Here is a 57,671-nt window from a genome sequence, read left to right on the forward strand (position 1 = left end):
AACAACGGCGTCAACCAGCAGTGGCAGTTCGTCGACTCGGGGAGTGGCTACTACCGGGTGAAGGCGCGCAACTCCAGCAAGGTGCTCGACGTCAGCGGCTTCTCCACCGCCGACGGCGGCGCGATCGTGCAGTGGGCCGATCTCAACGGCACGAACCAGCAGTTCCGACTCGCGAATTCGGCTGATGGCTACGTGCGCCTGATCAACCGCAACAGCAACAAGGCCGTGGAGGTGCAGGGCGCGTCCACCGCCGACGGTGGAAACATCGTCCAGTACGCCGACTGGGGCGGCAACAACCAGCAGTGGCAACTGGTCCGAATCGGCTGACGACCGCCGCCATCGCCTGGGGGAGCGGGAGTTGCCGGCCGCTCGGGATCCGGCCGGCGCCCGCCCAGGCGAGGCGCGACGCACGGCGGCCCGCCCTCTCCGGGGCGGGTCGCCGTGACCGTCAGGTTGTTGCTGGCCGTGATCGCGCGGATCGATACCAATCGTTTGACGTATGACGTCTTGACCGCTAATTTTCACCCTGCGGGCCACCCGGCTACCGGGAGCCAGGACGTCGCACCGCGCGGTTTGGCGCGGGCCTGCCGCGAAGCCCGGATCGTGGCATCGCCATCGACGTACACCGTTGGCCGCGGGTTGCCCGCACAACACCCCCAGACGTGCTGAGGCCACCACCAGACGCCGGCACGCACGCCAGGGCACACACGGGCGTTCTGCTCGTGGGTGACCCCGATCGAAGGAGTGGACCATGAAAGCCCTTGGTGAGGCTCGTCCCGCCTCTCGACAGAGACGCTGGCGGTCAGGGTTGGCCGCGGCGGCGGCCGCGGCCATGGCAGCCAGCGCACTCGTCGCTGCCAACGCGGCGCCCGCGGCGGCAGCGACAGTGGACACCAACGCCTCCTACGTGCTGGTGAACCGCAACAGCGGCAAGGCGTTGGACCTGTATGCCTCGGCTACGAATGACGGGGCGCGGATCAGTCAGTGGACGCGTAACAACGGGGTCAATCAGCAGTGGCAGTTTGTGGATTCCGGGGGTGGCTACTACCGGGTCAAGTCGCGGCACTCGGGCAAGGTGCTCGATGTCAGTGGGTTTTCCACCGCTGACGGTGGTGCGGTCGTGCAGTGGGCTGATCTGAACGGGACGAATCAGCAGTTCCGGTTGGCTGACTCGGACGGTGGTTATGTTCGGTTGATCAACCGCAACAGCAGCAAGGCGGTGGAGGTGCAGGGCGCGTCCACCGCTGACGGTGGGAACGTGGTGCAGTACGCCGACTGGGGTGGCACCAACCAGCAGTGGCAGCTCGTCCAGGTGGGCGGCAGCGACCCACCGCCGTCGGGTGGCAGCGGGTGCGGCAAGGCGCCGACGCTGGCCAGCGGCACGCACACGATCCAGAGCAACGGCAAGAGCCGGACCTTCATCCTCCGGGTGCCCGCCAACTACAACAACAGCAACCCCTACCGGTTGATCTTCGCCTTCCACTGGCGGGGCGGCACCATGCAGGAGATCTCCTCCGGCGGCACCAGCGGGACCCCGTGGTCCTACTACGGGCAGCAGGAGCAGTCGAACAACAGCGCGATCCTGGTCGCGCCCCAGGGGTTCGGCAACGGCTGGGCCAACTCCGGCGGTGAGGACATCGTCTTCGTCGACGACATGATCAGCCGGATCGAGAGCAGCCTCTGCGTCAACCCGAGGCAGCGGTTCGCACTCGGCTTCAGCTGGGGTGGCGGCATGAGCTACGCCGTCGCCTGCGCGCGGGCCAACGTCTTCCGCGCCGTCGCCGTCATCTCCGGTGGGCAGATCAGCGGCTGCAGTGGCGGTACGCAGCCCATCGCGTACTTCGGGCTGCACGGCATCTCGGACAACGTCCTGGGTATCTCGGGTGGCCGGGCGTTGCGCGACACGTTCGTCCGGAACAACGGCTGCACCGCGCAGAGCCCGCGCGAGCCGGCGGCCGGCAGCCGCACGCACGTCACGACCACGTACTCGGGTTGCCGAGCCGGATACCCGGTGCAGTGGGCCGCGTACGACAACGGCCACATGCCCGGCCCGGTGGACGGCACCTATGCCGAGAGCGGCATCACCACCTGGACCAAGGGTGAGATCTGGAGGTTCTTCGCCCAGTTCTCGTGACTGATGTCGGCCACAGCTGGCGGCGCCTGCTCCCGTACCTCGGGGGCGGGCGCCGTCCGTTGCCCGTGACGGTCAGCGTTCGAGGCGGACCGGGCTCCCCGAACCACTACGACGGACCAGCCAGGCCTCGGTGATGTGGGTGAACATCGCCTCGGCGGCGCCGTTGGGATCGTGGGCCGCGATGCGTTCGTAGATACGTCGGTGCCCCTGGTTGGACGCCACGCACAACGCCCGCTCGGTCCGGCCCATGTACCGGGCGGTGTTGATGACCTGGCTCTCCAGCGCGCGTACGACGCCACGGGCGATGCGGTTCCCGGATGCCTGCATGATCGTGTCATGAAAGGCCCGGTCGTGGTCGTGGTAGGTGACGTGGTCGTCGACGAGTTCGTCCATCCGGTCCACCATGGCCCGCAGTCGATCGACTGTCCCGCTGTCGGCGAGGCGAGCGGCGACGTTCGCCATGTCGGACTCCAGCACCCGCCGGGTGACGACCAGGTCGTCGAGTATGGCGAGGCTGTCGTCCACGGCGATGGTGGCCGCGAGGACGAGCTCGTCGAGCATGTCCCAGTGTGACGGCGGGGTGACCATGGTGCCGGCGCCCTGACGGACCTGCACCAGCCCCTTCTCCTGAAGGATCTTCACTGCCTCCCGGACGACGGTCCGGCTTACGCCGAAGGTCTCGCAGAGGATCGGCTCGGGAGGCAGGGACGACCCGGACGGGTGTACGCCGCGGACGATGCGCTCCACCAGTTCGGCGGTGACCGCCCTGGCGAGGTTGGTCGGCCGACGCACCCACGCCGGGGTCGCCGGGCTGTTCAGGGCTGTCTCCTGCGGTGGCGTCATGTCCCCCTCCGAATGGCTCGCCGTGGCACGACGTCTGGGTCAGTGTACGGCCGACTGTTGACGTCACACGTCATACGAGTTACCTTCCGGTCAACATTTGGCTCGCGGGACACCCGTCGGCCACCCCCCATATAGAGGTGACAATCGATGAGACAGCGCGCAATATGGTCGGCCGTCCTCGTTGTGGGCCTGGCCCTGGCCGGTTGTGGAAGTGCTAGCGATTCGGGCAAGTCAACCAGCTCGGACGGCAAGTTGGTCGTGTGGGACTGGAAGTCCGGCGAGCCGTTCGCCAAATCCTATCTGGAGAAGGCCAAGGCCGACTTCAAGAAGAAGCACGCCGACGTCGAGGTCGAGTTCGTCGCGCAGCCCTTCGACCAGTACTACACACTGCTCGGTGCGGCGATCCAGTCCGGCAAGGGCCCAGACGTGATGCTGTTCAACGGTGGCGGCCAGATCCGCGACCGGGTGGACGCGCTGGTGCCCCTCGACGACTACGTGGCCGAGGACAAGCAGCGGTTGGCCGGTTGGGAGGCATTCGCCAAGGACGGCAAGACCTACGCCGCCCCGGTGACGCTCCAGGGCTACCCCATCTACTACAACAAGGAAATCTACCGGAAGGCGAACCTCGACCCGGCGAGCCCGGCCACCACGTGGGACAAGTTTGTCGCCGACTGCGCCGCCATCGCCAAGGCCGGCTCCAAGTGCTTCGCCCTCGGCAACAAGGAGGGTGTCGGCATTCAGTTCTGGCTCTCCAGCCTGGGCTCGACCACCCTCACCGCCGCGGAGTACGACGCCTGGATCGCCGGTAAGCGCGACTGGAACTCGCCCAACATCAAGCGGATCTTCCAGACCTGGAAGGAGGCCGGCGACAAGAAGATGAACAGCGACGGGGCCAACTCGACCGCCATGTTCAACGACTCCTTCGCGCTCTTCCAGTCCGGCAAGGCCGCGCACGTCATGGGTCTGATGTCGGACGTCGGGCACTGGCAGGACTTCAACGAGTTCCTGACCGCGGAGAAGCTCGGCGTCATGAAGGCCCCGGTCGTCACCGCCGGCACCACCCCGAGCCTCCCGTACGACGGTGGCATCGGCTACGCGGTCGCCAAGTGGACGAAGGACCCGAAGGTGGCGGCCGACCTGGTGCGCGCCCTGAGTTCGGCCGAGGCGTTGAAGGCCTTCTACGCCGACGCCGGCGCGATCGCCGCCGACACCACCATCGACGTGTCGGCGGGCGGGCCCGCGGTCTCCACGATCGTCAGCGAGCTGAAGAGTGGCAAGCCCGCTCTGCACGTGGCGCTCTCCTCGAAGACGCTGGACCTGATGGGGCGCCTCTCCCAGCAGCTGCTCAGCGGGTCGATCACCGTCGACGAGGTGGTGAAGCAGTTGGCCGCTTCCGACCAGGCGGGCTGACATCGTGCCGATGGGAAACACGCAACCGTCGGTCCGTCCGGCTTCGGCCGGACGGGCCGGCGGGGCGGCGGTCACCCCCGCCGCGCATCGGAGTGGCGTACGACCCCGTCGCACCCGTGGCGGCCTGCGGGCCGAGCGCTTCGCCCCCTACATCCTGGTCCTCCCGGCCGTCCTGATCATCGTGCTGCTGCGGCTCTACCCGCTGCTCCTCGGCGTCAACTTCTCCTTCACCGGCGACGGTGAGCAGAACGGGACGGCTGTCGGTTTCGGCAACTACCGCGAGCTCTTCGCCGACCCGTTGTTCCAGACCGCGCTGAAAAACGTCGGGCTGCTGGTGCTCCTGCTGCCGGTGGCGGTGGCGATCCCCGGTCTGCTCGCGACGTTCATCTACCTTCGGGTGCCCGGCCACCGCTTCTACCGCAGCGTCTACTTCTTCCCGGCGGTGCTGTCGCCGGTCATCGTCGGTGCGATCTTCAACCTGCTGCTCGCTTTCGACGGCCCGCTCAACGCCGTGCTCGGGTCGTTCGGTGTCGGTCCGGTGGACTGGCTCGGGGACCCGGACATCGCGATGTTCATGGTGGTGGGCGTGCATATCTGGGCCACCTTCGGGATGGCCCTGGTGGTGTTCCTCGCCGGCTTCGCCACGCTGGACCCCGCGCTCCTGGACGCCGCCCGGGTGGACGGGGCGACGCTCGGCCAGGTCGTCTGGCACGTGATCATTCCGGCCCTCTCGCGCACCATCCAGTTCGTCTTCGTGACCACGATGATCGGGATGCTGACCTCGATGTTCGGCCTCCTCTACATCATGACCAGCGGCGGGCCGGAAGGGTCGACGTACCTGCCGGAGTTCTACATCTGGAAGCAGCAGGGCCAGATGAACCGTCCGGCTCTCGCGTCGGCGGCCTCGACGATCCTCTTCATGATCATGCTCGTCGTGGGGCTTCTCCAGATCAAGCTGCTCGAACGATCCGGAAAGGAGGACTGATGTCTCGCCTCCGCCTGGGACGGTGGCTGGTCGCCATCCCCATGTCGCTGCTCGCCCTGGCGACGATCTACCCCCTGCTGTTCACCGCCAACGTCGCGATGAAGACCCGGCGTGACTACATCCTCGACCGGTTCGGCCTGACCGACGCCCTACGCTGGGAGAACATCAGCACGGCGTGGAACAGCGTCGGTATGGGCCGCTACTTCATCAACTCGCTGTTCGTGGTGACGGTGTCGGTGTTCCTGCTGCTGCTGTTCGGGTCGATGGCCGGCTTCGCCCTGAGTCAACTGCGGTTCCGCGGCTCGTCGGCGCTGTTCCTGGGTTGCCTCGCGGGGCTCTTCATCCCGTTCCAGGTGATCATGGTGCCGCTCGCTCGGATCATGGCCGACACCGCGCTCATCGACACGTACCCGGGTCTGATCCTGGTCTACGTGGCCCAGTTCCTGCCCTTCACGGTCTTCCTCATGACGAGTTACTACAAGGGCATTCCGCCGGAGATCGTCGACGCCGCGCGGATCGACGGCAGCACCGTGTACGGCGTGTACCGCCGGATCATGCTGCCGCTGGGCACCCCGGCGCTGCTGTCGGTCGGCATCCTCAACGCCCTGTTCTGCTGGAACGACGTCCTCATGGCGCTGGTGATGATGCCCTCGGCCGATCACCGGACGCTCATGATCGGGGTGACCTCGCTGCGCGGGCAGTACTCCGACAACATCCCCACCTTCGCCTCCGGGGTGCTGATCGCCGCGATACCCGTCCTCTTGGTCTACCTGTTCCTCCAGCGCCAAATTGCCGACGGCGTGGCCGCCGGTTCCACGAAGGGTTGACATGCGGATCACGGGATATCGGACGCTCTCCACGGTCCAGGAATGGGGCCGACCAGTCGGCGACGCCAACGGTGTGTTCGCCGACGGGGTGGTCCCGGTCTCGATCGTCATCGTCGACACCGACGAGGGCATTTCGGGAGTGGGCCTCGGGCCGCACGTCGAGATCGAGCGGATCTTCCCAGCCATCGAGGGTGAAGACCCCCGGGCCGTCACGTCCCTGTACGACCGCATGTTGCGGCACACCTTCAAGGCTGGCCACGCGGGGCCGGTGTTCGGCACCATCGGCGCTCTGGACACCGCACTCTGGGACATCAAGGCGCAGGCCGCCGGCGAGCCGCTGTGGCGGCTGCTGGGCGGACGGGACCGGCGGGTCACCGCCTACGCGTCCGGGCTGGACATCGGGCTCACCGACGACGAACTCGTCGCGGAGTACGAGGTCTACGCCAGCCACGGCCTGCGAGCGGCCAAGCTCAAGGGCGGCCTCGACATCGAGCGCGATCGGCACCGCCTGAGCCTGGTCAAGGAGGTCCTGACCGAGGCCGGGCACGGTCGACGGCCGGGTCTGATGCTCGACGTCAACGAGGCGTGGACCCGCAAGCAGGCGGTCCGGCATGTCTGCGAACTGGAACGCACACTGGATCTCATCTGGATCGAGGAGCCGGTGCGGCGCTGGGACGCCGAGGGTCTCGCCGCGGTCAGCCGAGGCGTGTCCGCGTCGGTCGCCACCGGTGAGAACCTCACCGGGCTCGAACAGTACCGTCCGCTGATCGCTGCCGGTGCGGTCGACATCGTCCAGATGGCGGCCGTCTGGGGGGTCACGCACTTCCTGCGGGCGTCCGCCCTGGCCCACGCCCATGACCTGCCGGTCAGCCCGATCGGCAACAGCCCGGTCGGGCTGCTGCACGCCGCGACCTCAGTGCCGAACCACCTGACCAGCGAGTTGCAGGACCTGCACACGCCCGTTGGTGTCTCCATCGACCTGCACGTCGAGGACGGCGCCTTCATCCTCGGCGACTCACCCGGGCTCGGGGTCCGGGTGGACGAGGAGCGGATCCGGGCGGTCAACCGCCGTCCGCAGGCGCAGACGGCCGACAGCCCCAACGTCCGGCCGGAGCGGGCCGGACGACGGCTGCTGGCCGGGGTCGACGGGGTGATCCCCACCCGCCAGGTGCCTGTCGTGTCGCTGAACTCCCGCAACGAGGTGTCGCCGACCGTACGGCACTGAGCTGACAACCAGAACAGGTAAGGCGTGGGTGCATCGCGGCGGCGATGCACCCACGACCATGCCCGGTCGGTACGACCGACGTACCGACCGTCGAGACGGAGGAACGATGAAGGCAGTCGTCTACCGGGGAGCGCGACACCTCGGAATCGAGAACCGCGACCCGGAGCCACCGGGCCCCGGCCAGGTACGGATCGAGGTGGCGTACACCGGGATCTGCGGTACGGATCTGCACATCTACCACGGGGACATGGATGCCCGGGTCGGTGACTCCGCCATCATCGGGCACGAGATGTCCGGGCGGATCGCGGCCGTCGGCGAGGGCGTTACCGGTTGGAACATCGGTCAGCCCGTGACCGTGATGCCGACCCGACCCTGCGGACGCTGCGCCGCCTGCCAGCGGGGCAACTCCCACGTCTGTCACGAGATGAACTTCCTCGGCATCGACTCGCCGGGTGCCATGCAGTCCTCCTGGACCGTGCCGGTGGAACTGGCCCTGCCGCTTCCGGAGGAGTTGCCCCTCGACCACGCGGCGCTCGTCGAGCCGGTGGCGGTCGCCGTGCACGACGTACGCCGGGGGAACGTGACCGCCGACGACCAGGTGGTCGTGGTCGGTGGTGGACCGGTCGGCGTCCTCATCGCCACCGTCGCGCGGAGCCGTGGCGCGCGGGTGCTCCTCGTCGAGCCGGACCCGTTCCGACGCGAGGTGGCCGAGGGGATCGGGATCGAGGCAGTCGACCCGCGAGCGACCGATGTCGTGGCGCTTGTCAACGACCGTACCGATGGCGCGGGCGCCGACATCGCCTTCGAGGTGTCCGGCGCACCGGCCGGCGTCACCACGGCTGTCGACGTCCTCACCACTCGCGGGCGGCTGGTCATGGTGGCGATCCATCCCCAGCCCCGCGAGGTCAACCTGCACCGGTTCTTCTGGCGTGAGCTGGAACTGCTCGGTGCCCGGCTGTATCAGCGCGACGACATGGTGGAGGCGATCCGGTTGGTCGCCTCGGGCGCGATCCCGGCACGGCAGCTGATCTCCCGGGTCGAGCCGGTCGAGGCGGCCAGCGCGGCCTTCGAGGCGTTGGAGGGTGGCGGCGTCATGAAGGTGCTGCTCGATGTGCGGGAGGGTAACCAGTGACGGCGTTGTTCGACCTGTCCGGCCAGACGGCCGTCGTCACCGGGGCGCGGCGCGGTATCGGCCTCGCCATGGCCGAGGCCCTGGCCCTGGCCGGTGCCGACATCGTGGGCGTCTCCGCCCAGCTCGAAGCGGAGGGCAGCGAGGTCGAACGTCGGGTACGCGCCACCGGCCGCCGGTTCGCCGCACTGCGGGCGGACCTCGGCGACCGGGCGGCCGTGCACCGGTTGGCCCGCGACATCGTTGCTCTCGGGCCAGTCGACATCCTGGTGAACAACGGCGGCACCATCGCCCGGACCCCGGCCGCGGAGCACCCGGACGAGATGTGGGACCACGTCATCGAGGTGAACCTCAGCAGCCAGTTCATCCTCAGCCGGGAGATCGGCCGAACGATGGTCGAGCGCGGCCGAGGGAAGATCATTTTCACAGCGTCACTGTTGAGTTTCCAGGGCGGCATCACCGTCCCCGGCTACGCCGCGTCGAAGTCGGGCATTGCCGGCCTCACCAAGGCGCTGGCGAACGAGTGGGCGGCCCACGGGGTGAACGTCAACGCGATCGCGCCCGGCTACATCGCCACCGACAACACCCAGGCGCTGCGCGACGACCCCGACCGCAACCAGGCGATCCTCGGCCGGATCCCGGCCGGGCGGTGGGGCCGGGCCGACGACCTCGGCGGTGCCACTGTGTTCCTGGCGTCGGCCGCGTCGGACTACGTCAACGGCGTCGTGTTGCCCGTCGACGGCGGCTGGTTGGGCCGATGACTGGCGCACAGGAGCCCGGGCACGCCGGGATCGTCGACGCACACCATCACCTCTGGGTCCGCGCCCGGCACCCGCAACCGTGGATCGACCCGGTGACAATGGCGGCCATCGACGCCGACTTCGCACCCGCCGATCTCGCGCCGGCGGCCCGGGCGGCCGGGGTCACCGCGACAGTGGTGGTGCAGTCCATCGCCTCCGACACGGAGACCGTGGACCTGCTGCGCGTGGCGGACGAGGACACACTGGTCCGTGGCGTTGTCGGCTGGGTGGACCTGACCGCCGACGACGTTCCGGAGCGCCTCGACGGGCTGCGGGCCGCCCGGGGTGGGGAACGCCTCGTCGGTATCCGCCACCTCGTGCAGTCCGAGAGCGACCCGGCGTACCTGGACCGTCCCGACGTGCGTCGGGGGATCGCGGCGGTGGGCGCCGCCGGCCTCGTCTTCGACCTGCTGGTACGCCAACACCAGCTCCCCATGGCCGCGCGTCTCACGCGCGACCTGCCCGAGGTGAGCTTCGTCCTCGACCACCTGGGCAAGCCCGCGCTGGGCCGTCGGGAGATGACCGAGTGGAGCCGGGACCTGCGGTCGCTGGCGGTCTCGCCAAACACCACGGCGAAGCTCTCCGGGCTGGTGACGGAGGTGCCGCTCCCGGACTGGACGTCGGCTGACCTTCGACCCGCCGTCGAGGACGCTCTCGACGCGTTCGGGCCGGACCGACTGATGTTCGGCTCGGACTGGCCGGTCTGCCTGCTCGCCAGTTCGTACCAGCTGTGGGTCGACACCCTGGCAGAGCTGCTGGAGGGCCAGGACGGGGCCGACCGGGTGTCGGTCTGGGGCGGGACGGCACGCCGCGTCTACGGGCTGGAGTCGTCATGATGGCGCGCGCACTGCCGCGCCGCCCGCAGCTACGGCTCACCGAGCTGGGCTTCGGCGCGGCCCAGGGGGGCAACCTGTACCGGACGACGACGGACGAGGAGTTCGCCTCGGCGGTCGACGCCGCGTGGGAGGCGGGCGTCCGGTACTTCGACACCGCGCCGCACTACGGTCTCGGTCTGTCCGAGCGCCGCCTCGGCGCCGCGCTGCGCCAACGGCCGCGCGACGAGTACGTGGTGTCGACGAAGGTCGGGCGACTCCTGGTGCCGTCGCCTGACGACGCGCACCTGAGGGACTCCGACGGGTTCGATGTGCCTGCGACCCACCGGCGGGTGTGGGACTTCAGCCGCGACGGCGTGCTCCGCTCCATCGAGGCCAGCCTTGAGCGGACCGGGCTGGACCGGATCGACGTCGTCTACCTGCACGACCCGGACGACCACTGGGAGCAGGCCGCGCACGAGGCCGTACCCGCACTGATCGACCTGCGGGACCAGGGCGTCGTGGGTGCCATCGGTGCGGGCATGAACCAGTCGGCGATGCTGTCCCGGTTCGTGCGGGAGACCGACGTCGACGTGATGATGTGCGCCGGGCGGTACACCCTGCTCGAACAGGGCGCGGCCGCCGACCTCCTGCCGGCCGCCGAGAACCGGGGGGTGGGCGTGGTCATCGCTGGCGTCTACAACTCGGGCCTGCTCTCGCGGGACCGGCCGCCGGCCGACGCCGTCTACAACTACCAGCAGGCCCCGGCTGCGCTGATCGAGCGGGCGCGGCGGATCGCCACGGTCTGCGAGACGTACGGGGTGACCCTGCCGCAGGCGGCTCTCGCCTTCGTCCGCCGGCACCCGGCAGTGGTGTCGACGGTGGTCGGCGTCCGCAACGAGGCGCAGGCGGTAGAGACGGTGCGACGGTCCGGGAGCGTCGTCCCGGAGGAGTTGTGGGACGACCTGGCGGCGGCCGGGCTGCTCGCCGCGCCGCCCGGCCGGCCTGCCTGATCGACGACGACGTCCCGGCCGGGACCGGCTCCGTTCCTCGGATACCGGTCCCGACCGGGACGTCAGTTGTTACCGCGACAGCCGCAGGGTCACACTGCGGTAAACCGCCACTGCTGGTTGGCTGCGCTGTGGCAGGTCCACTGCAACAGCCGGGCGCCGTCGGTGGTGGCGGCAGCGTTGACGTCCACGCAGAGCCCGCTCAGCACGTTGCGCACCGTGTACACGCCGGAGGTTCCCGTCGCGGTGGCGGTGAACTTCTGCTGGTTGCCGTTGTTGCAGGTGGCCTGCTGGAGGAAGGCACCCGCTGCGGTGGAACTGCCAACCACCTCGACGCACTTGCCGCTGTGCACCGCCTTCAGGTAGACCGCCCCGCTGCCGGCGTCGACCGCCTGCCACTTCTGGTTGTTGCCACCGGTGGACGCCCACTGGGTGATCTGGGCGCCGTCGGCGGTGGAGACACCGCTGACGTCCATCAGCTTGTTGCTGTGCTGGGCCGTGACCGTGTAGGTCTTCCCCGCCAGGCCACCGCCGGTGCTGGGCGTGCCGACGCCGTTGCCGCCGAAGGTGTGCGAGTCCAGATCGAACGAGTTGCTGCTGTTCTTGAACACCATGTAGAGCGTCTGTGTCCCGCTGAGCGCGGCGACGCTCACCGGAGTCGTGGACTGGTAGTTGTCCCAGCCGCCCGTACTGGGCACCGTGGTGGTGGCCAGCAGGGTGCCGGTCGGCGAGCCGGCGCGCAGCTCGATCGAGCCCCCACCGGAGGGCGACGACACCCGGTAGCTGACAGTCGAGATGCCCGACAGGTTCATCGGACTGAACGCGATCCAGTCGTTGGTGGAGATGTCACCGACGCGCTTGGTGCTCTCCGCCGCCGCCTGGTCGACGACCCGGACCCCGGACTGGCTGCTGAAGTACTCGGACTGCTTGTGCTTCGGTTGCAGGATCGCCTGCGCGGTGCCGGTGAGCGGGGAGCCGCCCCCCGAGCCGCCGTTGTCGGTGTACCGCGCGTTCAGCACGTAGAACAGGTTGGCGCCATCAGGGTGCCCACCGAGCAGGTCCGTGGAGATGGTGCCCGAGCAGCCGGGGTACTCAGTGGTCTCGTGCGCGTGGTCGTCGTGACCCAGCGCCGGGTTGAGGATGACCTTCGAACAGTCGACGGTGCCGCCGTCCGGATCGGTCACGGTGATCTGGTACGACACCTTGTCGCCGAAGGTCAGCATGCCTCCGTTGCCCGGTGTGGTGATGGTGACCACCGGAGCGCTGTTGCCGACGGTGATCGGGACGTTGGCGAAGCCGGTCTTACCGGTGCTGTCGGTGACCTTCAACTGGGCCGTGTAGTTGCCGTTGGAGGTGTATGTCTTCGACGGGTTGGCCGCCGTGGAGGTGGTGCCGTCGCCGAACGTCCACAGGTAGCTCAGCGTGTTGCCGTCCGGGTCGGACGTGCCCGCGCTGCTGAACTGGACGGTCAGCGGCGAGCTGCCGCTGGTGGGTGTGCCGGTGGCCTTGACGATCGGCGACCGGCCGCCCTGGATGTAGTCGATCCGGTAGAGCCCGGAGTCGCTGTTGCCGCCGCCGAAGTTGGTGCCCCACTCCAACAGGTAGAGCGAGCCGTCCTTGCCGAACTCCATGTCCATCGGCTTGTTGAACCCGCCACCGGGCAGGAACGGGTTGGTGCGGGTCACCGCGGTGGAGGAGTCGAAGTGCACCTCCTTGACGTAGCTGCGCGACCACTCGTAGAAGAAGTGCACGCCGTCGTAGTAGGGCGGGAACTTCGTCGCGGACGGGTTCGCCGCGTCGTACCGGTAGACCGGGCCGCCCATCGGCGCGGAGCCGCCGGAGCCGAGCTCCGGGAAGGTCGTCGAGGCGGGGTAGCCATACCACATGTTGGGCATGACGACCGGCTTCAGACTGGTCAGCCCGGTGTTGTTGGGCGAGTTGTTGACCGGCGAGGAGCAGTTGAACTTCGAGCCGACGACGCCGGTATCGGGGTTGAACGGCGCGTAGGGCTGGTTGTTGCCGTGACAGAACGGCCAGCCGTAGTTGCCGGGCGTCTTGATCACGTTCAGCTCGACTAGGCCCTCGGGGCCTCGGTTGGTGGTGGGCGGGTTGCGGTCCGGCCCGTAGTCGGCCAGGTAGACCCAGCCGGTGGCCGCGTCGATCGAGAAACGGAACGGGTTGCGGAAGCCCATCGCATAGATTTCCGGCTTGGTCTGCGCCGTGCCCTGCGGGTAGAGGTTGCCGCTCGGGATGGTGTAGCTGCCGCTGGCTCCGGGGCGAATGCGCAGCAGCTTGCCGCGCAGGTCGTTGGTGTTGCCAGCGGTCCGGGCGGCGTCCAGGTTGGACTTGCCCGAGCGCCAGTCCAGCGGGGCGTAGCCCTGCCAGTTGGGGTCCAGGTTCGGGGGCGTGTCGTCGCCGGTGCCGATGTAGAGGTTGCCGTCCGGGCCGAACTCGATGTAACCGCCGGTGTGGCCGGGCTCCGGGAACGTCCGGTCCCGGTACGCCGGGATGTCGATGATCGTCACGCCGCTGGACGTGTTCAGCGTGTCGCCGCTCATCGTGAAGCGGGAGACCCGGTTGACGTCGGTCGAGCTGCTCGCCGGTGAGTGGTACAGGTACACGTACCCGTTGGTGGCGAAGTTGGGGTCCAGTGCCATGCCGGTGAGGCCGTCCTCACCGCCGGTGTAGACGCTGAGCGTGCCGGCGGTCACCGTGCTGTTCGTGGAGGGCTTGAAGATCTTCAGCTGCCCGCCGCGCTGGGCGTAGAACACGCGCCCGTCCGGGGCCACGGCCATCGCCATCGGGTCGACGGTGTTGTCGTCCAGGGTGCGCTTCTCGAAGTTGCCCCAGACGGTGCCGCCGCAGTCGCCGGCAGCGTTCCCGGCGGCCCACTTGATGCCACCGAGGACGTGGTTCTGGAAGTTCGTCTCGCTGTAGGAGGCGATCGCGTGGCCCATCGCGGTGGCCCACACCCGCCCGCCGGCGGTGTCGCGACACCAGGAGATCGGGTGGTCCGGGCCCATCGCCCGGGATCCCGGGTTGTACGTGCGCTCGTCGGCGGTCACCAGGACGTGCACCTTGCCGCGCGGGTTGGTGTCGAAGTTGTACCACTCCTCGCTGCGGTTCCACCGATCCGGCAGACCGGCAGTCGACGGGTGCTTCTTGTCGGCGACGATGGCGGTGCCGGGCAGCACTCCGGGGGAGTGCTCGGGCATGTGGGCGCCGCCGTTGATGGTCTGGTCCCACCACGGGTACTCGGACTCGATGCCCATGTCGGTGGCGTTGTGGATGGCGACGATGCCCTTGCCGCTGGCGAGGTAACCCTCCACCGCCTGGCGCTGCGCCGTCGAGGTCCAGACCATGCCGGAGGTCTGGAGCATGACGATCACGTCGAAGGTCGCCAGGTTGCTGGCGGTGAAGACACTGGAGTCCTCGGTTGCCACCACCTCGAAGTTGTTCGCGGCGGCCTGCTGCTGGAGCATGCTGATCCCGGCGGGGATCGAGTCGTGCCGGTAGCCGGTGGTCTTGCTGAACACCAGGGCGCGGAAGGCCGGGGCCGCCGACGCGGGTGGGGCGAGTCCGAGCGCCAGTAACAGGCCGGCGATCACCGAGATGAGCAATGTGTTACGACGCATGCCGTCTCCTAGGTTGGGCGGGCGTAGGGATTGCGACCACGGGTCCTGCGACGCGTCAGGTTGACCCTGGACACGTGAGGGGACACGGGCGCGCTGGCCTGTCCTCATGCCGTTCGCCGCAACGGCAGTCAGACCTGCGGGACGTCACACAGCGTGATGGTGACTGTGGTTCTCGTCCCGTGGTCCACGAGGTCAGGATGAGCTAGAGATCGAAGACTGTCAATTCACGAAGTAACGTCCGACGTCCTGCCCGGTGGACGGCGGTCGCGCTCGGCTCCCTCGCTGCGGTACCGCCTGTCGATCGCGGCCCGGGCTGGCAGTCGGGCTTGATCGAGGATTGCGGACGCGCATCCAAACATCTATCTTCATACGTGTGATGTTTCCTCGATGTCAAGGAAATGTTTTCGACGCGCGAACGTAAGCCATTGCTGTTGGCACGAAAGTTTGATGTCCAGCGCTTCAAAGTCGTCGTAGTGTGGCATTGAGTACTATCAATAACTACTGTCTGTGAGGGCGCTCGGGATGTCAGACTCGCGGCCGGTGCCGCTGCTCACCCTTCGGGGCATCGGCAAGTCCTTCCTCGGAGTGCGCGTTCTCGACGGTGTCGACCTCGATGTCGCGCCGGGCGAGGTGCACGCCGTGGTCGGTGAGAACGGTGCCGGGAAGTCGACCCTCATGAAGATCGTCTCGGGCGGGTACGCCCCGGACGGGGGCACTGTCGGGTTCGGCGGTGAGACGCGTACGTTCCGTGGCCCGCGCGACGCGCAGCGGGCCGGCATCGGCATCATCCACCAGGAGTTCAACCTGCTCCCGGAGCGCACCGTCGCCGAGAACGTCTACCTGGGGCACGAGCCGGTCCGACGCGGGCTCGTCGATCGTCGGGGGATGGTCGAGCGCACCACGCGGCTGCTCGCCTCGATCGGCGAGACCGCGTTGCCGGCCGACGCCCAGGTGGGGCAGTTGGGCATCGCGCAGCAGCAGGTCGTCGAGATCGCCAAGGCGCTCGCCCTGGACGCGCGGCTGCTCATCATGGACGAGCCGACCGCCGCGCTGGCCGACCACGAGGTCGAGCTGCTCTACGGGCTGGTGCGCCGGCTCCAGGAGCGCGGTATCGGGCTGCTGTACGTCTCGCACCGGCTCGCCGAGGTCTTCGACCTGTCCGGTCGGATCACAGTGCTCAAGGACGGCCGTCGGGTTACCACTGTGGACACCGGGGACACCACCGCCGACCAGTTGGTGCGGCACATGGTCGGCCGGGAACTGTCCAGCTACTACCCGGACCGGGCCGCCCCCGAGGACCGGGGCCCGGTGCGGCTCAACCTTCGCGACGCCGGCAACCGGAAGCTGCGGGACGTCAACCTCCAGTTGCGCGCCGGCGAGGTGCTCGGCATCGGCGGCCTCCAGGGCTCGGGACGCTCGGCGCTGGCCCGTGCGATCTTCGGGGTGTCGCCGTTCACGACCGGCGACGTCACGCTCGACGACCGGCCGGTCCGACTGCGCTCGCCCCGCACCGCGATGCGGGCCGGCATCGCCTACGTCACCGAGGACCGTAAGGGCGAGGGGATCGTCCCCCGGCAGTCGGTGCTGGACAATGCGCTGCTCGCCAGCCGGGCCGTCTTCGCTGCCCGGTCCGGCCGGGCGGCGAGGACCGCCCGGGTGCGCGAGTTGCTGGCCGCCGTGGAGATCCGCGGCGCCGGCGACGACCAGGAGATCCGCTTTCTGTCCGGGGGCAACCAGCAGAAGGTCGTGCTGGCCCGATGGCTCGCGCTCAATCCGCGGATCCTGCTCTTCGACGAGCCGACCCGGGGCATCGACGTGGGCGCGAAGTCAGCCATCCACGACCTCGTCCGCCGCCTCGCCCGTGATGGCGCGGCCGTGCTGATGATCTCGTCCGATCTACCGGAGCTGCTGGGGATGAGTGATCGGATCGTCGTCATGCGGGACGGCCACGTCGCGGGCGAACTGCCCGCCGGGGCGACCGAGGAGGAGGTCGTCGCGCTGGCGGTCGGCACGGCACGGGAGAGCGTCCAGTGAGCGCGAGGAGTGAGCCGGGTTTGCGAGCCCCGCAGTCGCGAACCGAGGTGACCCAGTGAGCGCTCTGTCGCTGTTGCCGGCCCGGCGTTCCGTACCGGGCGTCTTCGTGGCTCTGACCCTGACCCTGACGATCGGCTGGCTGGTCGTCCTGCTCGACGGTGGTCAGCTCTTCAACCAGTCCACAACCGTGAGTCTGCTGCATGTCGCCGCCGGCCTCGGGCTGGTCGCTGTGGGCCAGACCCTGGTCATCCTGGGGGGCTCGCTCGACCTTTCGGTGGCGTACGTGATCAGTCTCAGCACCCTCGTCGCGGCCGAGACGATGAACGGCAGCGACGGCGCGGTGCTGCCGGCGATCGGCCTGGTTCTGGTCGTCAGCGCCGGCGTCGGGTTGCTCAACGGGCTCCTCGTCACCAGGTTCCGGGTCAACGCGTTCATCGCGACCCTCGGCGTCGGGCTGCTGCTCAAGGGCTACCTCGACAACGGCTACGACGGCCCGGCCGGCACCACAGCACCCTCGCTGGTGCAGGCCCTCGGCTACCAGCGCATCGGGCCGGTGCCGGTGTCGTTCCTGCTGCTGATAGCGGTCACCGCGGCGGCCTGGTTCGCGCTCTCGCGGACCCGCTTCGGCCACCATCTGGTCGCCGTCGGCGGGGATCCGGAGGTGGCCCGGCTCTCCGGCGTCCGCAACGACCGGGTCCTCGTCACCGCCCACGTCCTGTGTTCGATGTGCGCGGGGCTCGCCGGCATCTACCTCGCCAGTCGGCTCGGCTCGGGCGCCCCGCGCGTCGGCACCGAGGGCCTCTACGACCTGGAGTCGATCGCCGCGGTGGTGATCGGCGGTACCGCCCTCGCCGGTGGGCGCGGCGGCGTCATCGGCACTGTCGGCGGGGTGCTGCTGCTGGCCAGCATCGACGCCATCTTCAACCAGCTCGAGGTCGACGCCTTCTTCAAGCAGGTGATCCGGGGCGTCATCATCATCGCCGCGGTCGCCGTCTACGCCCGCCGGGCCATGCGAAAGGCGGCCTAGCCATGCAGACCGTCCAGCCCCGTTCCCTGCCGCTGCGTCTGCCGCGGATGCGTCCCGGTGGTGTCCTGCCGATCCTCGCGATTCTCGCGGTGCTGTTGGTGCTCGTCGGCATTCGGCAGCCCGACTTCCTGGCCCCGCAGTCGCTGATGTCCTTCCTCGGTCGTTCGGCGCCGATCATCCTGCTCGCCGCCGGCCAGTACTTCGTGATCGTGTCCGGTGAGTTCGACCTCTCGGTCGGTTCCCTGGTCACCGCTCAGGTGGTGGTCGCCGCCCGGCTGATTGACAGCGACCCGGCGCGTACCTGGCCGGTGGTGCTGCTCCTGCTCGCCTTCGGCGCGCTGGTCGGGCTGGTCAACGGCCTGATCACGACACGGCTGCGGGTGCCGTCGTTCATTACCACCCTCGGCATGTTCCTGATCCTCGTCGGCGCGGTCTACCTGTGGTCCGACGGTGCCCCGAAGGGTGGGCTCTCCGAGGAGTTCCGGCGGTTCGGCCGGCGGGCCTTCGAGGATGTGCCGCTGCTGGGCCGCGTGCCGTACGCGCTGCTGGTCCTGGTGGTCCTGGCGGTGGCGGCCGTGCTGCTGATGCGCTCCGACTTCGGCCGGACGCTGGTCGCCGTCGGCGACAACCCGCGCACCGCCGAGCTGAGCGGCGTACGCGTGTGGCGTACCCGGACCTTCGCCTTCATCCTCAGCGGGCTCGCGGCGGCGGTGGCGGCGATCCTCCTGGGCGGCTACAGCGGCGTGTCGTTCCAGGCCGGCGCTGGTCTGGAGTTCGGCGCGATCACCGCTGTCGTCCTCGGTGGGGTGGCGCTCGGCGGGGGTCGCGGCGCGGTCGTCGGGGCGATGCTCGGCGCGCTGACCCTCGAACTGCTTTTCGCTCTCATGAATTTCTACGGCGTCTCCGGCGCCCTCAGGTCGACCGTCCAGGGCGGGATCATCCTGCTCGCCGTGGCGGTCTCGGCAACGCGTTCTTCTTCGAGATAAGGGGAAACCATAGTGCGACGTTCCATGGCGGCGATTGCCGCTGTCACAGTACTGTCCCTCGCCGGCTGTGCCACCGACGAGCCGGCCGCGAGCCCGTCGGGAAGTGCATCCGCCGCCACTGGGTCCGGCACCGGGGACCAGTCGAAGTTCTTCGTGCAGGCCGACTACGACGCCGAGCTGGCGCTGCTCGACGCGGCGCCGACAGGCCCGGCCGACAAGCCGTGGGAGCAGGTGCTCAACCCGACGATGGTCGACACCGCCAAGTTCAAGAAGAACGGCCCACACAAGATCTGCTTCTCGAACGCAGCCCTGAACAATCCCTGGCGGCAGGTCGGCTTCAAGACCATGCAGGCCGAGGTCGAGGCGCAGAAGAGCCGCATCAAGGAGTTCGTGCACGTCGACGCCGAGGGTAAGGACCAGAAGCAGATCGCTGACATCAACGATCTGCTCGGCAAGGGCTGCGACGCCCTCATCGTCTCGCCGAACACCACCGCCACACTCACCCCGGCCGTCGAGGCGGCGTGCAAGGCCGGGCTGCCGGTCGTCGTCTTCGACCGTGGTGTCAACACGAAGTGCCCGGTGACGTTCATCAACCCCATCGGCGGTTACGGGTTCGGCCACGTCGGGGCCGAGTTCGTCAGCCAGAAGATGAAGCCCGGCGGCAAGGTCCTCGCCCTGCGGATCCTGCCCGGCGTCGACGTCCTGGAGACCCGCTGGTCGGCGGCGAAGGTGGCGTTCGACAAGGCGAAGGTTGACGTCGTCGGTGTCGAGTTCACCGATGGTGATCCGGCCAAGACCAAGAAGATCGTCGACGACTACATCCAGCGGTACGGCACCATCGACGGGGTCTGGATGGACGCCGGAGCGGTGGCCGTCGCGGCGGTCGAGGCGTTCCAGGACGCGGGCAAGCCCGTTCCGCCGATGAACGGTGAGGACCAGCTCGACTTCCTGAAGATCTGGAAGGACAAGCAGCTCACAGCGATCGCGCCGACCTACCCGACCTACCAGTGGCGTACGCCGATCATCGCGGCGCTGCGGATCCTCGACGGCCAGCAGGTGTCCAACCCGTGGAAGCTGCCGCAGCCGACCGTCACCCAGGACAACCTGGACCAGTACCTCGACGCGGGCATGCCGCCGCTGCACTACGCGATGTGCGGCTGCACCGACCTGCCCGGTTACCCGCAGCGCTGGAAGTAGGGTCCGATGTACGCCATCGGCGTCAACCCCTGGGTCTGGGCCTCGCCGGTCGACGACAAGGCCTTGGCCGAGCTGATCCCGCGGATCGCCGCGTTCGGTTTCGACGCTGTCGAGTTGCCGATCGAGCAGCCCGGCGACTGGGACCCGATCCGGACCCGGGATCTGTTGGCGGCGCACGGCCTCGTCGCCGCCGGCGTCTGCGCGGTCACCCCGCCGGGGCGGGAACTGGTCGACGCCGCACCAGCGGTCGTCGAGTCGACGGTGGCGTACCTCATGGGCTGCGTGGCGAGCGCGGCGGCCGTCGGCGCTGGATGCGTCGGCGGTCCCGCGTACGCCTCGGTCGGCCGCACCTGGCGGATGTCACCGGCGGCTCGCGCGGCCTGCTACGCGGATTTCCGGCGGGCCCTGGCGCCGGTCGCCGAGCAGGCCGGCGAGGTGGGCGTGAGCATCGGTGTCGAGGCGTTGAACCGCTACGAGACGAGCGTCGTCAACACGATCGAGCAGACGATCGAGTTGATTGACGGGCTACCGCCGAACGTCGGCATCATGATCGATACGTACCACATGAACATCGAGGAGGCCGACCCCTACGCGGCCCTCGCCGTCGCGGGCCGGCACATCAAGCACGTCCAGGTCAGCGGCACCAACCGGGGCGCTCCCGGTGCTGACCACTTCGACTGGCCCCGCTTCTTCACAGTCCTGCGAGACACCGGCTACCAGGGCGCGATCTGCATCGAGTCGTTCACGGCGGAGAACGAGGCCATCGCCACCGCCGCGGCGATCTGGCGTCCATTGGCCCCCTCTCAGGACCGTCTCGCCACGGATGGCCTGCGCTATCTCCGGGAGATCCTCGGATAACAGCCACGACCTGCCACCCCCGCGCTCGTCGAGGCCGTCCCTTCACCTCCCCCGTTCTCACGTCAGGAGCACCGTCCCGTGTCCTCGTCCATCTCGTCGCTGCGCCGACTGCTGGCCGGCGCCGCCGCGACAGCGGTGACCGCCTTGGTCGCGGTAACCGCCTCGGCGTCCCCGGCCCTCGCGGCCACCACCACCCTCTACGCGTCCCCCTCCGGCACCGGCACCGCGTGTTCCGCCAGCCAACCGTGTTCGCTGACCGCCGCCCAGACCGCGGTGCGGGGGATCAACAGCGCGATGTCCGGTGACATCGTCGTCGAGTTGGCCAACGGCGCGTACCGCCTCTCGTCGCCGCTGCGGTTCACCACGGCCGACTCGGGCAACAACGGCTATCAGGTGATCTGGCGGGCGGCCTCCGGCGCACGTCCGACGATCACCGGTGCCCGGGCCGTCACCGGCTGGTCGCTCGTCGACTCCGGGAAGAACATCTGGCGGGCCAACGTCGGCGCCGGGCTCGACTCCCGTCAGCTCTACGTCAACGGGGCCGTCGCCACCCGGGCACGCACCGCCGTGAACCGCTCCGACTTCACCTTCACCACGTCCGGCATGCGGTTCACCAACGGCGCGCTCAGCTACCTGAACAACCTCGGCAACCAGAACCGGGTCGAGGTGGAGAGCGTCGGCTCGTTCACCGACCGGTACTCGCCGGTGCAGAGCATCAGCGGAAACTTCCTGACGATGCAGCAGCCGGCGTGGAACAACAACACCTTCGGCTTCGACACGCTGTCCCGTCCGCACCGCGCGGGCCCGTTCTACCTGGCCAACGCGTACGAGTTCCTGGACTCGGCGGGGGAGTGGTATCTCAACCCGAGTAACGGCCAGCTCAACTACATCCCGCTCAGCGGACAGAACATGAGCTCGGTCAGCGTCGAGCTGCCGCAGATGCAGTCCCTGGTCAACGTCGGCGGCACCTACGACGCGCCCGCGCACCACATCTCGTTCAGCGGCATCACCTTCACCGGCACCAGCTGGCTCGGCCCGAGCAGCAGCAACGGCTTCGCCGACCAGCAGACCGGCGCGCACATCGTCGGTTCCTGGGCCCGCCCGTCGGACGCGCTGACCTCCTGCCAGGAGGGTTGCCCGCTGTTCGAGGCCACCCGCCCGAGCTGGGCCCAGATGCCGGCCGCGGTGCAGGTCTCGGCCGCCAACACCATCAGCTTCAGCGACTCCCAGTTCGTCAACCTCGGGCAGACGGCCATCGGCATCGGCAACGACGCCAACGCCCACGCCAGCGGCGTCGGCCTGGGGGCCAACAACATCACCGTCACCCGCTCCGAGATCGCCCGTAACTCCGCCGGTGGCATCGTGGTCGGCGGCGTGCGCGCCGACGCCCACCACCCCAGCGACCAGCGGATGGTCAACCGCAACGTCACCATCAGCAACAACAAGGTGCACGATCTCGGTCTGGAGTACCGGGGCGTCGTCTCGATCCTGACGACCTATGTGAACACCTCGCTGGTCTCGCACAACGAGGTCTACAACATGCCGTACACCGGCCTGTCGGTCGGCTACGGCTGGGGCGCCAACGACGCCGGCGGCAGCCAGCACTACGCCAACCGTGGCCTGTACAACTACCAGCCGCGGTACTCCACGGCGACCACCGCGGCCAACAACCAGGTCATCGGCAACTACGTGCACGACGTCATGCAGCAGATGACCGACGGCGGGTGCATTTACTCGTTGTCGGCGAACCCGGGCGGGTTGATCGCCGAGAACTACTGCCTGCGCACCAACGGCTGGTTCGGGCTCTACTTCGACGAGGGCTCGCGCTACTACACCGCCCGCAACAACGTGTTCTCCTCCACCGGCACCTGGGCCACCGCCAACTACTACTACGCCGAGAACATGGGCAACTTCACGGTCACCAACAACTGGTCGACCAGCAGCGGCACGAACGTGACGAACGGTGACCGCGGCAACGTCGTCAACGGCAACGTCACGGTCAGCAACGGCAACTGGCCGTCGGGCGCGCAAACGGTGATCAACACGGCCGGCGTGCAGAGCGGTGGCAGCACCAACCCGACGAACGTGCAGATCGTGGGCGCCCAGTCGGGCCGCTGTGCCGAGATCGGTAACTCCAGCACGACCAACGGCACGCAGGCCCAGATCTGGGACTGCATCAGCAACGTCGCCAACCAGCGGTGGACCCACACCGCGAGCCGGCAGCTCATGGTCTACGGCACCAAGTGCCTTGACGCCTCCGGCCAGGGCACCGTCAACGGCACGAAGGTGGTGATCTGGGACTGCAACGGTGGTGTCAACCAGCAGTGGAACGTCAACTCCAACGGCACGATCACGGGCGTGCAGTCGGGTCTCTGCCTCGACGCGAACGGTGCCGCGACGGCGAACGGCACGAAGTTGATCCTCTGGGCCTGCAGCGGCGGCACCAACCAGCAATGGCAGCTGCGCAGCTGAGCTAGCGACAGGTCCGGGTCGGGGCGACACGCCTCGGCCCGGACCTGTCCGGTTACGGCCCTTCGACCACGGTCAACCCGCTCGCGGCCTGGTAGCGGACCGGGATGGGATCGGTGAGTTCCCCGACGAACGTCTCGTCGACGTGGTCGAGGAAGCCGATGAGGGACCAGTCCCTGGCAGGTCCGGGGACCAGCCGGGGCGCGTACAGGTGCGGATGGGTGAACGGCTGGGCGGACGCGATGTCCCACGGCCCGAGGGTGCTCTCGCCGGCCGCCACCCAGATCCGGTGGTCGTCGCGCCGAGCGCTGCCGGTGGCCTCGGCGGAGAACAGCAGCAGCGGTTGCCCGTCGAGGACCGCGACCTGGGGCACCTCCAGGTGACCGAAGCCGGCCGGTGTCGACAGCGGCGGCGCGACGGTCCAGGTGACCAGGTCGGTGGAGGTGGCGTGGCCGACGACGCCTCGGGTGTTCGCCGGACCGGTGTTGGCGCGGGCGGTGATGAGCATGTGCCAACCCTCGCCGTCGGGGTCGGGGAACACCCAGGGGTCACGCCACGCCTGCTCGTACCACAGCTCCTTGTCCAGCAGCTCGTACCAGGTCGGGTCGGCCTGGACGATCGGTTCGGTGCCGTGCCGGTGCCAGGTCATGAGGTCGTCGGAGACGGCCAGCCCGATGCGTTGGACGAGGCCGTCCTCGGCGCGACCGACCCCGGTGTAGAACAGGTACCACCGTCCGTCAGGGCCGCGCACCGTGCAGCCCGTCCAGGTCGCCAGGTCGTCCCAGCTGGGCGCGTCGGCGGGGACCACGGCGTCGGCGACCAGGCGCCACGAGCGCAGGTCCGCCGAGACGGCGTGGCCGATGGTGGCCCGGCGGTGGCGGCGGTGCGGGTCGTGTAGGGCGCGGGACGCGCGCAGGAAGAACACGTGCCAGAGGCCGTTGTCGTCCCGCGCGTACCAGCTGTCCCACACCCAGTGGTCGGGTAGACGAAGCATGGTCGGAAACCTAGCACTAAACCGTTTTAGCGCCGGTAAAGGCCGACCCGGTGGCACGGTCGGAGGGTCGTTGGTCAGCCGGCCGGAGGCGCGAGCGACCGGCGTCGGCGCAGGGGCATCGGAACGAGCGAGGGTTCGGCGGCGCCCCCGTCCAGGAGCAGTTCGACAGCGCGCCGCCCCATCTGCTCGTGTGGCAGCGCCGTGGTGGCCAGGCTGGGACGCAGCCAGGCGGCGATCGGGTCGTCGTCGAACGAGATGACCGAGATGTCCTCCGGGACGGTCAGCCCCGCCTCGCCGAGTGCCTGGTAGGCGCCGAAGGCCAGCCGGTCGTTCATGCAGATGATCGCGCTGGGTCGCTTCGGCTTGCTCAGCAGGCCGCGCATGGCGGCGTACCCGTGCTCGGGCAACCACTCGTTGCAGAAGCACTCGGCCAGCAGGCTGACCTCCGCCTCGTCCAAGGTCTGCCGGATGCCGTGCAGGCGGGCGCGGGCGGCGAGCGAGACCTCCGGGTCGTCCTCCTTGAGTCGGTTGCGGCCGATGAGCGCGATCGCGTCGCGGTGGCCGAGCTCCAGCAGGGCGGTGGCGACGGAGCGGCCGGCCCCCTCGTCGTCCGGGACCACGCTGGGCAGGCCATCGGGGCTGGTGGCGTTGAGCAGCACCACCGGGCCGCCGAGGATGGCCGCGGGCACCGTCAGCCGCCGGGTCGCCATCGCCGCGTAGATCACACCGTCGACCTGCCGGTCCAGAACGGCCTCGATGGCGTACTGCTCGAATGTGGCGTCGCCCTGCGTCTCGGTGATGAGCAGGACGTGGTCCCGTTCGCGGGCCGCGTCGAGGGCGCCGCGGATGAGGTCGCCGGCGAACCGCGTGGTGGCCACGATGTCGGAGACGAACGCGATGGTGGCCGTCTTGCGGGTGCGCAGGCTGCGCGCGGCGAGGTTGGGCCGGTAGCCGAGCTCCTCGGCGGCGGCGAACACCCGCTGGTGCGCCTCGGCCGAGAGGCGGGTGCCCTCCCTGCCGTTGAGCACCATCGACGCGGCGGTCTTGGACAGCCCGGCTCTCCGCGCGACGTCGGCGAGTGTTGCTCTGTTGCGGCCCATCAGTCCTCCGAATCAGGCGCGGTGCCACAGGCGCCGCTCCTGCCCATCATGATGCGTCGCCGTCCGGGATCGAGCGCCGGTCACGTCGGCGTGGTGTGAACCCGACGTTTCCGCACCGTTGCCAAGTTGTCCTTGACAGCTTCCCGCGCCGCGCGCATGCTCTGCTAAATCAGTTTAGCGACCACTTCTGGTGCATCCAGAGGCGCCTTCGATGGTTCTTTCGCTGACCGTACGGGGTGCTGCGCTCGGGCGACTGGTCACGGCGTACGCGTGGAGATGTCAAGGAGTCATGAAATGGCAGAATTGCTGACAAAATTTCCGCGACGGAGAACTGTGCTTCTCGCGTCGCTGCTGGCGGTCGGGATGACCGCGACGGCCTGTAGCGCGCCGGGCGAGGACCGGTCGTCGACCCAGAAGTCGGATGCCGCGGTCAAGACCGAGCTGGGCACCGACCCGGTCACCCTGGAGATGTACGCGGAGACCGGCTTCCCGCTGGCCAAGGCGTTGGCCGACGAGTTCTCCAAGCAGCACTCGAACGTCAAGTTCAACATCCGTGAGGACCAGTTCACGGTGATCGTGGAGAACGCGCCACGGGTGATGGCCTCGGACAACTCGCCCGACATCATCCGGCTCCCGACCATGGTCGACCTGGTCAAGGACGACCTGCTCAAGAACCTCGACCCGTACTTCACCGCGTACGGCTGGGACAAGTTCCCCGCCTCGCAGCTCATGCAGCTGCGCGTCGGCGAGAACACCCGGGGCACCGGCTCGCTGTACGGGATGGGGCTCGGCTACAGCGTCACCGGCGTCTTCTACAACAAGAAGCTGGCCAGCCAGATCGGCATGACCCAGCCGCCGGCCACTGTCGCCGAGTTCGAGGAGCTGCTGGCCAAGGCGAAGACCGGCGGGGTCCAGCCGATCATGCAGTTCAACAAGAACACCGCGGGCATCAACTTCCCGCACCAGGCACTACAGAACCAGTTCGGCGACCCGACCCAGGTCGCCGACTGGATCTTCCAGAAGCCGGGGGCCACGTTCGACACCCCGGCCGCCCTGAAGGCCACCCAGACCATCCAGAAGTGGGCCCAGGCCGGCTACTTCACCAAGGACGCCAACGCCCTGGACTACGCGGGCATGGTAGGGGAGTTCCAGAAGGGCAACGGCCTGTTCATGTTCAACGGCGACTGGGAGTCGGCCAACCTCGACAAGTCGATGCCCGGCAACGTGGGCTTCTTCCTCTTCCCCACCGAGTCTCCCAGCGGAAAGCACGTGGCGATGTCCGCCCCCAACACCTTCGGCGTCTCCGCCAAGGCCAAGAACCCGGACGCCGCCGCGTACTTCCTGAACTGGGTGCACACCAACGCCAAGGCCCGCGAGATCTCGGTGACCGTCGGCGGCTCCAGCCCCGGCGGCCCGAGTGACCTGCCGGTGCCGAGTGCCGCCCCGAACACCGTGCTGGCCGAGACCCTGAAGGCGTCACAGCAGCTCGGTGTGGAGAACGGCGCCGTGGACTTCACAGCGAACGCGACCGGCGGCATCTTCGCCGCCGCGATCACGCCGGAGATGCAGAAGCTGATCGCCGGTCAGCAGACGCCCGAGGGGTACGTGAAGGCGGTCCAGGCCGAGTATCAGAAGGAACTGTCCCGATGACGTCTGCCCTCGGCAGCGCACCAACCGGGCGCGACGATCGTCGCGCCCACCCCACCCCCACGCGGGCCCACCGATTCCGGTGGGCCCGCGCGGCCGGGACCGGCTGGTTGTACGTCCTGCCCGCCCTGGTGATGTACGCGGTGTTCGTCCTGCGCCCGCTCGTCCTGACGCTCCAGTACTCGCTCTACGACTGGAACGGCATCGGGGTGGCCCGCTGGGTGGGCCTGGACAACTACCTCACCGTCTTCACCGACAGCGACCTGCTGAAAATCATCGGCAACGCGATCGTCCTGATCGTCTTCTTCAGCTTCATCCCCGTCGCGCTCGGGCTGTTGGTGGCGAGCATGGTTCGCCGGATCACCACCGGCGCGTTCGGCACCGTCGTCCGGACCATCCTGTTCCTGCCGCAGGTCATCCCCCTGGTGGCGGCGGGCATCGCGTGGAGCTGGCTGCTCTCGTCGAATGGTCTGGTCAACCAGGCGCTGCGCGCGGTCGGGCTGGGTGGAGTCGCCCGTGCCTGGCTCGGCGACTTCGACACGGCGCTGCCTGCCGTCGGCGTCATCGGGGCCTGGGTCCTGCTCGGCCTCTGCACGATTCTGCTGGTCACCGGCATGAGCAAGATTGATCCGGCGCTGTACGAGGCCGCCCGCCTGGACGGTGCCGGTCCGGTCCGCGAGTTCCTCGCCGTGACACTGCCCAGCCTGCGCCAGGAGATCGGCGTCTGCCTCACCGTGACGATCATCGCGGCGCTGGCGAGCTTCGACATCGTCTACATCTCCACCAGCGGCGGCCCCGGCCTCCAGACCACAGTGCCGGGCCTGGAGATCTACCGGTTGGCCTTCTCGCAGCGGCAGGTGGGGCTCGCCTCGGCGCTCGCCGTCGTACTCATGCTGCTCGTGCTGGCGTGTGTGCTGCCGATCCAGCGCCTGAGCCGAGGGGAGAAGCCGTGAACCTGAGCCGACGCGAACAGCTGACGGGCCGGGTCTTCCTGATCGCCCTGATCGTCGTCACCCTGCTGCCTTTCGTGAGCATGCTCTCGGCGGCGCTGCAGCCCCGCGGCACGGTGCCCAGCGGGCTCGAGTGGCCGTCCGACCCGCAGTGGGGCAACTTCGCCGACGCCTTCACCGCCGCGAACATGGGCGCCCTGCTCCGCTCGAGCCTGCTCATCGTGGCCGGTGTGGTACCCGTGTCGGTGCTCATCGCGACCATGGCCGGCTTCGGGCTCGGTCAGCTGCGGGTGCCCGGTGGCCGGCTCGTCTTCGGTCTCTTCCTGCTGGGTCTGACCCTGCCGTTCGAGGCCGTGGTCACGCCGCTCTACTACCAGATGCAGGATCTCGGTCTGCTCAACACACGCTGGGCCATCATCCTGCCGCTGATCGGGCTGTACATGCCATTCGCGGTGTTCTGGATGCGGGCGCACTTCACCAACGTGCCGGTCGAGTTGTCCGAGGCGGCCCGGGTGGACGGAAGCAGCACGTGGCAGTTGTTCTGGCGGGTCCAGGTGCCGCTCGCCCGGCCGGCGATCGCCTCGCTGACGATCCTGATGTTCCTCTGGACGTGGAACCAGTTCCTGCTCGCCATCGTCCTCGTGGACGACGCCACCAAACGCACAATGGCCGGGGCGCTCGGCGCGTTCCAGGGCCAGTGGGGCACCGACCTGGTGCTGCTGTGTGCCGGGTCGCTGCTGATCCTCACCCCGACCCTCATCGTGTTCCTGATCTTCCAGCGACAGTTCATCAAGGCCCTGATCCAAGGGTCAGTGAAGGGGTAGGCAGTGGTCACACAGCCGCAGATCCACGGCGATGTCGACGATCGCTTCGGGCGCGTCGCCGACGTCTTCCGCGACAACTTCACCTCCCGGGGAGAGGTCGGCGCCGCGGTCACCGTCTACGTGCGGGGCCGCAAGGTCGTCGACCTGTACGGCGGGGTGGCCGACATCCGCACCGGGCGGTCCTGGGACGCGCACACGCCGGTCGTCGTCTTCTCCTGCACCAAGGGGATCCTGGCGATCTGCGCGTACCTGCTGGCCCAGCAGGGCAGGCTCGACCTCGACGCTCCCGTGACGCGCTACTGGCCGGAGTTCGGACAGCACGGCAAGGCGGACATTCCGGTGCGCTGGCTGCTCACGCACCAGGCCGGTCTGCCCGCTGTGGATCGACCCCTGACCCTCGACGAGGTCCTGGCGTGGGACCCGGTCATCAAGGCGATCGAGGCGCAGACCCCGCTGTGGAAGCCGGGTACGGGGCACGGCTACCACTCGATGACCTTCGGCTGGCTGGTCGGAGAGGTGATCCACCGCATCACCGGCCAACTGCCCGGCGTGTTCTTCGCCGACACCGTCGCGGGCCCGCTCGGCCTGCACACCTGGCTGGGGCTACCGGCCGCCGAGAGTGACACCGTCGCCTGGGGCCTGGCGCCACCCCCGGATCCCGACCCGTTCGTGGACCCGGTCGCCGAACGCGGCATCACCATGGGGGGCGCTTTCGCCTTCCCCGCCGACGCCGACGGCCTGGTCAGCTTCAACGACGACGCCATCCGGGCCGCCGGTGTTCCCGGCGCGGGCGCGGTGAGCACCGCCGAGGGCCTTGCGCGCCTCTACGCCGCCTGTGTGTCGGAACTCCAGGGCGGACCGCTGCTCACGGCGGCGTCGGTGGACGACGCGGTAGTGGTTCGTTCGCGTGGTCAGCAGCGGCACGGCCCGCCGGACACCGGGCAGCGCTGGGGTACCGGCTTCCTGCTGCACTCGCCACCGGCCCGACCCCTGCTGGGTGAGCGCAGCTTCGGCCACGACGGCGCGGGCGGGAACCTGGCCTTCGCGGACGCCGAGCATCAGGTGGGGTTCGGCTACGTGGTCAACCAGATGCGGGGGATGGGCGACGAGCGCGCCAACCGCCTAACGGCCGCCCTTCGCGCCTGCCTGAACGACTGAGCCGCCGCCCGAACTGGTGTGCGTCTGTCTACTGTGGTCGGTAGGCGATGTTGCGGGGATATCTCGGGCACGTTTCATTGATAGTCTTGACAGGCGTTGTTAGCGATAACACGATGGCCTTCACGCCGCTCTCGCGTTTGGAGCTCGCCTTGGTCGTGTCGGTCCGTTCGCGTGTCCTGAACATCGCCCGCGCATCTGCTGTGAACAGCCTGAACGCCGCCGCTCACCACGCCACCAACACGCTGACCCGACTGGCGTCCACGGTGCGCCCGGATCGCCTCCGCTCACTGTGCGCGCTCGCATCGGCGGCCATCCTCGTCACCGCTGGCCTGGTGTCCACCCCCGCCGTCGCGCACGCCACCGACGGATGGTCGCCCCGATCGTCGTACACCTCGACCGACACCGGCGCCGGCACCTACTCGGTGCCACTGCTCAACGCCGACGTGCCGGACATCAGCGTCGAGCGGGTGCCAGCCGCCGAGAACGACGAGGGCCGCGACCTCTACTACATGATCAGCACGACAATGCACCTGAGCCCAGGTGCGCCGATCATGAAGTCGTACGACCTCGTCAACTGGGAGATCGTCAACTACGTCTTCGACCGGGCGAGCGTCGGCGACTCCTTCTCGCTGCGCAACGGCCAGAACTCGTACGGCCAGGGCCAGTGGGCGTCGTCGCTGCGCTACCACGACGGCACGTTCTACGCCGTCTTCAACACCAACAACCTCAGCGGGGCGTACCTCTACCGCACCGACGACATCGAGAACGGCCCGTGGCAGCGCACCGCCCTCGGGCGTGGTCTGCACGACCCGTCGCTCTTCTTCGACGTCGACGGAACGCCGTACATCTTCTACGGCTCCGGCGGCACCAGCGCCGTACGCCTCAACGCCGACCTGACGGCCATCACGCAGGACTACCCGAACATCTTCACCGCCAACAACTACGCCGGTCAGCCGTTCATCGGCGGACTGTTCGAGGGCGCGCAGGTCTACCACATCGACGGCTGGTACTACGCGGTCATCATCACCTGGCCGTCCGGCCAGGGGCGCCAGGTGGTGATGTTCCGGTCGAAGGACCTGCTCGGGCGCTACACCTCGGCCGGCGGGGTCAACACCTACGAGGCGCGCGGAGTGCTCAACTCCAATGGCTTCGCGCAGGGCAGCCTGGTCCCGATCAGCCGCGCGGGCGGCGCGACCGACTGGCACGGCATGTTCTTCCGGGACACGTTCCCGATCGGCCGGATCCCGGCGCTCATCCCCGCCACCTGGCAGAACGGGTGGCCGACCTTCGGCACCAACGGGGTCGTGCCGGTCAACGGCCTGTTCGACAAGCCGATCCAGCTCAGCCCTGCCGAGGAGCTGTTCGAGCGGCAGAAGAGCATCGTCGCCTCGGACGACTTCGCCAACGACGCGCCGCACAAGGCGTACCAGGACGAGCAGTGGACGGTCCCGGCGCCGCTCGACCCGGCGGAGGTCGCTCCCAACGGCTCACGGCTGGACCTGGCGTGGGAGTGGAACCACGCCCCGGACAACCGGTACTGGTCACTCACCGACCGCGACGGCTGGCTGCGGTTGACGGCCGGCACTGTGGTCACCGGCCAGTACGTCTACACGAAGCTGTCCAACCGGGCCGAGCTGGCGTGGTTCGAGGAGGCACGCAACACGCTCTCGCAGCGGACGTTCGGGCCACGACAATCGGTCCAGACCCGGATGGACATCTCCGGGATGAAAAACGGCGACGTCGCGGGCCTGGCGGCCTACAACCGCGGATTCTCGTACGTGGCGGTCAAGCGCGTCGGTGACGTCAACACCCTCGGCGTCGTGAACCGGTCGCAGCCGTTCGCTGTCGACCTCGACCAGTCCACGCTGGAGAACGTCATCGCCGGCACGACGGTGTCACTGGGCGACGCGACCGAGGTGCACGTGAAGGCGGACCTCGACTTCTCCTCGCCGGTCGGCCAACTGTGGACGACGTTCTACTACAGCCTGGACGGGGTCCAGTGGACCCGGCTGGGTAACCGCGTGGGGCCGCAGGCACTCGACGGCAGCCTCGCCCATTTCATGGGTCACCGGGTGGGCCTGTTCAACTACGCCACCCAGCAGACCGGCGGCCACGTCGACTTCGACGAATACCTGCTCAGCGACGTGCTGACCGCGCAGGCCCGGCCACTGGACACCACAGCCCTCGACGCGGCCGTCGCCCACGCGCAGACGCTCGACCCGCGCCACTACCCGGCCGACGCCTGGGCCGCGGCACGGTCCGCGCTCGCGGCGGCGACAGCGGCGCGGGCCGGCCAGTTCGGCACCCAGAACCAGATCGACGCACCGGAGCGGGCGCTCAGCTACCAGATGGCCCGACTCGGAGTGCTGGCGGCGCTGCCCGTGACGGCCACCGCCCAGGTGCGCTGCCTGAGCGGCATGACGTACCTGGCGGTGCAGGCGCGCAACGACTCGGACGAGCCGGTCGACATCACTGTGGAGACCCCGTACGGGAATAGGTCCTTCGCGGCCGTCGCACCCGGGGCGAACGTCTACCAGTCGTTCAACACCCGCGCGTCGTCGGTGCCGGCCGGCTCGGCGACGGTCCGGGCCACCGGTGCGGTCGCCGGCCGGGACGTGACCACCGACCATTCCGCCCAGCACCCCGCCAACGCCTGCGGCGGATAACCCCACAACGAGCCCTCGGCTCAGCGACCAGCACCACCGGTGACCGGCCGGGCGGCGCGGAACAACCGACCTGTCCCGCGCCGCCGGCCACTGTCGGACCGGTGGCGGCAGTCGACCCCTGATGTCCGGACCACCCACGGAAAGCGCAGCCACCGATCCCCCGTACACCGATGACCGCACGTCAGAGATGAAGGAGGATGTCTCGTGGAACAACGAATGCGACGGGCGACCCGAGGACGGGTCGCGGCGCTCGCGACGGTCGGCCTGATGCTGACCACGGGGTTCGTCGCCCCGGCGGCGCCGGTCCAGGCCGCCGACACGAACCTCGTCGTCAACGGCGGGTTCGAGGACGGCCTGACCAACTGGTTCGTCAACAACGGAAACGCCTCCGACGGCGCCCAGTTGTCGGCCACGTCGGACGCCTACTCCGGCGCGAACGCGGCGTTCGTCACCAGCCGGACGACCACCGGGTCCGGCCCGATGCAGGACCTCAGCGGCAAGGTTCAGGCCGGCCAGGCCTACACCCTCACGGCCCGCATCAAGTACGAGAACGAGAGTGGACCGGCCACGAAGCAGTTCTTCGCCACCATGCACTACGGCGGCGGCACCTACACCAACCTCGTCAGCGTGACGGCGACGAAGGGTCAGTGGGCGCAGTTCAACGGAACGTTCACGATCCCGACGACGCAGAGCGTGTCGACGGCGCGTCTGTTCTTCGAGACCCCCTGGACGAGCACACCGTCCACCGACCCGGCCCTGCACCTGATGGACTTCAAGCTCGACGACGTGTCGGTGATCGGCGCCGCGCCGCCCGCGCCCGCCTCGAAGACCATCGAGGTCGTCGGCAAGCTGCCCGGGGAGCACAACCCGTTGATCGGGCACAAGTTCGGCGCTGACGGTTTCGGCCTCGTGCACGACGGCCGGGTGTACATGTACATGACCAACGACACCCAGGGCTACGCCCCGAACCCGACCACTGGCGTCTCGCCGGGGATCAACTACGGCGACATCAACCAGATCACGGTGATCTCGTCGGAAGACCTCGTGAACTGGACCGACCACGGTGAGATCCAGGTCGCCGGCCCCAACGGGGTGGCCCCGTTCACCGCCAACTCGTGGGCTCCGGGCATCACCAAGAAGGTGGTGAACGGAGTGGAGAAGTTCTTCCTCTACTACGCCAACGGTGGTGGCTCCAGCAACGTGATCACGGGTGCGTCGCCGCTCGGCCCGTGGACCAGCGAGCGCACGAGCACGCTGATCGACGGCCGCACCCCCGGCGCCGAGGCTGTCGCGTGGAAGTTCGACCCGGCCCCGTTCGTCGACGACGACGGCCAGCCGTACCTCTACTTCGGTGGTGGTCCCGCGTCGACGAGCATGCCGCCGGCCGAGCGCTTCAACAACCCGAAGAACATCCGGTCGATCGAGCTGGGCGACGACATGGTCTCGACCGAGGGAACGGCCGCGGTGGTGGACGCTCCGGTCGCCTTCGAGGCGGGCCACGTCTTCAAGCGCCAGGGCAAGTACTACTTCTCGTACTCCTCGCACTTCGGCGGGAACGACTTCGGTGGTAGCCAGCAGCCGCTCCCCGGTTACCCCGGCGGTGGCCAGATCGGCTACATGATCTCCGACGGCCCGATGTCGTGGCCGAAGGAGACCTACGCCGGTGTGCTCTTCCCGAATCAGTCACAGTTCTTCGGGGCCGGCACCGGTGGCAACAACCACCAGTCGGTGTTCGAGTTCGGGGGCAGGTACTACTTCACCTACCACGCCCCGACGCTGAACAAGCGCATCAACGGCAACACCACCCAGGGGTACCGCAGCCCGCACATCCAGGAACTGACCTTCAACCCGGACGGCACCATCCAGCAGGTCGTCGGCACCTACGCCGGTGTGGACCAGGTCCGCGACTTCGATCCGTACCGCGTCTTCGAGGCCGAGACCTTCGGCTGGAGCAAGGGTGTCGCGACCACGACTGTCGACGGCAGCTCCGCCCAGTTCGGTGGCGCCGCACCCAACCTCGTGGTCCGCGACATCGACAACGGCGACTGGACGGCCCTGTCCTCGGTGAACTTCGGGGACAGCGGCGCGCAGGGTCTGACGGCGCGGGTGCGTGCGCTCGCCGCCGGCGGGCAGGTCCAGGTCCGGCTGGACGACGTCAACGGACCCGTCGTCGGCACGGTCGCGGTCGACACCCCGGTCGGACAGTGGGCCGAGGTGACCGCCGAACTCGACGGCGTCAGCGGCGTGCACGACGTCTACTTCACCTACACCGGCCCGGCCGGTGTCGACCTCTTCGAGATCGACAACTGGGCGTTCGCGGCTGCCACCGTCGACCTGCCGGTCACGCTTACCGCGTCCACGCGGTGCGTGGGCGGCAAGGCGTACGTGGCGGTGCAGGCGCGCAACGACCATGACGCGCCGGTGGGCATCACAGTGGAGACGCCGTACGGCGAGCGGTCGTTCAATGCCGTCGCGCCGGGCGCGAACGCCTACCAGTCCTTCAACACCCGTGCCGCGTCGGTGCCGGCGGGTTCGGCGACCGTCCGGGTGACCGGGGCGATCGGCGGACAGGACGTGACGACCGTCCGCACCGTGCAACACCCCGCCGGCAGCTGCGGCGGATAACCCCTGATGGCGGAGAACGGAGATCACATGAACACAGACAAACGGCGGCAGACGCTCGCGGCCGGCGTCGTAGGCGCCGTGCTGACCGGGGCGGCGGTGCTGCCGTCGCCCGCACTGGCCGAGCCCGGTGACGACGCCAGCGTGCGGGTCACTGTCGACATCGACGAGATCAGGGAACCGGGCGTGCTCGCCCTGTCGATCGCCGGCGACGCCGTCGCGCTGTCCGAGGACGGCTCGACCCTGCTGGTCCGCCAGTTCGTCGGCACGTTGCCGACGGTGACGGTCACCGACACCCGCGTCGCCGACGAGGTGCCCGACGGCGCCAACTGGGCGGTGCTCGGCAGCGCGACCGACTTCGCCGGTGCCGCTGGTCAGGCGCCGATCACCGCCGACCACTTCGGCTGGAAGCCGCGGCTGCTCGACGGCGGGGAGACCGGCCTGGTCACCGAGGGCGAGGAAGTGGTGACCAGTCTGGACGAGCCGACCCAGCCGGGCAACAATGTCGGCCTCGTCGACCAGGAGTTGTTGGTCTCGGCCTTCGACTCCGAGGCCGTCGCCAGCGACTCGTACTCGGTCAACGCCGACCTGTACCTGCGGACCCCCGCGGAGGTCGCCGCCGGCGAGTACAGCTCCACGCTCACGCTCTCACTGTTCGAGTAGTGGCCTGGGCGGGGGCCCGGACCGGGCCCCCGCCCAGCCCCGTGCCGAAGGGCCGATTCATGACCGTCACCCCGCTGCGCCGGGCACTCGTGGTCCTCGCCGTCGCATCCCTCGCGGTTGCGGCAGCGCCGACGGCGGCGGCGGCGGAACCGGACCCGAAGGCCCTGACCTGGACGGTCCAGCCGGCCACCGCGAACGGGCCGGACCAGCGCCGATGGATCAACGCCAGCCTCGACCCGGGGCAGGCGGTGACCGAGCACCTGGCGGTACGGAACTTCAGCCGCACAGCTGTCGTCTTCTCCCTGAAGGCCGCCGACGGCTACCTCACCGACAAGGGCCGCTTCAACATGCTGTCGTCCGAGCGCCCCTCGGTCGACGGCGGCACGTGGATCGATGTGCAGGAGAAGGTCACCGTCGGCCCCAACGAGACCCGGGTGGTGCCGTTCACGATCACGGTGCCCCAGGGCGCCACACCGGGCGACCACCCGGCCGGCGTCGCCGCGACCGTCACCAGCACCGGAGGCACTGTCAACGTCGAGAGCCGTGTCGGCTTCCGGGTGATGCTGCGGGTGAACGGATCCGCGCAGGCGGCCCTGGCCGTCCGGGGCCTCGGCGTGACGTACTCCCCGTCGTGGAACCCCTTCGCCGGCGGCACGGTGCGGGTCCGCTACACCGTCGAGAACGACGGCAACGTCTGGGTCAGCGGTACGAGTCGGGTGGCGATGTCCGACCTCCTGGGCCGGAGCAGCCACGACGCGACCAGCGCCGTCGAGGAGTTGCTGCCCGGCGGCGCTCGGACGGTGGAGACCCGGGCCGACGGCGTCTGGGCCCTGGGGCGCCTCCGCACGACAGTCAGCACGTCGCCGACGCTGCTCGGCGACGGCCAGGCCGGGGCCGACCTCCGGCCGGCCTCCGCCACCGTCACCACCTGGGTCGTGCCGTGGGCGCAGCTCGCGCTGCTGGCCCTGCTCGCCGGCCTGCTCCTGGGGCTGCGGGCCGCGGCCCGGCACCGGAGGCGTCGGCTTGCCGAGCTGCTGGCCCGCGCGCGGCAGGAGGGCCGGCAGGAGGGGCAGGAGTCCGTGCTCGTCAGCGGCGCGCCCACTGCGGCCGAGCCCGACGCGGGCCACGCCCGCCGGTAACCCGTCGGCGCGAGGTAACCCGCCGACGATCTTGCACCTAACTGTCCCGACGAACCGCCCAGATCCGCGTATCTCGGCGACAGAAGCTGCAAGATCGCGCGGACACGTCGCGGCCCGGACCGCGCTGACTCGCGCTCGACCTCTCCCGCGGGCACTGCAACAAACCTGCAAGCGTCAGCTATTGCCTTCAGGGAAACCGCTTTCCTACGATTGCGTTACATCGATGTTTCATTTACCCGTCGAGCGAGCGGCGTCACCGGGAGCGCCCCGTTCGCACGGCACACCCCTGCTTCTACCAGGGCGCCAGATGTCTCGATGAAATCCTCGCGATTGACTGTCGCCAATTTCTGGATGTTGTCCTTCGGAAGGCGCGGTCGCGATGTCCGTCGAGGCAAAGCCTGGAACGAGACGAATGCGAAGGTGAAACGACATGAGACGACCAGTCGTGCTGCGACATCACGCGGTGCTGGCCACGGCGGCGGTGGTGATAGCGGCCGGGGTGGCCCTGCCGACCCCGCAGGCATCGGCGGCGGTCGGCAACGCCACCGGCTACGCCACCCAGAACGGCGGGACCACCGGCGGTGCGGGCGGGCAGACGGTCCGGGCCAGCACGGGCACGGCGATCCACGCGGCACTGTGCGGTCGGGCCAGCAGCAGCACCCCGATCACGATCGAGGTCACCGGGACCATCAACCACGGCAACACCAGCAAGGTTTCCGGGTCGAGCTGCAACACCGCCGCCGGCGTGATCGAGCTCAAGCAGATCAGCAACGTCACCATCATCGGGGTCGGCAGCGGCGCCGTCTTCGACCAGCTCGGCATCCACATCCGCGACTCCAGCAACATCATCATCCAGAACGTGACAGTGCGGAACGTGAAGAAGTCGGGCTCGCCCACCTCCAACGGTGGGGACGCCATCGGCATGGAGAGCACGGTCCGCAACGTCTGGGTCGATCACGTAACCCTGGAGGCCTCGGGCGGGGAGTCCGAGGGTTACGACGGCCTCTTCGACATGAAGGACAACACCCAGTACGTGACGCTGTCCTACAGCATCCTGCGCAACTCCGGTCGCGGCGGTCTCGTCGGGTCCAGCGAGAGCGACCTGTCGAACGGCTTCATCACGTACCACCACAACCTCTACGAGAACATCGACTCTCGCACGCCGCTGCTGCGCGGCGGTGTCGCGCACATCTACAACAACCACTACGTGAGCCTGCACGAGTCCGGTATCAACTCTCGCGCCGGAGCCAGGGCCAAGGTAGAGAACAACTATTTCCGCGACTCCAAGGACGTCCTGGGCACCTTCTACACCAACGAGCGCGGCTACTGGCAGGTCGCCGGCAACGTCTTCGACAACGTGACCTGGTCCAGCGCCGGCAGCGAGAACTACCCCGCCGGCCCCAACCCGACCTCCAACACCACTGTCAGCATCCCGTACCCGTACAGCCTCGACGGGGCGAGCTGTGTGCCGGACATCGTCCGTCAGACGGTCGGCGCCAACACCGGCCTGAAGGTGTCCAACGGCAGTTGCTCGCCGCAGACCCCGCCGCCCACCACCCCGCCGCCGACCACGCCTCCGCCCACGACGCCCCCGCCCACCACTCCGCCGCCCACCAGCGGGACCAACCTCAGCCTGGGTGCCGGCGCCGACGGCTCCAGCAAGGCGAGTGGGACCAGCTACGGCAACGTGCGCGACGGCGACCTGAGCACCTACTGGTCGCCGGCCGGGTCGACCGGCACGATCTCGATCAAGTGGGGCTCGGCGACCCAGGTGTCCAGAGTGGTGATCCGCGAGCCGTCCGGCACCCAGGGATCCATCGGGTCCTGGCAGCTGATCAACAACGACAACGGAGCCGTCCTGGCCGCTGGCAGCGGGGCCGGTTCGATCACCTTCTCGGCGGCCGCGATGAGCAAGATCAACTTCAAGATCAACAGCTCCAGCGGTACGCCGCGAGTGGGCGAGTTCGAGACGTACGCCAGCTAGCAGCGAGCGCGGGCGGGAGCGGCCGGGCCCGGCCACTCCCGCCTCCGCGCGCCTGTCACGAATCCGTGGACGGCAGGGTGTCCATGAAGGAGCTGACCGAGAAGACCGCTCGCCCCGGCCCGGCGGGGCCGTACCCGGGCGGGCTGGACAGGCCGTGGGCGTCCATTGTCGCTCGGTATGCCTCCAGCAGGCGGACGTGGTATTCGAGCGGCGCGCCCTGCGGGTTCGTCCGGCCCAGCGGTGTGGTGGGCTCCGGGCACCAGGTGGTGAACCGGGGCGTGATCCCCCGGGACATGAAGTAGTCAAGCCCCTCGGTGGTGGAGGCGATCGCCTCGTCGACGTTCGTGAAGCCGTGCGGGGCGGCCATCTCGACGCCCGCCACGAAGTTCGGGATCACATTGCGCGGGCCGAACACCTCGGCGGAGTCGAGGATGCGCCGGTGCCACTCCTCCCGACCGACGTACCGCTCCTTGCCCGGGCAGTACAACTCGAACAGCCGCTTGTCCCACACCTCGTAGTTGGGGTGGTAGATGCGGATGCCGTAGTCGTGGAACCGCTGCACATCGGCGCGGGGCAGCGCCTGGGCCACGACCTTGCCGATCCACCGTCCCGGAAACCGCTCCTCGATCGCCTGCGCGTACTGGCCGTAGAAGTCGGCCTCGGCCAGCCCGTTGACCTGCGAGGTGATGCTGCCACCGGTCAGCGTGTACGCCTGCGACGCGCGGTCGACGTCGTGCCGGTTGATGATCTCCAGCGCCTCGAGGACCTCGTCGACGGGCTTGACCCCGGTGTAGGGCCGGCCGGCCTGCTTGTGCTGCCGCCAGTTGTGGTTGATGTCGCAGTACTGGCACTCCTCCTTGGCGCCGAAGTACTGGCAGACCCGGAACGCGGTGAGGTAGATGAGGTAGCCCCACTGGATCGTCGGGGCTACCTCCATCACCTGCTTGCCGTTGGCGAGCGTGTGGCGGTAATACGCCGGCATGGGGGGCAGCCCGACATCGGCGATCGGCCGTCCGTCCAGGAACAGGCGCAGTCGACCGTCGCTGTCGGTGCCGACACGGTACGGCGAGCTGGGGTTGGTGCGAACCGACACGACGGTACGGCGCAGCTCGTACGGACCCCCGGTGAGCACGATCTCCTCCGGTGGCCGGCGCAGCGCGGCCGTCCCCAGTTCCGGCAGTGTCCGGTGATCGAAGGAGAAGATGAAGTACGACTTCGGCTTCACGTCGCCGTGCTCGTTGTCGGTCAGTGCCGCGTCGTCGAAGGCGAGCCCGCCCCGCAGCAGGTCCTCCTTGAGGACCGCCTCCCGCGGCACGTGTGGAAAACGGCCCATCAACTCTTCGACGAGGTCGGTGCGCGACGTCATGCGGTTCCTCCCGAACTCGGTACGCCGAACCGGGTGGCCGGTGCCACCCGGTGCCGGCTGATCAGCTCTGCTTGGTCTCCCAGAAGATCTTCGAGATCTCCTCGATCTTGCCGAGGAGCTGCTCGGCGACCGCCGGGTCCGCGGCGCCCTTCGCGCCGCCGGCACCCGCCAGCTTCGTCGCCTCGTTGAAGAGGCTGTGCAGCTGGGGGTACTTCTCGAAGTGCGGCTGCTTGAAGTAGTCGGTCCACAACACCCAGAGGTGGTGCTTCACCAGCTCGGCCCGCTGCTCCTTGATGAGCAGCGAGCGGGTGCGAAACTCCGGGTCGTCGCTGGCCTGGTACTTCTCGGAGATCGCCTTGATCGACTCAGCCTCGATGCGGGCCTGCGCCGGGTCGTACACGCCGCAGGGGAGGTCGCAGTGCGCGCTCGCGACGGTACGCGGGCGGATAAGGCGGGACAGGAACATCGGAATCCCTTCGACGGTGGGCGTTCGGCTGACGTACGTCCGGGCGCGGCGGCCCTGACGTGATCATCTAGGGACGCTAGAACCTCAACCGCACTTCATGTCAATGTCGAGTCGATCACGAGCCTTGTCTCCGGATGAGCGTCAGCAGGGCGGCGTGCGTCCGCTCGTCCGCTGCCGCGACGAGACCGTCCCCGCCGGCGTGCAGTGGCTGGCCGTCGAGCCCGGTGACCACGCAGCCGGCCGCCTGGCAGAGCGCGATTCCGGCCGCGAAATGGACGCTGTTCCGCAGGTCGTGGCGGTCCGTCACATAGGCGGCGCGGCGACCGGCGGCGACCCAGGCCACGGCGAGGCTGGTGGAGACCACCCGGGGCCGGAACTGTTCGAGGAAGCCATCGTCCGCGAGCATGCGGGCGGCCAGGAAGACGTCCCGGTTGGGGAAGGGCGGGTCGAGGTTGAGGTCGACCAGCGTCGAGTCGGCCGACGGGACGAGACGCTCGTCAGTGCCCGCGCCCCGGAGGTACGCGGCGGTGCCGTCGGTCCAGAAAACCTCGTCGGCGAACGGGTCCACCGAGGCCGCCACTGTGACGTCCGACCCGGTGCGCAGGGCGACGTTGACCGAGGCCAGCGTGGTCCGCGCGGCAAAGTTCAACGTGCCGCACAACGGGTCGACCAGCCAGGTGCGTCCGTTGTCGCCAGTACCCGTGCGTCCGCTCTCCTCGGCCACCACGGCGTCGTCCGGACGCGCCTCACCCAGGACGTCCAGGATGGCCTGCTCGGCCTCGACATCGGCGGCGGTGGCGAAGTCACCGGCGGTCTTCATGACGCGCGTCAGTGTTGAGCCGTACCGGGAGCGCACAACTGCGGCTCCAGCTTCCGCCGCCTCGATGGCCAGCGCATGGTCTGTGATTGACATGCCCGAACCATAGGAGCTGTGGGCAACGTCGTTGACCGCCCCGCCCCGCCCCGCCCCGGGCCGTGGGCGCAGGGGCGGCCACCGCCCGCCCGGCTGACCGGGCGGACGGCGGTCACGACCGCATCAGCAGGTGCAGTCCGGCGGCACGATGTAGAAGTAGACGCTCGTGCTGCTCGCCTGGTACGTGGCGTTGCCGCTCCAGGTGAACTCGTACTGGAACTGCGGGTAGGTGCTGGCGTCCATGGTCGGTGGCGAGTCGCGGTAGGAGAAGGTGCCGTCCTCGGCGGTGGTGACCCTCGGCAGGTCGACCGACGAGCCGTCTGGGCCGATCCGCCGCACGGTCAGGCGTAGCTTCGTGCCGATCGACTCCGCGTTGCCGGCGGTGACCCTGCCCTCGATGACCGCCTGCTGGCCGTTCAGGAGGGTGCGGTCGGGCGACGTGGCCTCGATGCCGGACGGCCGCTTCTGCACGGTGCCGGTGATGGTGCCGGTGGTCCTGCGGTGGGTGGAGTTGCCGTCCCACGTCACGGTGTAGGCCACCTGACCGGTCCTGCTCACTGTGTCGTCGAAGCCGAAGTCGCAGGAGGCGTCGGTGGTGACGTTCGGCAGTCGCTGCGCCGCGCCGCCGTTGATCCGCCGGCTCACCTGGACCACTGTCGGGCCCGCGCAGGCTCCGTCGTCGTAGGTCACGGCGCCGGTGACCCGGAACGCCAACCCGAGGTAGGCCGGGTCCACCACCTGCCCGGTGATGTGCGAATCCGGCGACGACACGGTGATCTCGTGACTGGCGGACGATGCCGCGTACACCGCGTCGCCGTGCCAGCTGACCGTGTAGACGTGCCGGCCGCCCTGGGTGGGCGTGTCGAGGACGGTGAAGGCCCCCCGGCTGTCGGTGGTGACGTTGGACAGTTGCTGGAAAGCACCGTCGAGGCGGTTGTTCCAGATCATCCGGCTCACCACCAGTTCCTGTGGCTGCGCGGGGGCCTTGCCGTCGAGGCCCAGCGTGCCGGCGAGCGACAGCTGTCTGCCGTCCCTGCCGTCCGTCGGTCCGGCAAGGGTGAGCGTCGCGGCGCGAGCGGCGACCGGGACGGTCACCGAGGCGGTGCTGAACTGGTAGTTCTCGGTCGGAAACCAGTAGGCGTCGTAGCGGAGGTGGCCGCTCAGCGGAGGAGTGTCGGTGATGGTGAAGGTGCCGTCGACAGCGGTGTTGGTGTGGAGCGTGGTCCAGGTCTCGTCCGGCACGACGCGGTTGACCGTTATCTGCTGCACCCCCGGATCGGCGCCGTCCTCGAGGGTGAGCCGGCCGGTGATGGTGATCGGGTCGAGGGCGGTCGCGGAGGCGGGTGCGGTCAGGGAGATGGCCGACGTGGGCAGCGTCGGGTCATCGACCGCCCCGGCCACCCCACCGGCGGCGGCCGGCCCGGCGATGCCGACCGCGACCATTGTCACTGCGACGGTCGCACGTGCAACCCGGCGCGGCAGTGCGGCGCGGACCCGTGCGGAAACTGATCGGTACGACATGATCCCCCCGTCTGGAGCGACACCGCGTCGCTCCGAGCGGGATCATGGCCGGCCCCTGCGACAGGAATCCACCCGACTGCGCCGGCTGGTCCGACATCCTCACATGTCGATAAATGCGACACCGTTCTGAGCGCCTTCCGGAGCACTGCGGCGACGGTGCGGCGCAGTGGGGAGGGTCAGGAGATCGCCGTCTGCACCAGCTCGGTGATCTTCTTCTCCACGGCCGGGCTCCACTGCTGCAACGCGTACGCCACCGGCCAGAGATCCCCGTCGTCGAGGTTGGCCGGGTCCTGGAAGCCCAGTGTCGAGTACCGGTAGTTGAACTTGCCCGAGTCCTGGAAGAAGACGACGATCTTGCCGTCCTCGTTCGCGTAGGCGGGCATCCCGTACCAGGTCTTCGGCATCAGGCCCGGGGCGGCGGCGGTCACCGTCACGTGCACGCGCTCGGCGAGCGCGCGGTCCTCCGGCTCCATCTGCGCGATCCGGTCGAGGACCGCTTGCAGCCCGTCCGCCTTCTTGGCGCCCTTCTTGCCCTCGGCGCGCAGCTCGTCGGCGCGCTCCTTCATCGCGGCCCGCTCCTCGGGGCTGAAGCCGTCGGACACGGTAGTGGTCTTCGCGGACATTCTCGGGCTCCCTCTCGTCGTTCAGGTCGGCGTGCTGCCGTTCACCTGGGGAAAGGCTAGGCCGCTCGGCGCTGTCGGGCTTCTCGATTCCTGATCGGTTCGAAGCCGGACCGCAGGTGGTGGGCCTCGTGGCCATGATTTGCTGGTCAGCGTGATCGGTGGCTAGGTTGTCGACCGAAGCAGAACGATCGGTCTAGGGAGTCCCGTCATGAACATAACCGCCGAGAGAGGGCCATGACCTTCAGTGAGAACGTGCGCTCGGCGTTTCGCCGAGGGGAGACCGACGCCGTGGTGCGGATGAGCGAGGCCGAGATCGAGCGGGCCCAGGCGGCCGGTGACCCGGCGGGCGAGGTGGAGGCCCGGTACAGCCTCGCCCGGGTCGCCATTCGGGGTGGCGACCTGCCGGGCGGGGAGGCGCGGGCCCGGGAGGCTCTCGCTGTGGCGCTGCGTTCCGGCGACCGGGCCCTGGAGGAGCGACCGCGGCACGTGCTGGCCGGCGTGGCGAGGATGTCCGGTGACCTGCTCCGCGCCCGGGACCTGTACCGGGAGAGCATCGCGCTCAACGAGGCGCTCGGCCAACCCAAGACGGTCAACTCCGAATTTCACAACCTCGCGTTCTGCGAGTTGGGGCTGGGCAACCTGGACGTGGCCCGGACACTGTTCGCCGAGAACCGCGAGCGGGTGTTCCACAACGGCTGGGCCGACTTCGTGCCGTACGTCTGCGTCGCGGGCGCCGCGCTCGCGACCGCCGAGGGGGACCACTCCCGCGCGGCCCGGATGATCGGTGTAGCGGACGCCGCGTTCGCGGCGCTCGGCCAGGTGCCGGACCCGGACGACGCGGCGGACCTCGCCAGGATGCGCGCCGCCGCGACCGAGGCGCTCGGCCCGACCGACTTCGACCAGGAGTACGCCGTGGGCCAGCACCTGGAACCGAGGGCGGCCTTCGGCGCCTAGGGTGAGGTCGAGGCTCGGGCGGCGGTGATGATCCGTCCCCGCTCCGAATCTCCGAAGCGGTCGAGCATGGCGCGTACTTCGTCGGCGCTCACGTTGGCGCCGAACAACTCGCTGCCCGGTTCGAGTCGTACCCCCTCGGCCAGCGGGCCGGCGACGACCGGATCGAAGCCGAGCGCGTCCACCAGGGCCGCGACCTCGGTGAGGTCGGCGTTGTCGTCGCCGGCGATCGCGATGGCCTTGCGGCCGGTCACCCCCGCCGGCCGGGCGTCGTCCTCCAGGTCGTGGTAGCCCATGTGGTTGAACGCCTTCACGACACGCGAGCCGGACAGGAACGCCTGGACGGTCTCGCTCGACGAGGTACGCGGGTTGGTGAGGTCGTCGCGGATGCCGTCGATCTCCCACCAGTAGTTCATGGCATCGACGACCAGCTTGCCGCGCAATGCCTCGGCGGGAACGCTGCGGTACTTGCCCAGGGGCAGGGCGAGGATGACGACGTCGGCGTCGGCCGCCGCGTCGACTGCCGTGGTGGCCTCGGCCCCGGGGGCGAGGACCTCGACGGTGAGGGCGATCTTCGCCGGGTCGCCGGAGCCGGCCACCCGTACCCGGTAGCCGGCGGCGACGGCGAGCCGGGCGAGCACCGTGCCCACCTTGCCGGCCCCGAGGATGCCGAGAGTCGCGGGCCGGCTCCGGTCGTTGTCGTTCATGTCGTCCTCTCGCTTGGGAAGTGCTGATCAGGCCAGCAGTTCGCGGACCATGGGGATCACCTTCGAGCCGTACAGTTCGACGGCGCGCATCCGGGCACTGGCCGGTTGCGCGCCGGCCGAGTAGATGAGGTCGAACCGGCCGACGCCGAGGCTGCGGATCGCACGGGCCATCCGGCGGGCCACAGTCTCCGGTGAACCGATGTAGAGGGAGCCGTTCTCCACCTCGGAGTCGAACTCCTGGCGGCGGATTGGGGGCCAGCCCCGCAGTTTGCCGATCCGGTCCCGCATGATCCGGTAGTGCGGCCAGTAAATTTCCTTGGCCTGCTCGTCGGTGTCGGCGATGAAGCCCGGCGAGTGCATGCCGACCGGGTGCGCGGTCGTACCGAGCTGATCGGCGGCCCGGCGGTACAGGTCGATGTAGGGCGCGAAGCGCTCGGGGGCGCCGCCGATGATGGCGAGCATGAGGGGGAGCCCGTACTGGGCGGTGCGGACGACCGACTGCGGCGAGCCACCCACACCGACCCAGGTGTCGAGGTGACCCGATTCGGTCTTCGGGAACACGTCGGCGTTCTCCAGCGGGGCACGCAGGGTGCCGCTCCAGGTGACCGGCTTCTCGTCCAGCAACTTGACGAACAGTTCGATCTTCTCCTCGAACAGCGTGTCGTAGTCGCGCAGGTCGTAACCGAAGAGCGGGAACGACTCGGTGAACGAGCCGCGACCGAGGATGACCTCGGCTCGGCCGTTCGAAAGCGCGTCCACTGTGGCGAAGCGCTGGAACACCCGTACCGGGTCGTCCGAACTCAGCACTGTCACGCCGGAGGCCAACCGGATCCGCGAGGTGCGGGTGGCGATTCCGGCCAGCACCGTCTCCGGTGTGGAGACCGAGTACTCCGGCCGGTGGTGCTCGCCCAGGGCGATGACGTCGACCCCGAGTTGGTCGGCGAGCACTGCTTCCTCGACGACCTGCCGGATCGCCGCCGCGTGGGAGACGAGCTTGCCGTTGTCGTCCTCCGGTACGTCGCCGAACGTGTCCAGGCCGAACAGCAGATCAGACATGGTTAGGCTCCTTAGCCAGCAGCTCCCGGACCCGCGGCGCGACCTCACTGCCCAGCAGTTGGATGGTGCGCGCGCGTGCCTCGCGGGGCAGGTGCATGATGTCGTACTTCAGGTCGAAGCGGCTCAGTCGCAGGTCGCGAGCGACAGTGGCGATCTTCTGCGCCACCGTCTCGGGCGAACCGACGAAGAGCGCCCCGTTGTCGATTTCGGCCTCGTAGCGCGCGCGGTCCGGTTTGTAGAAGCCGCGTTCGGCGGCCAGGGCCGCCACGACCGGCTGCCAGTATCGCCACCACGTCTCCACCGCCTCCTCGTCGGTGTCTGCGACAAGGCCGAGTGAGTGCTGCCCGATTGGCTGCAGGGTATGCCCGAATTGTTCGAGCGCCCTGGTGTAGAGGTCGACGTGGCCGGCGAAGCGCTGCGGACGCCCACCGATGATCGCGAGCATGAGCGGACGTCCGTGCCGGGCGGCGCGGATCACCGAGTTCGGGCTTCCCCCGACGCCGATCCAGGTCGGGATGCCACCGGCCTGCATCCGTGGGTGCAGCCGCTGCGCGGTCAGCGGGGTTCGTACCGTGCCGGACCAGGTGACCGGTTCGTCCTGTTGAAGACGCAGGAAGAGGTCCAGCTTCTCCTCGAACAACCGCTCGTAGTCGGCCAGGTCGTAACCGAACAGCGGGAACGACTCGGTCGCCGATGCACGCCCGAGGACGATCTGGGCGCGGCCGTTGGAGACGGCGTCGAGGGTGGAGAACTCGTGGTAGAGCCGTACCGGGTCGTTGGTGCTGAGCACTGTGACCGAGGTGCCGAGGCGAATTCGCTCGGTCGCCGTCGCGACCGCCGCCAGCAACACGGGTGTCGCCGAGTCGTTGTGGCCCTCGCGGTAGTGCTCACCGACGCTGAACACGTCGATCCCTGCCGACTCGGCGAGCCGTGCCTCGTTCACGAGTAGCCGTACGGTCTCGGCGTCGCTCAGGACCCGGTCGCCGTCGGTGGCCACCTCCCCGAACGAGTTGAGCCCCAGCTCGAAGTCCGCAGCTGCCATCGTCTCCTCCTCGGTGCAATCCGCCGGCGACCCGCGGAAGCGGACCTACCGGTTGACGTGTCAATGATGCTAACTTGGCGATTGACACGTCAATTCCCGGGAGAGTGAGATGACGGAGGCCACACCCGGTCGGCGGGGCGGACGGCAGCTCCCGACCGCCGACGAACTGCGAATCTGGCGGGACTTCATCGAGACGACGGCAGCGCTCGGCTCCCGGCTCGAGTCCCGCCTACAGGGCGACTCGTCGCTCTCGACCGGGGACTACTCAGTGCTCCTCGCCCTCGGCGAGGCGGAGGGTCAGGCGATGCGGTCGTCCGAACTCGCCTCGCACATCGGGTGGGAGCGCAGCCGGCTCTCCCACCATCTCGGGCGGATGGAGCGGCGCGGCCTGATCCGCCGCCAGGAGTCCGCCACGGTTCCCCGCGGGGCGGAGGTGCTGCTCACGACGGCCGGCGCCGAGGCGTTCAGGGGAGCCACCTTTCCCCATCTGCGCGCCATCCGAGAGCTCTTCGTCGACGCCCTCACCCCGGAGCAGATCGTCGCGGCGGGCGAGATCGCCACGGCGTTGCGAGCGCGCCTCGACGTTCTGCGCGCGCAATGATCGCCGCACACTAATAACGGCGAGTGGGCATACGATTGCCGAGAGCTACATCCGGGTGGTCCAATCCTCCAGAAAGCCTGCTCCGCCGCCCGGGAGGTATGTCGATGAGCGAGACCGCCACCGCAGAGGCCCACCGCTTCAATCCCGGCAAGCCTCCCCCCGGGCGCACGGAGTCGGTGCTGCCGGAGCTGCGGGAGATGTGGTGGGAGACGGGGGTGCGGGCGCGCGCGGAGGCCGGCGTCTTCGCCGTCTTCGCGGAGCTGCCCCGGCTCGTTTGGACGGCCCTCGGTATCAGTTGGCGCGCGGACCGGCTCCGTACCGGTGTGGTGGCCGCTGCCACTGTCGGCGCGGGGGTGATGGCGGCCTTCGGCCTGTTGGCCACGCAGCGGGTGTTGGTGGAACTGTTCGCCGGCGGCCCGACAGCCGACAAGGTGCGGGCGGCGCTGCCCGCGCTGGCCGTGCTGGCCGTGCTGGCGGCGACTGTCGCGCTCCGCGCGGGGATGGGCATCGCCACCGGGTACGCGCAGAACGGCTTGACGCCTCGGGTGAGCCGTGAGGTGGAGCGGGGCCTGTTCGAGGTGTCCACAGCGGTCCGGTTGGAGGCGTTCGACGCCGACGCGTTCGCCGATGACATGGAACGCGCCTCCCGAGGCACCGAGTCGACGATCGGCCTGGTGCAGTCGTCGATGAACCTGCTCGCCGGGCTGGCCGGGCTGCTCGCCGTGGCGGCCGCCGTCATCGTCATCCATCCGTTACTGCTGCTGGCGCTGCTGGTCGCCACGGTGCCCAACGCGTGGGCGTCGTTGCGGGCCGGGCATCTGCGCTACCAGACGTACACCGCCGGATCGGTGCGCCGACGTCGACTGTGGCTGCTGCACAAGTTGATGGCCGAACGCGCCTCGGCCCCGGAGTTGCGCTCCTACGGGCTACGCCGGTTCCTGCTCGACCAGTACGACCGGGTGATGCAGGTGGAGACCGACATCCAGCTCGCCCTCGCCCGGCGGGTCACCACGACCACCACTGTCGGCGCCATCGTCGGTGGCCTCGCGACCGGCACCGTCTACGCCCTGCTCGGTTTGCTGCTCCTCGACGGGCAGATCCCGCTCGCCGCAGCGGCGACCTGCGTCATCGCCGTGCAGTCCGCGCAACGGTCCCTGGCCATCGCCACCTTTCAGGTCGACCACGTCTACACCGAGGGGCAGCACTTCGGCGACTACACCGGCTTCATGAACCGCGCCGACGCCTACCTGCCGACCAGCAATGGGCCCGTAGCCGCAGCCGACCCAGATCGGCTGCGGGAGTTGACAGTCAACGAGGTGAGCCTGCGCTACCCCGATCGGGACGACCCCGCCGTCGACGGCGTCACGTTGACGATCACCGCGGGGCAGACTGTCGCATTCGTCGGTGAGAACGGCTCGGGCAAGACGACCCTCGCCGCGATGATCGCCAGCCTCCGCGCCCCCACCGAGGGCAATATCGAGTGGAACGGCCGTCCGTTGCCGGACTGGGACGTCGACGGGCTGCGGGCCCGGATCGCTGTGGTGACGCAGGAATACCACAAGTGGCCGTTCACCGCGGCCACGAACATCGCCATCGGCGACGTCGACAGCGAGGCCCGGCAGGATCGCATCGAGGCCGCAGCCGGCCGCGCGGTCGCCCACGACATGATCAACGAACTTCCGCACGGGTACGAGACGCTGCTCGACCGGACCTTCGCGCGAGGCCAGGACCTCTCCGGTGGGCAGTGGCAGCGCATCACCGCGGCCCGTGGTTTCCTGCGCGACGCCGAACTGCTGATCATGGACGAGCCGTCCTCCGCGCTCGACCCCCGCGCGGAGGACGCCCTGTTCCAGACCATTCGGGACCGGAGAGGTCGTGCCACCACGATCCTCATCACGCACCGGCTCGCCAACGTCCGGCACGCGGACCGGATCTTCGTCCTGCACCACGGTCGGCTGGTCGAGGCCGGCACGCACGCCGACCTCGTCGCCACCGGAGGCCGGTACGCCGAGCTGTTCGCCCTCCAGGCCGCCGGCTACGACGCGAACCTGGCCGAGGGTCACCAGCACAGCCCGACCTCCCATTGAGGACCCGCACTGGCAGCCTCGGCGCGCGAGGTGACCGCTAATACGGCTCTGACCTGCGGTTATGTCGGATCCGAGCAGTGGCGTCTTGGGCCTGAAAGTGGTACCACTGGTATAAGGGACCGGGCGGTGCGGGGTCAGTAGGAGGTGGCGGATGCGTCTTACGAGCACCACGCCCCGGCGGGCGGGTCCACGATGACAAGCCCGGAGAACACCGAGGAAAAGTCGGCGGCCTACGCCCGCGGTATGGACGCGGGCCGGATCGAGCAGCGTCTGCAGGGGCACGACGAGCACCTGCGAAAGATCAATGGCTCAATCGACTCGATGACGCAGGCGCTCGGGTCTCTGACCGAGGAGCTACGCGCCAACGTCAACCTGCTCGGCAGCAACGTGACCGCGGACCGCCGAGATGCCACTGAGCGGGAGAGGATCGCGGCGGTGCGGGTGGAGGAGGCGGGCCTCGCCGAGTCCCAGCGGACGGTCCGGTGGACAGCCTGGCAGCGTTGGTTCGCGGTCGTCGGCGCGATCATCCTGGTCGTGAACTTCGGCCTGGGTCTCTACCTCGCTTTCGGCCGTTGACCTGAGTCGCCATCCGATCGGGGCTCCAGCACCACCACCGCGGTTTCGGAGCGCCGCCGCGCGGCGTGGGCGTCGAAGTTCTTGTCGGCGTCGCGCCAGCGTGGCCACAGTCGCGACCGCTCGTCGTCGGTGGCGACGCGACCGCGGACCGGCCGCCGCCCGTCGACCAGATCGACGGACGCGTCCGGGTGGGCCTGGAGGTTGAGCCACCAGGCGGGAGCGCCCTCGCCCCACCCGTTCATCGCCACGCCGACCAGGTTCGGACCGTCCTCGAAGTACGCGAGGATGACGCTGCGCTGCTGGCCGGTGCGTCGCCCGATCGTGGTCAGCCGCAGCGTGCCCCAACGGTTCGCGCGGGGTCGCCACAGCCCGGATCGGCCGCCGGAAGCCCGGTACAGGCCCCGGTGCACCGACCAGGCCAGCCGGATGAACCACCGCGGCGGAAGCCACGGTGCCTTCGTCTCCTGGGCATCGGACATGACGACCTCCTCCACCGACCAGTGCTGATGGCCCGGCAGGCTGCCGCATGCGGGCAGCAGCCCCCACTGTGGACCGAGATCCCCAAGTCTCCAGGCGCGAGCACAGCTTGCGTCCTGGTGTCCATGATCTGACCCAGGGTCGGACCGATCGGTGGAAGCCCGCGTTGACGGCGGCCGGATGAACTACCGCTGCCAGGCGTCGATGGTGCGTACGCCGTCACGGACGACCCGGTCCAGGATGGCGGGGTTGCCGCTGGTGCCCTCCCACCCCTCGTCGTCGAAGACCGTCACCGCGCTGTCGACGCGGGCCACCGCGATCTGGCTGGACGCGGTGCCGCCGGTGCGTTCGCCGTTCAGGCTCGTCTCGGGCCAGGTCAGGGTCAGCAGCAGAGCCTCGTCGCCGACCCCGGGCAGCGCCTTGCTCTTGACGGTGACGCGGTTTCCGGACTGGTCGTACGAGGGGCACGCCTGCACGGCGGTGCGGAGACGGCCCAGGTAACCCGAGGCGCCGTCGCCGTCGAAGGTGAAGATGGTCTGGTGGATCATCCCCTGCGGCACGTTGCTGGAGGGCTCGCCGGCCTTCTGGTAGGTGACGGTCATCGCGGCGCTCGCGGTGACCTGCCGGCCGCCGGTGCCGAACTCGTTGCCGCACAGCTTCGGCAGGGCCTCCTCGACGGGCGTCGTCCGTCGCGGAGACTTCCGCAGCTCGGCGGGCAACTCGACGAAGGCCGAGGTCGGGATGGTCACCTGGGTGCTCGCGCTCGGGGACGGTGGGTCGGTCGCGGGTGCCGGCGCCGACGCGGTGGCCGACGAGGTGGTCGCCGGGGCCGAGCCGGGCGGATCCTCGGTGGAGCTGCAGGCAGCGGCAAGTGCGACGGTGCCGAGCAGTGCGAGCGCGCGTCGCGTACGGGCCATCGGCAGTGGTGTGTATCGGCTCATAATCACCCCTCGTCTGTCCCGAAGCAGTTCCCTGCCCGGTGTCGACTGAAACGACCACGCGGCGCCTCGGGCAGCGGCCGGACCACGGGAATCTCTGTGTCGTCGCGTCGGCCGGGCCGCTAGGCTGCCACGCATGACCAGCGTGATCGTTCAGTGCACCGGACTGTCGTGTGACGTCCAGGTCGGTACGGGGCGACGCCGGCGATCCGTCGCCCGCCCGCGCTGACCTGTTTCCTGCGACCGGCGGATCGAGCCGCCGGTCGTTCGCTGGTCGTCCTCGGTCCGCCCGTATCTCCCCGTCAACGGCTCGCGTGACGGCGCGGGTCCGAGCGAGATCGGCGTACTCATGGATCTTGAAAAGTTGTTGTCCGACCGGCTGGCGCCGGCGTTCGCGGCGGTGGCCGGCGGCCCGGTCGACCCGCTCGTGCGGCGGTCTCCGCGTGCGGACTTCCAGTCCGACGCGGCGCTGGCGCTGGCCCGGCGGCTCGGCCGCCCGCCGCGCGACATCGCCGCGGAGGTGCTGGCGCATGTGGTGCTCGACGACGTCGGGGTGTCGGCGGAGGTCTCCGGGCCTGGTTTCCTCAACCTGACGGTTGCCGACCGGGCCCTGGCCGACCTGGTGGCCGGGCTGGCCGGCGATGCCCGGCTCGGCGTGCCGTCGACGGCGACGCCGCAGACCGTTGTGGTCGACTACTCGGCGCCCAACGTGGCAAAGGAGATGCACGTCGGGCATCTCCGCTCCACAGTCATCGGCGACGCGGCGGTGCGGCTGCTGGACTGGCTCGGGCACCGGGTGGTGCGGGCCAACCACCTGGGTGACTGGGGGACACCGTTCAGCATGTTGATCGAGCATCTGCTCGACCTGGGTGAGGCCGAGGCCGCGCAGAACCTGTCGATGGTGGACCTGGACACCTTCTACCGGGCGGCTCGGGTGAAGTTCGACGCCGACGAGGCGTTCCAGGAGCGGTCGCGGCTGCGGGTGGTCGCGTTGCAGGGCGGCGACGAGCGGACCCGGCGGTTGTGGCGGCTGCTGGTGACGCAGTCCGAGCGGTACTTCCTGACCGTGTACGACCTGCTCGACGTGACGTTGTCCGGGGCCGACTTTCGGGGTGAGAGCGCCTACAACGACAGGCTGCCGGACGTCGTCGACGACCTGGATCAGCTGGGGATGCTGCTGCCCAGCGGTGGGGCTGAGTGCGTCTTTCCGCCCGGGTTCACCGCTCGGGACGGCGAGCCGTTGCCGCTGATCGTGCGCAAGAGCGACGGCGGGTACGGCTATCCGGCCACCGACCTGGCCGCGCTGCGGCAGCGCGTCGGCGAGTGGGGCGCGACCCGGCTGCTGTACGTCGTGGGCCTACCGCAGCGGCAGCACTTCGCGATGGTGTTCGCCGTCGCCCAGGCGGCCGGTTGGCTCTGCCCGCCGGCCCGGGCCGAGCACCTGGGCTTCGGGTCCATCCTCGGTGCCGACGGACGGATGCTGCGCAGCCGGGCGGGTGAGTCGGTGAAACTCGTCGGGCTGTTGGAGGAGGCGGTCGCCCGCGCCACCGACCTTGCCCTGAGCAGGAACCCGGAACTCGACGCCGACGCCGCCGACGAGATCGGCCGGGCGGTGGGCATCGGTGCCATCAAGTACGCCGACCTGTCCGTTGACCGGACCAAGGACTACGTCCTGGACTGGGAGCGGATGCTGGCGCTGGACGGCAACACAGCGCCCTACCTCCAGTACGCGTACGCCCGGATCCGGTCGGTGCTACGGCGGGCCGGGACCGCCATGCGGCCGGACGCACCCATAGTGGTGGGGCAGCCGGCGGAGCGCGCGCTCGCGGTCGAGCTGCTCGGCTTTGCCGGGGTGGTCGGCGAGCTGGAGCGGAGTCTCGAGTTTCACCAGGTCGCCAGTTACCTGCACCGACTCGCGACCGCGTTCAACGCGTTCTACGAGCGCTGCCCGGTGTTGCGTGCCCCGGACGAGCTGCGGGAGAGCCGGCTGCTGCTGGCCGAGCTGACCGCCCGGACCCTGCGGCAGGGGCTGCAGCTGCTCGGCATCCGCACGCTGGAGCGGATGTGACGAGCCGGCCTCCCGGCCCGGTCAGCGGGCCCTCTTCGTCGCCCGCTTCCTGGGCGGCGTCAACAGGTCGGCGATCTGCGCGATCGCGGCGGGCACCAGGCGGTAGTACGCCCAGACCCCGCGCTTGTCGCGTTCGAGTAGGCCGGCCTCGGTGAGGATCCGAAGGTGATGACTCACAGTCGGCTGGGAGAGATTGAGCGCCGCGGTGAGGTCACTCACTGACGCCTCACCTTCCGGCGCGGACTGGATCAGGCTGAGCAACCGGAGTCGCGCCGGATCGGCGAAGGCCTTCAGCACCCCCGCTAGCCGCTCGGCATCGGCCCGCTTGATGGGATCGCCGGTGAGCGGCGAGATCGCAGGCATGGCAGTTTTCGCAGTTCCCACGCCTGCCATAGTGACACCAACACCATCAATAAACCGGCAGATCCGGCACCAGCCCTCCGATGGCGTCCGGATGGCGCGGCGGAACCACCGAACGTGAGTTGAACGCCGACGTCCGTGGTGGCACAAGGGCCGTGTGGAGCTTCGGAAAGCTCCACACGGCCCTAGGTCGGGGTGGGCGTCAGCGGCGGGGTCTGGGTGCGATGCGGGGCAGGACGTACGGCGGCCCCGCGAAGATCAGGTCGGACTTCAACTCCTGGTACGCCCGCTTGGGCTGGTAGTTCTCGTCGTAGATGGTGGCCAGGCCCTCCGGCGGGTCGTCGAACCAGCCCGGCACCCACGAATGTTTGTCACTGAAACCCCAGACGGTGTACGACAGGCAGCTCCGCACGGCGAGGCACGCCTTCATCAGCACGCTGAAGTTCGCGGCCGACGCCTGCAGCCGGGGGTTGATCTCCTCCGAGTTGCCCGCCTGGACGCCCTCCGTCAGCTGGCTGCGGACGTCGACCTCGGTGAACGCGGTCGCGACGCCGAGCCCGCTGAACTTCTTCAGCGCGGCGGTCACCTGGAGGGTGTCGAAGTTGCCGTACTGGGTGCCCAGGTGGCCCTGGGAGCCGACGCCGTCGATCGGGACACCCTGGGCGCGCAGGCTCTTGGTCATGTCGTACACGAACTGGGTCTTGTCGTCCGCCGGGTTGCCCGAGCCGAACGCCTCAATGTTGTAGTCGTTGTAGAACAGGAGGGCCTTCGGGTCGGCGGCCCGCGCCCAGCGGAACGCGTCAGCGATGTAGCCGGGCCCGAGGTTCTGCGCCCAGAAGCCCTTGTAGTGCAGGGTCGACGGGGTGTCCCACGGGTCGCTGACCGCCTCGTTGACCACGTCCCACTGCCAGATCTTGCCCTTGTAGCGGTTGACGACTGTGGTGATGTGCTTGCGCAGCAGCTCGCGCAACTCCTGCTTGCTGATGGAACCGTCGGCCACGCCGCTGGTCAACCAGGCGGGCAGTTGGTTGTGCCAGACCAGCACGTGACCGCGCACGCTCTGCCGGTTGCGCTTGGCGAACTCGACGAGCTGGTCGGCCGGCCCCCAGTTGTAGGTGCCGCGGGTCGGCTCCAGGCTCTCCCACTTCATCACGTTCTCGGCGGTGACCGAGGCGAACTCGGAGGAGACCAGCTTGCGGTACTGCGGGTCGCTGGCGTCGTTGAGGGCATCCATGTTCACCGCGGTGCCGACGTGCAGGCCGTGGCGCAGGCCGAGGGTGCCGAGGCTCTGCGTCGTCGGGTCGTACGGCCGACTCGCGGTCGCCGGCACCGTGTTCAGCGTGGCGATGGTCGCGACGGCGACGAGGCCGACGGTCGACCACTGTCTTAACTTCATGTGCCTGCCTGCCCTTCCAGACGATCAATAGATAGACGTCGATCTAGGAGGTGAGGGTCCGGTGTTGGCCGGGTGGAGACGCGAGCTGGTGGGGTGACGCCGGTAGTTCCGGCCGGAAACCGGAAACCCGCTCGAAACGTTAAGCCGATCTATGTCTGGCCGTCAACGCTGAAAACTTCCGGAAATTCATCACATGACCTGCGGGGTGCTGCGCCGCTGGAGGCCGAAACTTTCGACCACCGGGCAGGGCGGCGGGCAGGACATGGTGGCGGGCCGGTAAGGGCGGCGGGGCCGGGCGGGCGAGGTTGCGTTGACACATCGCAGCCTTGCCCTGCCGGCCAGGCGCACCGGGGCCGACCAGTGCTCTCACGCGACGCCTTGCGGCACAGTCGCTCACGCGCTCGGCGCCCGGCAGCGCTGCGGCGACTGACCCGGATAGGTCAGCGCAGACCGGCGAAGAGGTCGTCCTCGGGGGTCGGCGCGCCAGTCCGGTCCCGGACCCGCACGAAGGTCTCCACGCCCATCAGCTAGGTGAACCGCTCCTGGCCCAGTTGCAGGAAGAAGATGTTCTCGGTCTGACTGGCGTGAGTGGCCAGCGCGTCGAACTTCTGCGCGCCGTACTTGCTCGTGTCGACCCAGGTGGTGATTTCGTCGTCGGGCAGGCCGAGTTGCGGCCCCGGTTCGGACGCCGCGTCCGGCTCGGCCCACTCGACGCCGAGCTCCTTCATGATCCGGCCGAACTCCGCGAACGCCGTACGCGGCACAGTGGTCCAGTAGACCTTCGCCGGGACGTCCGTCTGCTCGACCGCGGCCATGGTGATCCGATGAGCCTGGATGTGGTCCGGGTGGCCGTAGAAACCGTTCTCGTCGTACGTGACGATCACGTCCGGCCGGTACTGCCGAATCAGCTCCGCGAGCCGGGCCGCCGCCTCCGCCACCGGTGTCGTCCAGAACGCGCCGGGCAGGTCGTTGGTCGGCCAGCCCATCATCCCGGAGTCGGCGTAACCGAGGGTCTCCAGGTGAGTGACGTTCAGCGTGGCGCAGCTGGCCTCCAGCTCGGCCTGGCGCATCGCCACCACGGCGGCCGGGTCGTGCCCCTCCTCACCCGGCTTGACCCCACCCGGGCCGTCCCCACATCGCCCGTCGGTGCAGGTCACGAGCACGGTGGTGACCCCCTCGGCGGCATAACGGGCAAGGACGCCGCCGGTGCTCGTCGCCTCGTCGTCGGGGTGGGCGTGCACCGCCATCAGGGTCAGAGGTCGCTCAGCCATGCCATCACCCTACGGTCATCCGGCTACGACCCCACGACCTCCACCGGGAACGTCCGCGGGAGCGGGCATTCTACTCAGTTCGGCATCCGTCGAGCGGTCCTTGTGTGAACGGTGCTCAGACTCC

The 57,671-nt window shown here is 69.0% G+C and carries 47 protein-coding genes (1 of these 47 cut by a window edge); 30 read left to right on the top strand and 17 right to left on the bottom strand.

Annotated elements, in window-relative coordinates; translation table 11 throughout:
• Window positions 1–327 carry the 3' end of an endo-1,4-beta-xylanase gene (locus ACLJOK_RS25310; RefSeq protein WP_410821077.1) on the top strand. Its footprint begins 1,140 nt before the window's first position, so only the last 327 of its 1,467 coding nucleotides appear in the window; its start codon lies off the left edge, out of view; its stop codon occupies window positions 325–327.
• A 424-nt stretch (window positions 328–751) separates the two neighbouring features.
• Window positions 752–2,134, top strand: coding sequence for an RICIN domain-containing protein (locus ACLJOK_RS25315; protein ID WP_410821078.1), 1,383 nt, complete (start codon window positions 752–754; stop codon window positions 2,132–2,134).
• Between the two features lie 72 nt (window positions 2,135–2,206).
• Here ACLJOK_RS25315 and ACLJOK_RS25320 read toward each other — a convergent pair whose 3' ends face one another.
• Entirely contained in the window at window positions 2,207–2,977 is a 771-nt protein-coding gene (locus ACLJOK_RS25320; protein WP_210781643.1) for a FadR/GntR family transcriptional regulator, read from the bottom strand.
• Window positions 2,978–3,124: 147 nt separating this feature from the next.
• Here ACLJOK_RS25320 and ACLJOK_RS25325 point away from each other — a divergent pair, with 147 nt between their 5' ends.
• From ACLJOK_RS25325 to ACLJOK_RS25360, 8 genes are all read left to right on the top strand, one after another.
• Window positions 3,125–4,387 carry an ABC transporter substrate-binding protein gene (locus tag ACLJOK_RS25325; RefSeq protein ID WP_410821079.1) on the top strand — a complete coding sequence of 421 codons (1,263 nt, stop codon included), beginning with the start codon at window positions 3,125–3,127 and terminating at the stop codon, window positions 4,385–4,387.
• A gap of 10 nt (window positions 4,388–4,397) precedes the next feature.
• Window positions 4,398–5,372 carry a carbohydrate ABC transporter permease gene (locus ACLJOK_RS25330; RefSeq protein WP_410821080.1) on the top strand — a complete coding sequence of 325 codons (975 nt, stop codon included), beginning with the start codon at window positions 4,398–4,400 and terminating at the stop codon, window positions 5,370–5,372.
• Complete coding sequence (locus tag ACLJOK_RS25335; RefSeq protein WP_410821081.1) at window positions 5,372–6,199, top strand: carbohydrate ABC transporter permease; 828 nt, start codon at window positions 5,372–5,374, stop codon at window positions 6,197–6,199. The genes ACLJOK_RS25330 and ACLJOK_RS25335 overlap by 1 nt, the downstream gene beginning before the upstream one ends.
• A gap of 1 nt (window position 6,200) precedes the next feature.
• The gene (locus ACLJOK_RS25340; protein ID WP_410821082.1) at window positions 6,201–7,424 is read left to right on the top strand and encodes a mandelate racemase/muconate lactonizing enzyme family protein; all 1,224 of its coding nucleotides are present in this window, start codon (window positions 6,201–6,203) and stop codon (window positions 7,422–7,424) included.
• Window positions 7,425–7,530: 106 nt separating this feature from the next.
• Window positions 7,531–8,556 (top strand): zinc-dependent alcohol dehydrogenase, encoded by a 1,026-nt coding sequence (locus ACLJOK_RS25345; RefSeq protein ID WP_410821083.1) that lies wholly within the window; start codon window positions 7,531–7,533, stop codon window positions 8,554–8,556.
• Window positions 8,553–9,314, top strand: a complete 762-nt coding sequence (locus tag ACLJOK_RS25350; RefSeq protein WP_410821084.1) for an SDR family NAD(P)-dependent oxidoreductase — start codon at window positions 8,553–8,555, stop codon at window positions 9,312–9,314. The genes ACLJOK_RS25345 and ACLJOK_RS25350 overlap by 4 nt, the downstream gene beginning before the upstream one ends.
• A complete protein-coding gene (locus ACLJOK_RS25355; protein ID WP_410821085.1) occupies window positions 9,311–10,189 on the top strand; it encodes an amidohydrolase family protein in 879 nt (292 codons plus the stop codon). Before ACLJOK_RS25350 ends, ACLJOK_RS25355 begins: the two co-directional genes overlap by 4 nt.
• Window positions 10,186–11,178, top strand: a complete 993-nt coding sequence (locus tag ACLJOK_RS25360) for an aldo/keto reductase (protein ID WP_410821086.1) — start codon at window positions 10,186–10,188, stop codon at window positions 11,176–11,178. Before ACLJOK_RS25355 ends, ACLJOK_RS25360 begins: the two co-directional genes overlap by 4 nt.
• Before the next feature lie 89 nt (window positions 11,179–11,267).
• On the opposite strand, the gene ACLJOK_RS25365 is transcribed toward ACLJOK_RS25360, so the two are convergent.
• Complete coding sequence (locus tag ACLJOK_RS25365) at window positions 11,268–14,810, bottom strand: ThuA domain-containing protein (RefSeq protein ID WP_410821087.1); 3,543 nt, start codon at window positions 14,808–14,810, stop codon at window positions 11,268–11,270.
• A 522-nt stretch (window positions 14,811–15,332) separates the two neighbouring features.
• Here ACLJOK_RS25365 and ACLJOK_RS25370 point away from each other — a divergent pair.
• From ACLJOK_RS25370 to ACLJOK_RS25395, 6 genes are all read left to right on the top strand, one after another.
• On the top strand, window positions 15,333–16,844 hold the full coding sequence (locus tag ACLJOK_RS25370) for a sugar ABC transporter ATP-binding protein (protein ID WP_410821088.1): 1,512 nt from the start codon (window positions 15,333–15,335) through the stop codon (window positions 16,842–16,844).
• Between the two features lie 55 nt (window positions 16,845–16,899).
• Window positions 16,900–17,871 (top strand): ABC transporter permease, encoded by a 972-nt coding sequence (locus ACLJOK_RS25375; RefSeq protein ID WP_238682267.1) that lies wholly within the window; start codon window positions 16,900–16,902, stop codon window positions 17,869–17,871.
• A 2-nt stretch (window positions 17,872–17,873) separates the two neighbouring features.
• A complete protein-coding gene (locus tag ACLJOK_RS25380; protein ID WP_410821089.1) occupies window positions 17,874–18,857 on the top strand; it encodes an ABC transporter permease in 984 nt (327 codons plus the stop codon).
• A 12-nt stretch (window positions 18,858–18,869) separates the two neighbouring features.
• Entirely contained in the window at window positions 18,870–20,054 is a 1,185-nt protein-coding gene (locus ACLJOK_RS25385) for a substrate-binding domain-containing protein (protein WP_410821090.1), read from the top strand.
• 6 nt (window positions 20,055–20,060) lie between these two features.
• On the top strand, window positions 20,061–20,912 hold the full coding sequence (locus ACLJOK_RS25390) for a sugar phosphate isomerase/epimerase family protein (RefSeq protein ID WP_410821091.1): 852 nt from the start codon (window positions 20,061–20,063) through the stop codon (window positions 20,910–20,912).
• 78 nt (window positions 20,913–20,990) lie between these two features.
• The gene (locus ACLJOK_RS25395) at window positions 20,991–23,384 is read left to right on the top strand and encodes an RICIN domain-containing protein (RefSeq protein ID WP_410821092.1); all 2,394 of its coding nucleotides are present in this window, start codon (window positions 20,991–20,993) and stop codon (window positions 23,382–23,384) included.
• Between the two features lie 52 nt (window positions 23,385–23,436).
• Here ACLJOK_RS25395 and ACLJOK_RS25400 read toward each other — a convergent pair whose 3' ends face one another.
• Both ACLJOK_RS25400 and ACLJOK_RS25405 read right to left on the bottom strand, forming a co-directional pair.
• A complete protein-coding gene (locus ACLJOK_RS25400; protein ID WP_410821093.1) occupies window positions 23,437–24,432 on the bottom strand; it encodes a family 43 glycosylhydrolase in 996 nt (331 codons plus the stop codon).
• Between the two features lie 17 nt (window positions 24,433–24,449).
• A complete protein-coding gene (locus tag ACLJOK_RS25405; protein ID WP_410821094.1) occupies window positions 24,450–25,475 on the bottom strand; it encodes a LacI family DNA-binding transcriptional regulator in 1,026 nt (341 codons plus the stop codon).
• A 294-nt stretch (window positions 25,476–25,769) separates the two neighbouring features.
• Here ACLJOK_RS25405 and ACLJOK_RS25410 point away from each other — a divergent pair, with 294 nt between their 5' ends.
• The 9 genes from ACLJOK_RS25410 (at window position 25,770) to ACLJOK_RS25450 (ending at window position 39,128) form a co-directional block, all read left to right on the top strand.
• Window positions 25,770–27,125, top strand: a complete 1,356-nt coding sequence (locus ACLJOK_RS25410) for an ABC transporter substrate-binding protein (RefSeq protein WP_410821095.1) — start codon at window positions 25,770–25,772, stop codon at window positions 27,123–27,125.
• The gene (locus ACLJOK_RS25415; protein ID WP_410821096.1) at window positions 27,122–28,075 is read left to right on the top strand and encodes a carbohydrate ABC transporter permease; all 954 of its coding nucleotides are present in this window, start codon (window positions 27,122–27,124) and stop codon (window positions 28,073–28,075) included. Before ACLJOK_RS25410 ends, ACLJOK_RS25415 begins: the two co-directional genes overlap by 4 nt.
• Window positions 28,072–28,896 (top strand): carbohydrate ABC transporter permease, encoded by an 825-nt coding sequence (locus tag ACLJOK_RS25420; RefSeq protein WP_124860646.1) that lies wholly within the window; start codon window positions 28,072–28,074, stop codon window positions 28,894–28,896. The genes ACLJOK_RS25415 and ACLJOK_RS25420 overlap by 4 nt, the downstream gene beginning before the upstream one ends.
• Window positions 28,897–28,899: 3 nt before the next feature.
• Window positions 28,900–30,054, top strand: a complete 1,155-nt coding sequence (locus ACLJOK_RS25425) for a serine hydrolase domain-containing protein (RefSeq protein ID WP_410821097.1) — start codon at window positions 28,900–28,902, stop codon at window positions 30,052–30,054.
• A gap of 200 nt (window positions 30,055–30,254) precedes the next feature.
• Window positions 30,255–32,720, top strand: coding sequence for a glycoside hydrolase 43 family protein (locus ACLJOK_RS25430; protein WP_410821098.1), 2,466 nt, complete (start codon window positions 30,255–30,257; stop codon window positions 32,718–32,720).
• A gap of 204 nt (window positions 32,721–32,924) precedes the next feature.
• Window positions 32,925–35,345 carry a family 43 glycosylhydrolase gene (locus ACLJOK_RS25435; RefSeq protein WP_410821099.1) on the top strand — a complete coding sequence of 807 codons (2,421 nt, stop codon included), beginning with the start codon at window positions 32,925–32,927 and terminating at the stop codon, window positions 35,343–35,345.
• 27 nt (window positions 35,346–35,372) lie between these two features.
• The gene (locus ACLJOK_RS25440; protein WP_410821100.1) at window positions 35,373–36,005 is read left to right on the top strand and encodes a hypothetical protein; all 633 of its coding nucleotides are present in this window, start codon (window positions 35,373–35,375) and stop codon (window positions 36,003–36,005) included.
• A 59-nt stretch (window positions 36,006–36,064) separates the two neighbouring features.
• Window positions 36,065–37,144, top strand: a complete 1,080-nt coding sequence (locus tag ACLJOK_RS25445; protein WP_410821101.1) for a hypothetical protein — start codon at window positions 36,065–36,067, stop codon at window positions 37,142–37,144.
• A gap of 430 nt (window positions 37,145–37,574) precedes the next feature.
• On the top strand, window positions 37,575–39,128 hold the full coding sequence (locus tag ACLJOK_RS25450) for a polysaccharide lyase family 1 protein (RefSeq protein ID WP_410821102.1): 1,554 nt from the start codon (window positions 37,575–37,577) through the stop codon (window positions 39,126–39,128).
• A 55-nt stretch (window positions 39,129–39,183) separates the two neighbouring features.
• On the opposite strand, the gene ACLJOK_RS25455 is transcribed toward ACLJOK_RS25450, so the two are convergent.
• From ACLJOK_RS25455 to ACLJOK_RS25475, 5 genes are all read right to left on the bottom strand, one after another.
• Window positions 39,184–40,494 carry a radical SAM protein gene (locus ACLJOK_RS25455; RefSeq protein ID WP_410821103.1) on the bottom strand — a complete coding sequence of 437 codons (1,311 nt, stop codon included), beginning with the start codon at window positions 40,492–40,494 and terminating at the stop codon, window positions 39,184–39,186.
• A 61-nt stretch (window positions 40,495–40,555) separates the two neighbouring features.
• Entirely contained in the window at window positions 40,556–40,960 is a 405-nt protein-coding gene (sodN, locus tag ACLJOK_RS25460; RefSeq protein WP_410821104.1) for a superoxide dismutase, Ni, read from the bottom strand.
• A gap of 115 nt (window positions 40,961–41,075) precedes the next feature.
• Window positions 41,076–41,873 (bottom strand): inositol monophosphatase family protein, encoded by a 798-nt coding sequence (locus tag ACLJOK_RS25465; protein ID WP_410821105.1) that lies wholly within the window; start codon window positions 41,871–41,873, stop codon window positions 41,076–41,078.
• A gap of 123 nt (window positions 41,874–41,996) precedes the next feature.
• A complete protein-coding gene (locus ACLJOK_RS25470; RefSeq protein ID WP_410821106.1) occupies window positions 41,997–43,322 on the bottom strand; it encodes a hypothetical protein in 1,326 nt (441 codons plus the stop codon).
• A gap of 248 nt (window positions 43,323–43,570) precedes the next feature.
• Complete coding sequence (locus ACLJOK_RS25475) at window positions 43,571–44,017, bottom strand: iron chaperone (protein ID WP_410821107.1); 447 nt, start codon at window positions 44,015–44,017, stop codon at window positions 43,571–43,573.
• A 234-nt stretch (window positions 44,018–44,251) separates the two neighbouring features.
• Here ACLJOK_RS25475 and ACLJOK_RS25480 point away from each other — a divergent pair, with 234 nt between their 5' ends.
• Window positions 44,252–44,971, top strand: coding sequence for a tetratricopeptide repeat protein (locus ACLJOK_RS25480; RefSeq protein ID WP_410821108.1), 720 nt, complete (start codon window positions 44,252–44,254; stop codon window positions 44,969–44,971).
• Here the strand turns inward: ACLJOK_RS25480 and ACLJOK_RS25485 are convergent.
• Genes ACLJOK_RS25485 through ACLJOK_RS25495 form a run of 3 tightly spaced genes read right to left on the bottom strand, consistent with a single transcriptional unit; the run spans window position 44,968 to window position 47,773 of the window.
• Entirely contained in the window at window positions 44,968–45,675 is a 708-nt protein-coding gene (locus ACLJOK_RS25485) for an NADPH-dependent F420 reductase (RefSeq protein WP_410821109.1), read from the bottom strand. The genes ACLJOK_RS25480 and ACLJOK_RS25485 overlap by 4 nt on opposite strands.
• A 27-nt stretch (window positions 45,676–45,702) precedes the next feature.
• Window positions 45,703–46,731 carry an LLM class flavin-dependent oxidoreductase gene (locus ACLJOK_RS25490; protein ID WP_410821110.1) on the bottom strand — a complete coding sequence of 343 codons (1,029 nt, stop codon included), beginning with the start codon at window positions 46,729–46,731 and terminating at the stop codon, window positions 45,703–45,705.
• Window positions 46,724–47,773, bottom strand: coding sequence for an LLM class flavin-dependent oxidoreductase (locus ACLJOK_RS25495; protein WP_410821111.1), 1,050 nt, complete (start codon window positions 47,771–47,773; stop codon window positions 46,724–46,726). Before ACLJOK_RS25495 ends, ACLJOK_RS25490 begins: the two co-directional genes overlap by 8 nt.
• Before the next feature lie 109 nt (window positions 47,774–47,882).
• Between ACLJOK_RS25495 and ACLJOK_RS25500 the strand changes: the two genes are divergently transcribed.
• The 3 genes from ACLJOK_RS25500 to ACLJOK_RS25510 all read left to right on the top strand — a co-directional run bounded on the left by ACLJOK_RS25500 (window position 47,883) and on the right by ACLJOK_RS25510 (window position 51,037).
• Window positions 47,883–48,374: a MarR family winged helix-turn-helix transcriptional regulator gene (locus ACLJOK_RS25500; RefSeq protein WP_410821112.1), complete on the top strand. Its 492-nt coding sequence runs from the start codon at window positions 47,883–47,885 to the stop codon at window positions 48,372–48,374.
• Window positions 48,375–48,571: 197 nt separating this feature from the next.
• A complete protein-coding gene (locus tag ACLJOK_RS25505) occupies window positions 48,572–50,461 on the top strand; it encodes an ABC transporter ATP-binding protein (protein ID WP_410821591.1) in 1,890 nt (629 codons plus the stop codon).
• 144 nt (window positions 50,462–50,605) lie between these two features.
• The gene (locus ACLJOK_RS25510) at window positions 50,606–51,037 is read left to right on the top strand and encodes a hypothetical protein (protein ID WP_410821113.1); all 432 of its coding nucleotides are present in this window, start codon (window positions 50,606–50,608) and stop codon (window positions 51,035–51,037) included.
• Here the strand turns inward: ACLJOK_RS25510 and ACLJOK_RS25515 are convergent.
• Both ACLJOK_RS25515 and ACLJOK_RS25520 read right to left on the bottom strand, forming a co-directional pair.
• The gene (locus ACLJOK_RS25515) at window positions 51,016–51,516 is read right to left on the bottom strand and encodes a nitroreductase/quinone reductase family protein (RefSeq protein WP_410821114.1); all 501 of its coding nucleotides are present in this window, start codon (window positions 51,514–51,516) and stop codon (window positions 51,016–51,018) included. The genes ACLJOK_RS25510 and ACLJOK_RS25515 overlap by 22 nt on opposite strands.
• A 183-nt stretch (window positions 51,517–51,699) precedes the next feature.
• A complete protein-coding gene (locus tag ACLJOK_RS25520; RefSeq protein WP_410821115.1) occupies window positions 51,700–52,455 on the bottom strand; it encodes a hypothetical protein in 756 nt (251 codons plus the stop codon).
• A gap of 346 nt (window positions 52,456–52,801) precedes the next feature.
• On the opposite strand from ACLJOK_RS25520, the gene argS reads away from it, so the two are divergent.
• Complete coding sequence (argS, locus tag ACLJOK_RS25525) at window positions 52,802–54,520, top strand: arginine--tRNA ligase (RefSeq protein WP_410821116.1); 1,719 nt, start codon at window positions 52,802–52,804, stop codon at window positions 54,518–54,520.
• Between the two features lie 21 nt (window positions 54,521–54,541).
• On the opposite strand, the gene ACLJOK_RS25530 is transcribed toward argS, so the two are convergent.
• The 3 genes from ACLJOK_RS25530 to ACLJOK_RS25540 form a co-directional block, all read right to left on the bottom strand.
• Window positions 54,542–54,883, bottom strand: coding sequence for an ArsR/SmtB family transcription factor (locus tag ACLJOK_RS25530; RefSeq protein ID WP_112585316.1), 342 nt, complete (start codon window positions 54,881–54,883; stop codon window positions 54,542–54,544).
• 199 nt (window positions 54,884–55,082) lie between these two features.
• Complete coding sequence (locus tag ACLJOK_RS25535; RefSeq protein WP_410821117.1) at window positions 55,083–56,276, bottom strand: endo-1,4-beta-xylanase; 1,194 nt, start codon at window positions 56,274–56,276, stop codon at window positions 55,083–55,085.
• Window positions 56,277–56,803: 527 nt separating this feature from the next.
• Complete coding sequence (locus tag ACLJOK_RS25540) at window positions 56,804–57,547, bottom strand: PIG-L family deacetylase (protein WP_410821118.1); 744 nt, start codon at window positions 57,545–57,547, stop codon at window positions 56,804–56,806.
• Window positions 57,548–57,671 lie beyond the last annotated feature (124 nt).

Source organism: Micromonospora sp. 050-3, from assembly GCF_046549335.1.
In the GTDB taxonomy this organism is placed as follows: Bacteria; Actinomycetota; Actinomycetes; order Mycobacteriales; family Micromonosporaceae; genus Micromonospora; species Micromonospora trifolii.

Excerpts from the sequence above, each read along its gene's own strand:
- ACLJOK_RS25315 (WP_410821078.1), top strand. The coding sequence starts at position 752 with ATGAAAGCCCTTGGTGAGGCTCGTCCCGCCTCTCGACAGAGACGCTGG.
- ACLJOK_RS25320 (WP_210781643.1), bottom strand. The coding sequence starts at position 2,977 with ATGACGCCACCGCAGGAGACAGCCCTGAACAGCCCGGCGACCCCGGCG.
- ACLJOK_RS25325 (WP_410821079.1), top strand. The coding sequence starts at position 3,125 with ATGAGACAGCGCGCAATATGGTCGGCCGTCCTCGTTGTGGGCCTGGCC.
- ACLJOK_RS25330 (WP_410821080.1), top strand. The coding sequence starts at position 4,398 with ATGGGAAACACGCAACCGTCGGTCCGTCCGGCTTCGGCCGGACGGGCC.
- ACLJOK_RS25335 (WP_410821081.1), top strand. The coding sequence starts at position 5,372 with ATGTCTCGCCTCCGCCTGGGACGGTGGCTGGTCGCCATCCCCATGTCG.
- ACLJOK_RS25340 (WP_410821082.1), top strand. The coding sequence starts at position 6,201 with ATGCGGATCACGGGATATCGGACGCTCTCCACGGTCCAGGAATGGGGC.
- ACLJOK_RS25345 (WP_410821083.1), top strand. The coding sequence starts at position 7,531 with ATGAAGGCAGTCGTCTACCGGGGAGCGCGACACCTCGGAATCGAGAAC.
- ACLJOK_RS25355 (WP_410821085.1), top strand. The coding sequence starts at position 9,311 with ATGACTGGCGCACAGGAGCCCGGGCACGCCGGGATCGTCGACGCACAC.
- ACLJOK_RS25360 (WP_410821086.1), top strand. The coding sequence starts at position 10,186 with ATGATGGCGCGCGCACTGCCGCGCCGCCCGCAGCTACGGCTCACCGAG.
- ACLJOK_RS25365 (WP_410821087.1), bottom strand. The coding sequence starts at position 14,810 with ATGCGTCGTAACACATTGCTCATCTCGGTGATCGCCGGCCTGTTACTG.
- ACLJOK_RS25370 (WP_410821088.1), top strand. The coding sequence starts at position 15,333 with ATGTCAGACTCGCGGCCGGTGCCGCTGCTCACCCTTCGGGGCATCGGC.
- ACLJOK_RS25380 (WP_410821089.1), top strand. The coding sequence starts at position 17,874 with ATGCAGACCGTCCAGCCCCGTTCCCTGCCGCTGCGTCTGCCGCGGATG.
- ACLJOK_RS25390 (WP_410821091.1), top strand. The coding sequence starts at position 20,061 with ATGTACGCCATCGGCGTCAACCCCTGGGTCTGGGCCTCGCCGGTCGAC.
- ACLJOK_RS25405 (WP_410821094.1), bottom strand. The coding sequence starts at position 25,475 with ATGGGCCGCAACAGAGCAACACTCGCCGACGTCGCGCGGAGAGCCGGG.
- ACLJOK_RS25410 (WP_410821095.1), top strand. The coding sequence starts at position 25,770 with ATGGCAGAATTGCTGACAAAATTTCCGCGACGGAGAACTGTGCTTCTC.
- ACLJOK_RS25415 (WP_410821096.1), top strand. The coding sequence starts at position 27,122 with ATGACGTCTGCCCTCGGCAGCGCACCAACCGGGCGCGACGATCGTCGC.
- ACLJOK_RS25440 (WP_410821100.1), top strand. The coding sequence starts at position 35,373 with ATGAACACAGACAAACGGCGGCAGACGCTCGCGGCCGGCGTCGTAGGC.
- ACLJOK_RS25445 (WP_410821101.1), top strand. The coding sequence starts at position 36,065 with ATGACCGTCACCCCGCTGCGCCGGGCACTCGTGGTCCTCGCCGTCGCA.
- ACLJOK_RS25450 (WP_410821102.1), top strand. The coding sequence starts at position 37,575 with ATGAGACGACCAGTCGTGCTGCGACATCACGCGGTGCTGGCCACGGCG.
- ACLJOK_RS25455 (WP_410821103.1), bottom strand. The coding sequence starts at position 40,494 with ATGACGTCGCGCACCGACCTCGTCGAAGAGTTGATGGGCCGTTTTCCA.
- sodN (WP_410821104.1), bottom strand. The coding sequence starts at position 40,960 with ATGTTCCTGTCCCGCCTTATCCGCCCGCGTACCGTCGCGAGCGCGCAC.
- ACLJOK_RS25465 (WP_410821105.1), bottom strand. The coding sequence starts at position 41,873 with ATGTCAATCACAGACCATGCGCTGGCCATCGAGGCGGCGGAAGCTGGA.
- ACLJOK_RS25475 (WP_410821107.1), bottom strand. The coding sequence starts at position 44,017 with ATGTCCGCGAAGACCACTACCGTGTCCGACGGCTTCAGCCCCGAGGAG.
- ACLJOK_RS25480 (WP_410821108.1), top strand. The coding sequence starts at position 44,252 with ATGACCTTCAGTGAGAACGTGCGCTCGGCGTTTCGCCGAGGGGAGACC.
- ACLJOK_RS25485 (WP_410821109.1), bottom strand. The coding sequence starts at position 45,675 with ATGAACGACAACGACCGGAGCCGGCCCGCGACTCTCGGCATCCTCGGG.
- ACLJOK_RS25490 (WP_410821110.1), bottom strand. The coding sequence starts at position 46,731 with ATGTCTGATCTGCTGTTCGGCCTGGACACGTTCGGCGACGTACCGGAG.
- ACLJOK_RS25495 (WP_410821111.1), bottom strand. The coding sequence starts at position 47,773 with ATGGCAGCTGCGGACTTCGAGCTGGGGCTCAACTCGTTCGGGGAGGTG.
- ACLJOK_RS25500 (WP_410821112.1), top strand. The coding sequence starts at position 47,883 with ATGACGGAGGCCACACCCGGTCGGCGGGGCGGACGGCAGCTCCCGACC.
- ACLJOK_RS25505 (WP_410821591.1), top strand. The coding sequence starts at position 48,572 with ATGTGGTGGGAGACGGGGGTGCGGGCGCGCGCGGAGGCCGGCGTCTTC.
- ACLJOK_RS25515 (WP_410821114.1), bottom strand. The coding sequence starts at position 51,516 with ATGTCCGATGCCCAGGAGACGAAGGCACCGTGGCTTCCGCCGCGGTGG.
- ACLJOK_RS25520 (WP_410821115.1), bottom strand. The coding sequence starts at position 52,455 with ATGAGCCGATACACACCACTGCCGATGGCCCGTACGCGACGCGCGCTC.
- argS (WP_410821116.1), top strand. The coding sequence starts at position 52,802 with ATGGATCTTGAAAAGTTGTTGTCCGACCGGCTGGCGCCGGCGTTCGCG.
- ACLJOK_RS25530 (WP_112585316.1), bottom strand. The coding sequence starts at position 54,883 with ATGCCTGCGATCTCGCCGCTCACCGGCGATCCCATCAAGCGGGCCGAT.
- ACLJOK_RS25535 (WP_410821117.1), bottom strand. The coding sequence starts at position 56,276 with ATGAAGTTAAGACAGTGGTCGACCGTCGGCCTCGTCGCCGTCGCGACC.
- ACLJOK_RS25540 (WP_410821118.1), bottom strand. The coding sequence starts at position 57,547 with ATGGCTGAGCGACCTCTGACCCTGATGGCGGTGCACGCCCACCCCGAC.